This is a genomic window from Streptomyces sp. SID486, assembly GCF_009865385.1.
GTDB lineage: Bacteria > Actinomycetota > Actinomycetes > Streptomycetales > Streptomycetaceae > Streptomyces.
In genome coordinates this window covers 1-42,993 of sequence record NZ_WWJT01000376.1, presented here as the reverse complement: position 1 = coordinate 42,993, position 42,993 = coordinate 1, and the positions used below count along the sequence as shown (strand labels likewise).

Sequence of the window (42,993 nt, the reverse complement as noted above, 5' to 3'; positions counted from 1 at the left end):
GGGTCCGTCTTGTCGAGCGGGGCGGGGTTCTTGCGGATGGCCGTCCACAGGTCGGTGAGCACGCGGCCCGGGCCGATCTCGACCAGGTCGGTGACGCCCTCGTCGAGCAGCCGGCTCATGCTCTCCCACCAGCGCACCGGGCCGGCGATCTGACGTACGAGCAACTCCCGTACGCCGCCGGGCGGGTAGGGGCGGGCGGTGACGTTCGACAGCACCGGGATCCGCGGTCCGGCGAAGGAGATCCCGGTGAGGAACTCACCGAAGTCGGCTGCCGCGGGCGCCATGTGGCGCGAGTGGAAGGGCGCGCCGACGCGCAGCGGCACGCACCGGACCCGGCCCGCCCCGCGTACGGCGTCGGCCGCCCCGCGCATCGCGTCGGCCGCGCGGCGCACGGCGTCGGCCGCGCGGCGCAGCGATTCCTGCGGGCCGGCGAGCACCACCTGCTCCGCGGAGTTGCGGTTGGCCAGGTCGACGTCGTCGATCCCGGCCTGTGCCAGTACGTCCGTGAGCCGGTCGGGCGGGAGGCCGAGGACGGCGAGCATGCCGCCGCCCCCGGCACGCGACATCAGCTCCCCGCGCCGCTGCACCATCCGCACGCCGGTGGCGAAGTCGAAGCAGCCGGCCGCGAACAGCGCGTCGTACTCGCCGAGGCTGTGCCCGGCCAGGACGTCCGGCGCGGGGTGCTCCTCGCTGTGTGCCAGCCAGCTGAGCGCGTTGACCACGAACAGGGCGGGCTGCACCGAACGGGTGTCCGTCAGTCCGGGCGCGGCGCCCGTCAGGCAGACCTCGCGGATCCCGTACCCCAGGATGGCGTCCGCCTGCCGGACCAGCTCCGGGTAGCGGTCGAGCACCTCGGCCCCCATCCCGGCCCGCTGCGCGCCCTGCCCGGGGAACACCCACACCACGGTCATCGGTTCGGCCTCCCTCCCCCGGTCCCCGGACCGCCGTTACCGGTCCTGCCGGGTGGCGTACAGACCCCAGTGGTGAGGGGTGAGCGCGGTCTCGGTGAGCGTGCCGTCGACGAACGTGCCGGGCCGGCCCTCGCAGGCGAGCGTCTCCCGCAGCCGGCCGTACACGGTGAGGTCCTTGAGGTGGATCAGCCAGTGCAGCCGGTCGGGGGCGCCGAACGCCTCGTCGAACACCGTCGCCGACGCCTCCCCGGCGAACTTCACGTTCACGTCGGCGGTCAGCTCGCGGGCCAGCTCGCGGGCCTCGGGGCGGAACCCGTGCCCGGTGCGCACCGAACGCAGCACCACGATCCCGGCGTTGGCGGTGTTCAGCGGCCCGGGAGTGCCGCCTTCCCAGGGCAGCAGGACGTTGGAGCGCACGCTGCCGTCGACGAAGAGTCGGTCCCAGGCGCCGCCGGAGTCGTCCTGCACCCGGTCCTTGGCGATCGACTCGCGGTAGGCGCGGTCCTGGTCGCCCATCTCCACGAGGTCGTAGTAGGTGTCCAGGGAGCGCAGGTGGATGAGGAAGTGGATGCGGTCCTCGTAGCCGAAGCTCTCCTCGTAGACGAAGGCTGTCGCGTTGCCGCCCTGCCGGGAGTTGACGTGCTTGGCGACCTCGCGGGCGAACATCCTGCCCTGGTCGCGGAATTCGGACCGCAGCTGTCCGACCTTCTGCACCACGACGCCGGCCGTGCCCGAGTGCAGCGGCTCGGTGGCGGGGTCCGCCTGGTGGGCTGCGGGCGGCACGATCCGGGCGCGCTGCTCGTCGGTCGTCGCTTCCATCGGATTCCCTCCTGGGGGTCAGTGCAGCGGGGTGAGGGCCACGTCGGACATCGTTCCGTCGAGGAAGAGGCCGGCCCAGGTGCCGCCGCCCTTCTCCGCGGGGATCCAGTCCCGGAAGTAGATCTCGCGCACCTCTTCGTCGCGGACGTGCAGCTCCATGAGCCGCATGTAGGTGTCGATGTCCTTGAGGTGGATCAGCCAGTGCAGCTGGTCCGCCTGCCCGAAGGCCTCCTCGTAGACGAAGACCGAGCACTCGCCCGGCAGGTTCTTGTTGATCGACTCGGCCACGACGCGCCCGAACTGGCGTGCCTCGGAGCGGAACTCCGAGGCCATCTGCCCCCGTCGGAGCATCACGATGCCGGCGTTGCCCGAGTGCAGGATGCTGTCGGGCGGCAGGCTCGTCTGCTCCCGTGCGGGCGGCAGCGCGGCGGCGCCCGTGCCGCGGTAGAGGGCGCTCTGCTTCTCCAGCCGGCCGTCCACCCTGGTGCCGTACATGCCCCAGAACTGCGGCATGAGCACGGTCTCCTGGACGCTGCCCGGGGTGAACAGACGGTTCCACTCGTCCGGGCCCTGGCCCTGCTTGGACTCGTCCGCGCGGCGCACCAGCTCGTAGTGGCTCCCCAGTGACTCCAGGTGGATCAGGAAGTGCAGCCGGTCCTTGGTGCCGAAGGTCTCCTCGTAGACGTAGACGCCGGCGGTCCCCGTCAGTTCCTCGCTCAGCCGCCGGGCCTCGGCGCGGGCGAAGGCCACGGCCTCGGCGCGCAATCCGGCGCGTATCTGTGCCACGCGTGCCACGACGACGCGCGCGTTCACGGTGTGGAGCTGCTCGTCGGCCGGAAGCGAGAGCTGCCGGTGGGCCGGCGGCAGGGACTGTGCGGTCATCGGGGCCCGCCTCCTGGGGGTCGTCCAGCTGGGTGCGTCAGGCCGGAACGCTAGGGGGCGAGGGCGCGGGGGGTCTGCTCAGTTTGGAGCAGACCCGGGCGGCCCCACGGGCGAGGCTGGTCCGGCGAGAGTCTGGAAGGCGGAGGCCATGCGGATACTGCTGCTCGGGGCCGAGGGCTTGCTCGGTGCCGGTTTCCGCGCCGTGGCGGACGCGGACCGGCAGGGCATGGAACTGACGGCCCTGGGGCGCCGGGACGTCGACGTCACCGACCGCGCACAGGTGTCGCGGGCGCTGCGGGACATCGCGCCGGACGCGTGCGTCAACGCGGCGGTGCTGATGCCGGCGGACCGGTGCGACCGGGAGCCGGAGGAGGCGTACGCCGTCAACGCGCTCGGCGCCCGCTGGGTCAGCCGGGCCTGTGCCGAGACCGGCGCGGTGCCCGTCTACGTCAGTTCGGACTTCGTCTTCGACGGCAGGGGTGAACGCGGCTACCTGCCCGACGACCTGCCGAGCCCGCTGCAGACGTACGGCGTCACCAAGCTGGCCGGTGAGCAGGAGACCCGGCTGGCCAGCCCGCGGCGGCACCTCGTCGTACGGACCGCCGCCCTCTTCGGCCCGCCGCCGGACCGTCCGGACCGGCGCGCCTGCTTCGTCGACCGCATCGCCGAGGCCGCCCGGCGCACCGGCGAGGTGCGCATCGTGGACGACGTCGTCATGTCCCCCACGTACACCGTGGACTTCGCCGCCGCCGTCCTCGACCTGCTGCGGCACGGCGCGGCGAGCGGCCGCTACCACCTGGTCAACCAGGGCAGCGCGTCCTGGTACCGGCTGGGCAGGAGGGCCCTGGAGCGGCTCGGCGTCCCGGCGCGGGTCGTGCCCGTGCGGCATCCGGTGACCACCTCCGCGCCCCGCCCCCGCCACACTCCGCTCAGCGGCGAACTGCCCCCGTTCGTCCGGCGGATACGCCGCCCCTGGCAGGTGGCGCTCGACGAATACCTGGGAGTGAGCAGTGCCCGCTGAGCTGTACCTCGATCTGATGAAGCGGATCCTGACCAACGTCATCTACCAGGACCCGCCGCAGGCCGTGGACTGGCATCCCGGCCGCGAGTACGACCAGGAACGGCGCAGCGCCGGCCTGGACTGGCCGTCCGTCGCGCACACGATGGTCGGCCTGGAACGGCTGGACAACCTGCAGTCCTGCGTGGAGCGGGTGATCGCCGACGGGGTGCCCGGCGACCTGATCGAGACCGGTGTGTGGCGCGGCGGCGTGACCATCTTCATGCGCGCCCTGCTGGCCGCGTACGGGGAGAAGGACCGCACCGTGTGGGTGGCCGACTCCTTCGAGGGCATCCCGGACTCGTCCGCGGGGCACCCCCGGGACCGGGAGATCGCCCTGGACCGGTTCAACGACGTGCTGGCGGTCCCGCAGGCCGAGGTCGAGGAGAACTTCCGGCGGTACGGCCTGCTGGACGATCAGGTGCGCTTCCTGGCCGGCTGGTTCGACGCAACCCTGCCGCGCGCGCCGATCGAGCGGCTGGCCGTGCTCCGGCTCGACGGCGACCTGTACGGGTCCACGAGGGACGCACTCGTCAACCTGTACCCGAAGCTGTCCGCGGGCGGCTTCGTGATCATCGACGACTATCGCATTTCCGCGTGCCGGCAGGCGGTGCACGACTACCGTGAGGCACAGGACATCACCGACGAGATCGTCCCGATCGATGCCTGGGGCGTCTACTGGCGACGGACGTCCTGACCGACCGGTGTGTCCGGCCCGGTGCCGGCGCGCCGTCCCCCACCGAGGGAAGGACCCTTCATGACCACGACCGCCAAGGGCACGCTGGACGTCACCGACTGGATGGAGACGTCCATCGCCGAGGCCGAGGGGCAGAGCAAGCAGGCCGCCGCGCAGTCCGAGGCCGCGTTCAGCGGCGATCTCCAGGGCCGCGGGCGGTGCGACTGGCTGCTGGTCTACCCCGGGGAGGGGCCGGCCCGTTTCGTCGGGACACAGCGTTTCGAGGGCGAACTGTCGGGCCGCAAGGGCTCGTTCGTGCTGCTGCTGCGGGGGACGTTCGACGCCACCGGCGCGCACGTCACCTGGGAGGTCGCCCCCGGCTCCGGGTCGGGTGAGCTGGTCGGCCTCGGCGGCACGGGCGGCTACGAGAACGCCGACTACACCCTGGAGTTCAGTCTGGAGTGAGGCCGTCGGCGCGGACAGCGGGAGGGCGCCCCGGGTACGGGGCGCCCTCCCGCTGTCCGCGCCGGGGCGGCCGGGGGGTGTACCGGTCACGTGCCGGGCGGGGCGAGCAGGACGGGCAGGGCGGCCAGTGAGCGCATCACGCGGGTGGGCCGCCAGCGCAGCTCTTCCGGGGCGCAGGCCAGCGTGGGCTCCGGGTGGCGGGCCAGCAGCTCCCCGAAGGCGGTCTCGCCGATGAGCCGGGCGAGGGGCACGCCGACGCAGCGGTGGATGCCGTGGCCGAACGCCAGGTGCGGATTGGGCGAGCGGGTGATGTCGAGCCGGTCGGGGTCGGCGAAGCGCCGCTCGTCCCGGTCGGCGGAGCTCATGACGACAGAGACGATGCCGCCCCGGGGGACCACGGTGCCGTCCACCTCGATGTCCTCGCGGGCGATGCGCAGGGTGGACAGGGCCACCGGGCCGTCGTAACGGAGGAACTCGTCGACCGCCGTCGGCAGCAGCTTCGGTTCGCCCGCCAGCAGGGCGAGCTGCCCGGGGTGGCGCAGCAGTGCCAGCATCCCGTTCGCGACCATGCTCACGGTCGGTTCCTGCCCGGTGTTGAGCAGGAAGATGAGCAGCGCCGTCATCTCGTCGTCGGTGAGCGGTCCGCCGTCCTCCTGGGCCAGCAGCAGGGCGGTGAGCACATCCGGCTCGGCGGGCACGTCGGCCCGCTTGCGCAGCTCCGCACGCCTGCGGGCGACGAGGCCGGCGAAGAAGTCGCGCATGTGGCCGTACGCCTCGGCACGGCTCATGGGGGCGGCCGCGCCGGGCACGGCCAGCCCTGCGGAGGCCCAGGCGTGGTACTCGTCGAAGTTCCCGGTCGGCACGCCGAGGATCTCGCCGATGACACGGACCGCGAGCGGGAGGGCGTAGTCGGCGATCAGGTCCACGGTGGCGTGCGGGTCGAGTCCGTCGAGGAGTTCACGGACCGTGCGCACCACCGTCGGGCGCAGCGTGGCGGCCCGTCCGGCGCTGAAGCTGCGCTGGACCATGGCCCGCAGCCGCGTGTGGTCCGGCGGGTCGGTGTTGAGCAGGTGGAACATGTGCCGGTCGGTGTGCGGGTCGCCGGTGACGTATCCGGCGGCGGCCAGCTCGTCCCAGGCGGCCCGGGGGTCCTTGGTGAGGCGGGGGTCGGCGAGCATGCGCCGCCCGTGCTCGTATCCCGGAAAGGTCCACCGGCACAGGCCGGTGGGCTCCCGGACGGCGTGCACCTCGCCCTTCGCCCTGAGGTCCGCGTACAGCGGGTAGGGGTCCGGGGCGGAGCCGTCGGGCAGCGGGACGGGCTTGTCGGGTGTCGTGGTCACCGGTTCTCCCAGGGCATCTGCTGGTGGTGCGCGAAGCCGGCGATGCGGGCCCGCACGGCGGGTGAGGACATCAGCCGGGCGAATTCGGCGACGGCCGCCTGCTCGTGGTGTTCCGCCGGCTGCCGCAGCTGCTCGAAGTAGCGCTTGGCGTCGGCGACCACACTCGTGTCGATCTTGGTGAGCCGGGAGGCGAGCCGGCGCAGGGCGGGCCGGGCGTCGTCCGTGACCTCGTCCACCAGGTGGATGCCGGCGGCCCGTTCGGCGGTGACCGGCAGGGTGCTCAGGGTCATGGCGTACGCGGGCTGGAAGCCGGTGCGGCGGATCAGGAACGGCAGCACGCAGCAGGGCAGCAGGCCCCACAGGGCCTCGGGCAGGGCGAAGCTGCTGCGCGTGCTCGCGAACACGAAGTCGCTGGCCGCGGCGATTCCGACGCCGCCGCCGGTGACGCGGCCGTCGACCACGCTCACCACCACGCGGGGAAGCGTCGTCAGCCGTTCCAGCAGCCGGTAGAAGACCTGGCCGCCGCGGGCCGCGAGGCCGTCGTCGGCGCGGTCGCTGTCGGCGGCGTCGCCGAGGTCCATGCCCGAGCAGAAGACCGGACCGCTGCTCTCGACGACGACGAGCCGCACCGCGGGATCCCGCTCGGCCTCGTCGAGGGCGGCGTGCAGCTCCCGCATCAGTGCGTCGTTGATGCCGTTGTCGCGGTCGGGGCGGTCGATGACGACGTGGAGCGTCTCGCGCCGCCGCTCCACGCGCAGGGTCCGTCCGGTTGACAGATCCACATCAGCTCCATCGGTAACGGCGGTGGAAGTCGACCACTTTGTCGAGCACCAGCAGCCCCCGGCCGGCGAATCGGTTCTCGTACACCTCCGCGTAGGGGGTGACGTCGTAGGCGTGGTCCCGGACGCCGCTCATGCGTTCGACGCCGAGGTCGCTGATCAGCTCGTACTGCTGCATGGTGAGCGGCTGGCGGTCGGCGATGGCGGCGGCGATCCCGCGGCCGGCCAGCTGCCGGCCGCCCTCCGGCGAGACGACGCCGCTGTAGAACTCCGAGGCGCAGCCGGAGCCGTACGAGAACATGCCGACCCTCTTGGGGGCGTCGAGCCGGACGTGGTCGATCATCGAGCACAGCGCCAGGTAGAGGGCCGCCGAGTAGACGTTGCCGACCTGGGTGGCGTAGCGCAGGCAGGGTTCGACCCGTTCCGCGAAGTCGTGGTCGATCTCGCGGGGGCCGGCGGGGGCCTGGGCGCGCCGCAGCCTGCGGTAGGCGCCCTTGACCATGCCGGCGAACGGCGTGTGGAAGACCAGCTGGTCGAAGGTGGTCGTCAGGTCGGCGGACGGCACGCGCTCCCGGTAGGCGGCGAAGCTGTGCACCACGCACTCCATGTAGGCCATCAGCGACAGGTCGGAGTCGCCGGCCTCCAGGTCGGGGCGTGGCCTGAGGGTGTCCATCACCTCGAAGCTGTGGTAGCCGTTGGCGCCCGGGTCGAGCGCGAGGACGGCGGGGGCGCCGCCGACGAGCATCGCCACGGCGCCGGCCCCCTGCGAGGGCTCCCAGTAGGTGTCGCGGGCCACGACGCTGGAGGCGTCGGCGGCGATGACCAGCGCCTTGGCGCCGGGTACCGGGCTGGTGGCGATGATGCCGGCCGCGGTCTGCAGCGCGGCCGTGCCGCCGTAGCAGGCGTGCTTCACCTCGAAGGACCGGCAGCGTCTGCCGAGCCCGAGGTAGTGCTGCACGTAGGTGCTGATCGGCTTGCCGAAGTCCAGACCGGACTCGGTGCCCACGACGATCAGCTCGATCCGGTCCCGCTCCTGCGGAGTCAGCTCGTCGACGAGGGGTCTGGCGGCGTTCACCGCGTTGGTGACCGGGTCCTCGCAGGGCAGGTTGACGGACTTGCGCTCCATCATGAGGTTGCCTCTGCGGCGGTCGTCCAGGCCGCGGGCCTCGAAGAGCTGCGGTACGCCGAGCGACGCCTGCCCGACATAGGCGTTGACGGCCTCGATGCCCACGGCCATGGCGGTCAGTCCGCCGGGGTGTACGGCACCAGGACGGTGTCCTGGATGCTGCCGGGCACGAACAGGTCGGCCCAGCCGCCGCCACCGTACTGGTCGGGGACGCGCTTCTTGCCCTGCAGTTCCTGGTAGGCCGGGTCACCGGCCAGTGACTCGATCTTCTCGTAGGCGTCGAGGGAGCGCAGGTGGACGAGCCAGTGCAGGGTGTCCTGCCGGCCGAAGATCTCCTCGTAGAGGAAGGCGGTCACCTCGCCCGGCAGCCTGGTGTTGACGTACTCCGACCATTCCACGCCGTAGTAACGCGCCTGGTCGCGCAGGGCGTAGCGGGCCTTCGCGGAGCGCAGGACGACCGCGCCCGCGCTGGCCGTGGTCAGCTGCACCGACTCGGGCTGGCTGGTCTGGTACACGGCCGGGTCGGTGAACATCTCGGACGGGTCGACCGCACCCTCGGGCGGGTGTCCCACGCCGTGCTGGGGGCACAGGATGCGTTCCGAGAAGGTGCCCGGCAGGAACATGCGCTCCCAGTTGCCGCCGCCCTTGCCGGGCAGCCGGTCGAGGGTGGAGATGTCCTGGTAGTCGCGGTCGTGGTCGACCATCGTGAGCAGCCGCTGGTAGTCGTGCGGGGACTTCAGGTGCACGAACCAGTGCAGCTTGTCCTTGGCGCCCAGGACCTCCTTGTAGAGGTAGGCGCCCATCACGTCGCCCTGGGCGTTGTTCAGGTAGCGCACCAGGTCGGCCCCGAACTCGCCGCCCTCGGCGGCGAAGCCGTACTCCAGCTGGCCGGTGCGGTGCACGGTGAACCCGGAGTTGGCCGAGTGGAGGGAGGGGGTGCGTGCCTCGTCAGGTGTGTCGGTCGTGTCGGTCACGTCGTGGCTCCTCGCTGAGCGGATACCGGCGGCGGCGGTGCCGTCCGCGGTGCGGCGTCGGGCCCGTCGGCGAGGGCCCAGCGGATCAGTTCGTCGGCCACCCGGGCGGGCGGGGGAAGGGCCGCCATCTCCGCGCGGACCTCTCGCGCGGCAGCACCGAGGGCGGGGTCGCCGAGCGTCTCGCCGAGGGCGCCGGTCAGCTCGGCGCGGTCCTCGACGACGACTCCGCAGCCGCGCCGCCGGACCGCCTCGGCGTTGATGAAGTGGTCGGACATGTGCGGCAGCACCAGTTGCGGCACCCCGGCGTCCAGTGCCGTGAGGGTGGTGGACGAACCGCCGTGGTGCACGAGCGCGTCGCAGCTCTCCAGCAGGGCTCGCAGCGGCACGTAGCCGCAGCCGCGGACGTTGTCCGGCAGTGGGCCGTGCTCCGCCAGCCGGGCGTGCTCCGCGGTGAGCACGAACTCGGCGTCCACGGTCGCGGCGGCCTCGACGACCGGTGCGAACCCGCCGTGCCCCTGTTCGGGCAGGACCGTGCCCAGGGTCACGGCGATCCTGCGCCGCCCGGTCCGCGGCCCGAGCCAGTCGCCGACCAGCCCGCCGCCGTTGAACGGCACGTAGCGCATGGGGCGGCCGTAGGCGGGGCCGATTCCCATGCTGGGCGGGGAGACGTCGAGCGCGGTGGTGCGGCGCGGCGGCCGCACCCCGTGGCGTGCGTAGTCCTCGGCGAGGTAGGCGGCGAGGGCGTCGACGACCTGCGGACCCCGGGCGAAGCCGATGGGATGCTCCACGGCCGGCACCCCGAGCAGCGCGGCCACCAGCGGGCCGCCGCCCTGCATCGACTCGAACACCACGAGGTCGGGCTGCCAGCGGACGGCCGCCTCCACCAGTCCGTCGAGCGTTCCGGCGGACATCGGACCGAAGATGCGGGCGGCGAACGCCCAGCCGTTGCCGTCGCGTACGTCGCGGGCGCGGCGGCACTCCTCGATCTGGCGCTCGGCCATCCGCGCCGGGCTCAGGCCGAGCCGCTCGGCCTCGGCGCGGGTCCGCTCCCGCAGCCGGGCGCGCAGCGCTTCCATGCGGTCGGGCGACGCGATCCGGGCGACGTGCAGGCCCGCCCCCACCACGCCGGGCAGGTCGCCGGGCAGCCTGCCCGCCGTGGCGAACAGCACCTCGTGGCCGGCCGCGCGGAAGGCCCAGGTCAGCGGAACGGTGGCGAAGGTGTGCCCGTGTCCGGGCGAGGTGGTGACCAGGATCCGCACCGCGTCACGCCCACCAGTCCCGGACGCCGCCCTCGTCGCAGCCGAACTGGCGCCAGATCTTGCCGTCCCTGATGACGTACGAACCGACCGCGACGATCTCCTCGCCCTTGATGCGCATGGCGCTGCGCGTCATGATCTGGTCGTCGCTGTGCACGTACTCCAGCACCCCGAGGAACTCGGGCTGGAGGTCCTCGTACTTCTCCATCAGGTCGCTGATGGCCTCCTTGCCCTCCAGCACGCCCTGGAAGCGGAGCGACTTCACCTCCGGGTGGTAGATCTCCATGAGGCCCTGCTTGTCGTCGGCCATCATGCATTCGATCTGCCGGCGGAAGACGGGGTGCAGGGCGGAGAGGTCGGTCATGTGTGCCTCCTGAGCGACGGTGGTCTGCCCGGCGCGCCCGCCGCGGCAGGACCACTGTCGGATCCCCGGCCGGTGCCGTCTGCTCAATTCGGAGCAGCGCGGGCCCGGAGCGCCCGCCCATGCTCGCGTCATGACGACAGACGCCCGCGCCGCCGAAGCACCGCCGCACCGGCCGCCGCTGGACAACGACGCCGTCGAGCAGCTGATCCTGGCCGCCGGCGGCCGGTGCGAGTCCGTGCGGGAGGTGGTGGAGGACCTGGGGGCCGAGCGGGTCTGCGCCCTGCTCGCCGACGAGGTGGCCTTCCGCGCCGACATCCCGGTCATGGACCTGTTCGACTCGCCGCTGCTGCTGCGGTTCGACATCACCCACGGCGGTCTGCGGGCCGGCCATGTCGTCGAGGCGGTGCACGGGAAGCCGGTGCGCCTGTACCCCGGCAGCGACGACCGGGCCGCGATGGTCGTCGAGTACGACCTGCTGGACCTGGTCGACGACCTGTTCGGTCCGGCCCGGGACCGCAGGGCCGGACGGCGGCGGCTGGTGCCCGCGTTCGAGAAGGCCGCGCGGCTGCGCCCCGACCTGACGGTCCCGAACGTCACCCGGTCCGCCGGCCAGGCCGTCGCCGCGGTGCTCGCCGGCATCGACCGCCCCGGCGACCTCGGTGCCCTCGCCACCCGGTACTACTCGGACAAGTGGGGCAGCCTGCACTGGTTCACACCGCACTACGAGCACCACTTCGCCGATCTGCGGGACAAGCCGGTACGGGTCCTGGAGATCGGTGTCGGCGGCTACACGACGACGACGTTCGGGGGTGGCTCGCTGCGCATGTGGCGCCGCTTCTTCACCCGCGGTCTGATCTACGGGCTCGACCTGTTCGACAAGACGGTGGCCGACCAGCCCCGGGTCAAGACCCTGATCGGCAGTCAGGCGGACCCCGGCCTCCTGGCGGCGATCGCGGCGCGGCACGGCCCGTTCGACGTGATCATCGACGACGGAAGCCATGTCAACGCGCACGTCCTGACCTCGTTCCGTACCCTGCTGCCGCATCTCAGGCCCGGCGGCCGCTATGTGATCGAGGATCTGTGGACCGCGTACTCGCCGTCCTACGGCGGGGTCACCGGGCGGACCGCGGGGCCGGGAACCTCCGTCGGGCTGCTGAAGGAGCTGCTCGACGGGCTCCACCACGAGAACCACGGCGAGCCGGACGGCACCGGCGCCCAGGTGGTCGGCGTGCACGTCTACCACAACCTCGCGGTCGTCGAGAAGGGCCGCAACGAGGAGGGCGGCGTCCCGGCGTGGTGCAGCGAACCTCATCCCGGCCAGCGCACGACGGATGCCGACGCGGGGGAGGACGACCGTGCGGCCGGCTGACCCCCCGGCCCGGGAGCCGGCCCCGCCGGCGTGGGCCGTCGACCCCGTGGACGGCCCCGGGCGCATGGCCAGCTACGCCCAGGCCGTGCGGGTGCCCGCCGGGTCGGATCTGCTGTTCGTCAGCGGCCAGGCGCCGCAGGCCGCCGACGGGCACGTGCCCGGCACCTTCGACGAGCAGTGCCGACTGGCCTGGGACAACCTGATCGCGGTGCTCGCCGCCGCGGGCATGACGGTGCGCAACCTGGTGAAGGTCACGGTGATCCTGGCCGGCCCGCAACACCGCGAGTCCTGCTCACGGATACGGCGCGAGGTCCTCGGCGATCACCGTCCCGCCATGCTCTACACCTTCGCCGGCCTCTGGGCCGACTCCTGGCTGCTGGAGATCGAAGCCGTCGCGGCGGGCTGACCGTGTGCCGCCCCTCTCCCCCTCCGCCCTCTCACCCCGGCAGGAATCCGACATGACGAAGCCCGAGGCGTTCAACGTCCTTCGCGGCGAAGACGGCGGTGAGGACGGCGGCGAACTCGTCGTCGTCGCCGACTTCGCCGCGACCGGCAGGCAGGCCGCGACCTTCCACGATCTGGTCAAGCTGCTCGACACCACCCACACCGTCTGGGAGACCGCCCCGGTCCCCTGGGGCCAGGAAGCCGGCATGACCGGTGCCGACCAGGCCGAGCGCTGGCTCGACGGCATCCGGGGCAGCGGCCTGAAGGTCCGCGCCCTGCTGGGTTTCTGCGGCGGCGGCATCTACGCGGGCATCATGGCCGACCGGATCGCACAGTGGCAGGACAGACCCCGGCTGGTGCTGTTCGATCCCGGGTTCGCCGAGCGCCGCATGCTGACCGAACACGTGGAGGGGTTCTACCGCCGCCTCGCCAAGGCGTTCACCGAGGAGCAGCTGGCCGCCGGGCGGCGCCGGGTAGCCGAGGCTTCCGCCGCCCCCGGTGCGCTCGAACTCGCGGACCGGCTCGGTGCGTTGTTCCATGAGGAGCTGCGGCCCGCCATCGTGCGCGCGGGCTGGAGCGAGCGGGCCGCCGACGACGGCGCGGACCTCGTCAACGGCTATCTGCACTGGCTGGCCGGCGCCGTCGACCTCGATCCGCGCCCCGCCTGGCGCGCCGCCGACGTGCTCAACTCCGCCACCCCCGGCATCGGCCTGCACATCATCCCGGAAGGCGAACGCCCGGCCATGTTCGGCACCACCCGCTTCTTCGACGTACCGCACGGCGACCTGCTGCGCACCGCCGAGGTGGCCGAGGCCGCCGACGCGCTGCTGGCCGGGTCCGCGCGGCCGCGTGCGGACGCTCAAAAGTGACCAGACGTCCGCACCGCCGCACCCGGAGCATGACTGCTGCCCCGTGCGGCACGCCACGAGAGGAGACGCCGTGGACGACATCCCCCGGAAGGGGCCCGTCCCCCTGCTGCGCTCCCTGACCGACTTCCTCACGGGGCCCGAGATGGTGGCCGCGGTCCTGGCCTGCTGGCCGACGGTCGCGATGCCCACCGCCTCCCGCATCCAGGACACGACCCCAGACACGGCAACCGACACCGAAGAGGCGGACCATGAGTAATCGCGTCACCGGGGCCTTCACCTTCGACACCTGGGAGGGCGGCGACGTCCTCCGGTGGGACGAGGCGCAGGCCCAGCGCAGGAACGGCGCCAAGACCTTCACCGGCGAGATGACCGGCACCAGTGTGCTGGAGGCCATCATGTGCGGGGTCGAGGGCGGTCCGGCCGTCTACGTCGCGATCGAGAAACTCGACCTGGAGTTCCACGGCATGAAGGGGAGCTTCATGCTGGCGCACCGTTCGATGGCCCACGGGGACGACCACCGCAAGTCACTGGACATCGTGCCGGGTTCGGGCACCGGCGACTTCAAGGGGATCTCCGGCACCGCGGAGATCCTGCCGGGGCACGACTTCGTCGTGGACTACGACCTTGAGTCCTGAACCGGCGGCGGCGCCGCTCACCGTGCCCGACCTGCTGCGCCACCGGGCGCGGGTGCAGCCGGACGGCGTGGCCTTCGTCGTCGACGGAGCCACCGAACTCACTTACGAGGACTGGGAGAAGCGCTCCAACGCCCTCGCGCACCGGCTGCTGGCCGGCGGCGCCGGACGGGGCGAGCGGATCGGGCTGTACTTCGGCGGTATGGAGTGGATCGAGTACGCCGTCGCCTACTTCGCGGTGCTGAAGTCGGGCGCGACCGCCGTGCACCTCAACGCCGACCAGCCGGCCGCGGAGCTGGACCGGCGGATCTCGGTGGCGGCGGTGTCCCGGCTGGTCCACGCGCCGGACCGGACCGTGCCCGCGGGCTGGGCCGGCCCGGCACTGAGCGCGGACGCGCTCGACGGCGCCGACCGCACCCCTCCCCCGGTGGCGATCGCCCCGGAGGACCTCGCGGACGTGGTGTTCACCTCCGGCACCACCGGGCCGGCCAAGGCCTACACCATCCCGCACGGCAACGCCGTCTTCGGGCGCAGGCCCGACGCGATGGACGCCTTCGGCTCGGCCTCGTACCTGGTGACCACCCTGCAGCTCGCCACCGGCAGCAGTGCGAGCGCGCTGAACATCGCCACCATCTCCAAGGTCGTCACGGTGTTCGCCCCGCCGGACGACATCGATCGCGGCGGACAGCTCATCGAGAAGTACCGGGCCGGCATGGTCGCGATCACCCCCTGGATCGCCAACCAGATGGTGCTGGCCCGGCTGCACGAGACGTACGACCTGTCGTCCGTCGGGATGTTCGCCTGCGGCTCGGCGCCGCTGCCGCCCGCCCGGGCCCGGCAGCTGCTGGAGATGGTGCCCGGCGCCCGCATCACCAGTGCCTGCTCGCAGTCGGAGGCGAGCCCCGCGCTGTGCGTCAACGTCTTCGACCCCGAGCACCCGATGTCGGTCGGCCGGCCGACGCCGATCACCGAGCTGCGCGTGGTCGACGAGGAGGGCGCCGACCTGCCGACGGGCCGGGTCGGTGAGATATGGCTGCGCCACCCCGCCCCGAAGCGGCTCTACCTGGGACTGCCCGAGGTCAACGAGCGGATCACGGCCGACGGCTGGTACCGCACGGGGGACCTGGGGCACCTCGACGACGAAGGGCGGGTGCACTTCTTCGACCGCCGCGCCGACGCCGTGCCCACCGCCGGCGGACCCGTGTCCACGCCGGCCGTGGAGGCGGCCCTGTACGAGCACCCGGCGGTGCGCGAGGCCGCCGCCTTCGGCATCCCGGCGGGGGCGGCCGTCCAGCAGGTGGCGGCCGCGGTGGTGCTCGACCCCGCGCAGGACGGCACCGGTCTCGAAGAGCACCTGGCCGCACGGCTCGACCCCGGCCGGCGCCCGGTGCGCGTGGTCACCCTGGACGCGCTGCCGCGCAACGCGCAGAACAAGGTCCTCAAACGCGAGCTGCGCGAGCGCTTCGGCTGACCCGCCACCCACACGGGGGCTCTCGCCCGGGAGCCCCCTGTTCCCATCCGCCCTGAGGAGAACCCCCATGACTTCACCGACCCCGGTCGCCGCCGGGGGCGCCGATCCCCGCCGGTGGCGTGCGCTGGCCGTCCTGCTGACCGCCAGTCTCATCGACGTCATCGACGTCACGATCGTCAACATCACGATGCCGACCATCCGCAAGGACATCGACGCCTCCTACAGCGCGCTGCAGTGGGTCAGCGCCGGCTACGCCCTCACGTTCGCCGTGGGCCTGATCACCGGCGGCCGGCTCGGTGACATCTACGGCCGCAAGCGCGTCTTCCTCATCGGCATCGGCGGCTTCACCCTCGCCTCCACGCTGTGCGGCCTGGCCGGTGACCCCGGGCTCCTGATCGCGGCACGGGTGCTGCAGGGGGCCTGCGCGGCGCTGATGGTGCCCCAGGTGCTGTCCACCATCCATGTCACCTTCCCCATGGAGGAGCGGGGCAAGGTGTTCGGCCTGTTCGGCTCGGTGATCGGACTGGGCGCCGTGCTCGGACCGCTGGTGGGGGCGGTGCTGACCGAGGGCGACGTGTTCGGGCTGAGCTGGCGTGCGGTCTTCCTGCTGAACCTGCCGATCGGCCTGGCCGGGCTGCTCTTCGGCATGCGGCTGATCGGCGAGTCGAAGGCCCCGCAGGCCCTGCGCCTGGATCCGGTGGGCATCGTACTGGCCAGCGCCGCGCTGCTGATGCTGCTCGTGCCGCTCACGCGCGGCCACGAACTGGGCTGGCCCGCCTGGACTTTCGTGTTGATGGCCGCCAGCCTGGCGGTCTTCGCGGGGTTCGTGCTGTACGAGCGTGCCAAGAGCCGCCGTGACGGCTCCCCGCTGGTGGAGCTGTCACTGTTCCGGGTGCGCAGCTTCGCCGCCGGTATCGGCATCCAGCTGGCCGTCAGCATGGTCTGCGGCGTCTTCCTCATGGTGTGGACGCTCCACCTCCAGCTCGGGCTGGGCTACAGCCCGCTGAAGACGGGTCTGACCGGTACGCCCAACGCGATCGCGACCTCGGTCGCCGCGGCGGTCGCCATGCAGAAGCTGGCACCGTACGGCCGTAAGGTGCTGCAGGCCGGGGCCCTGATCATGGCCGGGGGAGCCGCGCTGTACGCACTGGAGGCACGGCACTACGGCGCGGGCATGGGCCCGTGGGCCATGGTGCTGCCGCTCGCGGTGATGGGCGCCGGCACCGGGCTCATGATCACGCCGCTGACCGGTGCGGTGCTCTCCCAGGTGCCGTTCCAGCACGCCGGCTCGGCCTCCGGGCTGATCAACACGACCAACCAGCTGGGCATCGCGCTGGGCCTCGGGCTGTCCTCGGTCACCTTCTTCGACGTCCTGGAAGGTGCCGGTCCCGGCACGGCGCCGGCGGCGGCGTTCACCGACGCGTTCGTCAACTCCCTGTGGTGGGTGGTCGGTGGCCTCGGCATCGCGTTCCTGCTGATGCTGGCCCTGCCGCGGCTTTCCCCGCCGCCGGCCGGCATGATGCCGGCCGCCGACGAGGGCGAGGCACCGGTGACGGCCTGAGCCGGCCGGACCACGCGGACGGCGAGGGACTCCGCTGCGGAGTCCCTCGCCGTCCGCGTGGCGCGGTGTCAGGGGTTCGTCGGCGACGGCGCCGAGGACACGGCCGGCGGCACGGCCCCCCGGCGGGGTGTCAGGGTGGGCGCGGCTTCCACCAGCGCCCGGGTCCACTCGTGCCGGGATTCCGTCAGGATCCGTGCGACCGGCCCCTGTTCGCACACCCGCCCGTCCGCGAGCACGAGGACCCGGTCGGCGATCCTGGCGAGGACGCCGAGGTCGTGGGTGATGAACACGAGGGCGAGGCCGAGACGGGCCCGCAGATCGTCCAGCAGGTCGAGCACCGCGGCCTGCACCCGGGTGTCCAGGCTGGCGGTGACCTCGTCGCACAGCAGGACGTCCGGGCGGGCCGCAAGGGCCCGGGCGATGGTCACCCGCTGGCGCTGGCCGCCGGAGAGCTGGCGCGGGTAGCGGGCGGCGACGGAGTCGTCGAGCCCGACCAGCGACAGCAGCCGGGGGACCTCATGCGCGACGGCCGCCCGGTCCATGCCCTGCAGCCGCCGCAGCGGGCGGGCGATCGCGGCCTGTACCGTGCGGCGCGGATTGAGGGAGAGGGACGCGTCCTGGGCGATGAGCTGGATCCTGCGCAGCTGTTCGCGGCTGCGGTCCTTCAGCAGTGCCGGCAGGGTCTCCCCCGCCAGTGACACGGTGCCCGCGTGCGGCCGGTGACGGCCGGTCACACAGCGGGCGAGGGTCGTCTTCCCGGCACCCGACAGCCCCAGCAGTGCCAGGCACTCGCCCGCGGCCACGTCGAAGGAGATCCCGTCGGCGATCACCGGCTGTCCGCCGTGCCCGGCGCGCAGGTCCCGCACGCTCAGCAGGGCGGCCCCCGTCCTCCCGGGCCCGGCCTCGTGGACCGGCTCGGCGGCGGCGGGCGCCGGCGTGCCCGGTGGCCCCTCCCCGCCGGCCGGGTTCTGCCGCACGGCGGACTTCGTGGCCGCGAGGGCCCGGTCGATCGTCGGGGCCGCGCGCAGCAGTTCGGCCGTGTACGCCGACTCCGGGTCCTCGAAGGCGCGGGACAGGGCCGTGTCCTCCACGATGCGGCCGTCCCGCATCACCGCCAGCCGGTCCGCGAGGTGTGCGGCGGCCGTCAGATCGTGCGTGATCAGCAGCAGCGTCAGACCGTGGTCGACGACGAGCCCGTCGATCTGGTCGAGGATCCTGCGCTGGACGAGGACGTCGAGACCGGTGGTCGGCTCGTCGAGGATCAGGACCGCGGGCCGCGGTGCCAGCGCCCGGGCCAGCGCGAGCCGTTGCTGCTGACCGCCGGAGAGCTGGTGCGGGAAGCGCCGCCGGAAGGCCCGGTCGGCGGGCAGCCCGACCCGTTCGAGGAGATGCCCGACCTCGTCGCCCTCGGCGCCCGCCACGGCGGTCTCGGCGATCTGCGCGCCCACGCGCAGGTGCGGGGTCAGATGCGCGGGTGGATCCTGCGGCAGATAGGAGACCGTCTTGCGGCGCACCGCCCGGGCGGCGGACCTGTCGAGCGCGAACATGTCGTGACCGGCGAGCCGCACCACCCCGCCGGCCGCGTGCAGTCCCCGGTGCACCGCGCCCAGCAGCGCGTGGGCGAGCGTGGTCTTGCCGGACCCGGACTCGCCGACGACGGCGACCCGTTCGCCCGCGGCGACAGCGAGGGAGACGGCGTCCAGCACCGCCCGGCCCGCCGCGTCCCGCACGGTCAGCTCCCGTACGTCGATCACGACGGTATCCGCGCGGTGAGCCGGTCCAGCAGCAGGTTGGCCGAGACGGTCAGGCAGGACAGGGCGACGGCCGGCAGGACGACGCCCCAGGGCGACAGGGTGATGCCCTCGATGTTCTCGTTGATCATGGCTCCCCAGTTCGGTTCACCGGGGCCGAATCCGAGGAATCCGGCCGAGGCGGTGATGAAGATGGCGATCGCGAAGCGGCTGCCCGCGTCCGCGAGGATGGGGCGGGCGATGTTCGGCAGGACCTCCCGGACGATGACGGTGAGCGGGCCGTCGCCGAGGGCCATGGCCTGCTCCACGTACCCCGTGCCCATCACGGTCAGGGTCGCCGCCCGGGCCACCTTGGAGACGAACGGCACCCCGGTGACCAGCACAGCGGCGAACAGCACGAGACCGGAGTAGCCCCAGCCCTGCAGCAGGACGAGCAGCGACAGGACCGGCGGGATCACCAGCAGGAGGTTGGCCGTTCGCGACAGCACGGCGTCCACGACCCCCTGGAAGCAGCCGGACACCAGGCCGACGGCGGTGCCCAGCACCATGGTGGCCAGCGTGCCGAGCAGCGGCAGCACGACCAGGTCCCGGCCGCCGCACAGGAACCGCACCCACACGTCCCGGCCGGCGCCGTCGGCGCCCATCGGCAGCCCCGGGGTCCGCACCGCGTACGGCACGGAGACCACCCGGGCCGGATCGTGTCCGGCGAACAGCGGCCCGGCCAGCGCCAGGAGGAGCACGGCCGCGAGCGGCAGCAACGACAGCCAGGCGGCGGCACGACGCGTCACGCGGCGCTCCTCAGCTTCGGAGTGGCCACGGCGGCGACCACGTCGGCCAGGGTCAGGCAGGTGACGGTCACGGTGGCCAGCAGCAGCCCCACGCCCTCCAGGACCGGCGTGTCGTGGTGCTGCACGGCGCCGATGAGCGTCTGGGACAGGCCCGGGTAGCTGAACACGCGCTCGACCACGGCGGTGCCGCCGAACAGCGCGGCCAGCAGCCAGGCGAACGCCTGCACGCACGGCGCCACGGTGCCCGGCAGCAGGTGCCGCAGGATCACCCGGCGTTCGGGGAGCCCGGCCAGCCGTGCCGCTTCCACGTACGGGGCGGCGTCGGCGTCCACGACCGCGGCGCGCACGATCCGGCTCGCCCAGGAGGCGGCGAACAGGGTGAGCGAGAGCACCGGCAGCACGAGGATCTCCGGGCGGTCCAGCGGTGTGCCGCCGAAGGGCACGAGGGAGACCGCGGGCAGCAGGCGCAGCCCGGTGCCCAGCAGCAGCACCAGCAGGACGGCGGTGACGAACTGCGGCACGGACACGATCGCTACGGCGGCCCCCGACAGCAGCCGGTCCAGCCGGCTGCCCGGCCGCAGTCCGGTCAGCAGTCCGAGGGCGAGGGCCAGCAGCACCGTGACGACGACCGTGAGGCCGACCAGCAGGGCCGTGTCGAGGAAGGGGGTGACCACCACGTCGACCACGGGCCTGCGGTCGTACAGGCTCCGGCCGAGATCGCCGCGCACCGCCCGCCCGGCCCACTCCAGGTACTGCCGGACGAGGGAGCGGTCGAGGCCGTACTCGGCCCGCACCCGGGCGACCTCGGCGGGTGTGGCGCCGGCGCCGAGCGAGGCGCTCGCCGCGTCCCCGGGCACCACCTGCGAACCGGCGAACAGCAGGGCCGAGGCACCGAGGAGGGTCCCCAGCGCCCCGGCCAGTCTGCGGCCCACCGCGGTCAGCGGCCTCATCCTGCCGTGGCGGCTGCGAACACCGGCATGGCGCCGATGCGGACGACGCTCTTCAGCGGGACGCGGGTCGCGTCGAGCTGGTCCTGGAAGGCCCAGACGATGTCACCGCCGTTGTCGTAGAAGTCGTGCTCGATCCTCTTGAACGCCTCGGCGCGCCGGGCGTCGTCGACGATCCGCTGTGCGGCCGCGAGCTGCCTGAAGTGGTCCGGGCCCGCGCCGGTGACGTTGAAGAAGGCCCCCTTCGAGGTGGTGGCGGCCAGGTGCAGCGGCGCCGGGCGGTTGGCGTAGTAGAAGGCCTGGAACGGCTGCTTCGTCAGGGACATGAGGTCGGCGTAGTAGGCGTCGGCGGGCACGTTCTGAAGGGTGAGCTTCACGCCGGCCGCCGCCAGCTGCTGGGCGAAGAGCCGGGAGGCGTCGGTCATGCCGGGGACGATCTCCGACGTCCGCAGGGTGAGCTTGGTGACGCCGGCCGCGCGCAGGAGCTTCCTGGCCTCGGCCACGTCGCGCTGCCGGGCGGGCAGGTCGGTGGCGTAGCCCGGCAGGCCCTCGCCGACCACGTCGTCGCCGACACGGCCGTTGCCGAGCAGGGCGGTGTCGACGAGCTGCTTGCGGTCGATCGCCAGCCGCAGGGCCTTGCGCACCTGCGGGTTGTCGAACGGTGCGATGGTCTGGTTCATCGAGAAGCTGAGCGCGTTGGCGCTGGCGAGGCCCGCCCGCTCGACGGTGACCGCCTTGTCGGCCTTCACCGCGGCCGCGCCGACGGCGCTGATGCCCACGGCGTAGTCGGCCTGCCCGCTCTTGACGGCGTTCAGCCGGGCGGCCGGATCGTCGATCCTGATCAGTTCGAGGTGCTTGACGGAGGGCTTGCCACCCCAGTACTTGTCGTTGGCGACCAGCCGGACGTTGCCGCCGTCGACGCCGTCGAGCTTGTACGGGCCGGAGCCGGCGTCCTTGCCGAAGTCCTTGGTCCCGGCCGGGAAGACGGGCGAGTAGGTGGAGAGCACCGCCTCACGGAAGTCACCGCGCGGCTGCTTCAGCGGCACCTGCAGCGTGTGGGCGTCCACGACCTTGATGTGGGCCAGGTCCACGTCGGTGAAGACGGACACGCGGTTGCTGGGCGGAGCACCGACGGTGCGCAGGCTGTAGGCCACGTCCGCGGCCGTCACGGGCCGCCCGTCGTGGAAGGTGGCTCCGTCGCGCAGCGTGATCGTCCACTTGGTCCCGTCGGCGTTCGGCGTCACGGAACGGGCGAGCTTGTAGGTGTACTTGTCGCCCTCCAGGCTCATCAGGCTGTCGTAGAGGTGGAACATCACCATCGAGCTCAGGCCGTTGCCGACGGCGCGGGGGTCGGTGCCGGTCGCCTTCGTCGGATCGCCCACGGCGATCTTCAGCGTGTCCACCGTCCGTGGTTTCGCCGCGGTCGTCCGCGCGTCGGGGTCGTCCGAGGAGCAGGCCGTGAGCATGCCACTGCCGACAGCCGCGGCCAGGACCAGGGCGCCGGTACCCCTCAGCAGGGACCGTCGGCGCAGCGTGGAAGTGGAAGCAGGCATAGGGGTGAGCTCCTGTCTGGACGTGGGGTGCGCGCTGTGTGCACAGGAGCGTCACATCCGCCGCTGACGAGGGCTGCTCAATACTGACCAGACCCGGCGGCATCCGGCCCGGAACTGTGGCGGTGAGTCAGAAAGCCACCGCCCGGACGCGTGAGAGAGGCCGGACCATGAACGTCACGGACACCATCAAGGACATCCTCGTCACCGACGTCTTCGTCGAGGTGCCGGTCGAGCGGATGAGGGACGACGAGAGCCTGCGCGACGTCTACGGGCTCGACTCGCTCGGGTTCGTCGAGTTGCGTGCGCAGTGTGAGAGCCGGTTCTCGCTGACGATTCCCGCCGACGACTTCACTCCGGAGCACTTCCACACCATCGCCGACGTGGCCGCCCTGGTGGAACGGCTCAAGAACTCCTCAGCGGCACGGTGACCGGTGGCCTCGCAAGCGGGCCCCGACGACATCTGTGTCACCGGCCTGGCCTGGTCGACGCCGCTCGGGGACACGGTGGAGGAGGTGTGGGGGCGGCTGCTCGCCGGGGAGAGCGGGCTGTGTGAGACACCGTCCGCCTTTCCGGTGCGTACGCCGCTCGCCGGGACGGTGCCGGGGTTGCCGCTCGACCTGCCCGCCGCCGGGCGGCAGCGCGCACTGACCGTCTCCGTCCTCGACGCGGCCTTCGCCTCCGCCGGCCTCGATCCCGCCGACGCGGCGGTACGGGTGGTGCTGGGCACGAGCTTCGGGCCGCTGCTGGACGAGCCGTTCACCGCCGCGGACGACTGGGCGCTGGACGCCACCCGGCGCGTCGGCCATCCGCACCGGCCCGTGGTGGTCGCGACGGCCTGCTCCGCGGGCGCCGACAGCGTTCTGGTCGCGGCCGCGCTGCTGCGCTCCGGGCAGGCGGACATCTGCGTGGCGGGCGGGGTGGACGTCCTGACGCCCGGCAAACGACTGGGGCACTCCGCACTCGGCACCCTCAGTCCCGACACGCTGCGCGCCTTCGACGTCCGGCACAGCGGCACCGTCCTCGGTGAGGGTGCGGCGCTGCTGGTCCTCGAACGCGGCACGGTTGCGCGGCGGCGCGGAGCACCGGTGCGGGCCGTACTGCGCGGGACCGGCTCGGCCAACGACGCGGCCGGCCTGACCACACCGGACCCGTCCGGGGACAGTGTGGTCCTCGCCGTACGCCGCTGTCTGGCGGACGCCGGCCGCACCGCCGAAGAGGTGGCGGTGGTCAACGCGCATGCCACGGGAACCCCGGTCAACGACGCGGTGGAGAGCGTCAGTCTGCGCCGGCTGTTCTCGGGAGCGGCCCACCCGCCCCTCGTGTTCGCGACGAAGGGAGCACTCGGGCACAGCCTGGGGGCCACCGGAGCGATCGAGGCGGTCTGCGTGATCCTGGCGCTGCGCGACGGCAAGGCGCCGCCCGTCGTCGGCCTGGCGGAGCCGCTGCCCGGCTTCGCGCTGCCGGCCGCCGTCGGCGGTACGCGGAGCTTCGACGGGGCTCTCGGCGCCAGTCTGACCATCGGGTTCGGCGGGTTCAACACCTGTCTGCTCTTCGAACGGGGGGCCGTATGAGCGCGTTCACCGTGACCGCGGTGGGGTCGGTCAGTTCCGGCCGTCCCGCCGAACTGGCGCACAACAGGCCCTCCTTCTTCGCCGACCCGGTCGCCTGGCTGGTCACGGCCGCGGTCGACCGGGCGCTGCGCGCCTCGGCCGACGACCTCACCGCCGCGCCGGACCGCGTCGGGGTCATCACCCTGAGCGGCACGTGCTCGGCGCTCACCATGACGGCTCTCGCCGACTCGGCGCGGCGGGGCCGGATCTCGCCGCTGCGTTTCGCGGGTGCCCATCCCGGGGTGCTGGCGGGCCTGACGTGCATCCGCCGGAAGTTCCGGGGGCCCACGCTGGCCCTGGCCATGGACCCGGTGCACGGACTCGATCCGGCGGCCGCCGTGACCGCGGCGTGGCTCGGCGGCGGACAGGCGTCGCACGTGCTGCTGGCGGTCCATCTCACGCGGGACGGCATCCACACGGCGCGCTGCGCGGTGGTCCGGCCCGCACCCCGCCCGGCGGACGGCCGGGCTGAACTGGACCAGTTGCTCGTCCCCGACCTAGGTGAGGGATCCCGTGCCGAGTGAGCCCGTGCCCGTCCGCCCCTCCGGTCTGCCGTTCGGCTGGGACGACGTGGTGTCCCTGCTGGACCGCAGCACCGACGCGTGCTCCTCGCCTCCCGGTCCCCCGTTCGCCGACGTCGCCGGGGACGTCTCCCGGCTGGGGCTGCGCCCCGGCACGCCGGTGATCCTCTCCCTGTCGAACAGCTGCCGGCTGCTGGAGCACTACTTCGCGGTGCTGCTGACCGGTGGTGTCCCGCTGACCGTGTCCCCCGCCACGCCCTCGGCCCGGATCGCGGAGCTGGCCCGGCGGACGGCGGCCGGGGCGGTGATCGGCACGCGGGCCGACCCCGCCCGGCTGGGGGCGTCCGGCCCCGCCCGCCCGGCCGGGGACGCCTCCGCCGTGCTGCTCGACACGGACGGTGCCGCAGCGGGCCCGCCGTACCGCTCCGGCAGTGCGCTGCTGCTGACGTCGGGGACCTCGGGGATGTTCAGCGTCTGTCTGCACCGGGTGGACTCCCTGCTGCGCAACGCCTCCCGGCACGCGGCGGCGGTGGGCCTGCGGGCCGACGACACGGTGCTGGTCAGCCTGCCGCTGTTCTACTCGTACGCCGTCGTCGCCCAGGCCTTGGCCGCCCTGGTCACCGGCGCCCGTCTGGTGATCTCCGGGCCGCCCTTCTCGCCCGCCGAGTACCCCCGGCTGCTCTCCCGGCACGGCATCAGCAGCTCGTCGATCACCCCGACCATCGCCCGGCTGCTGCTGCATCGCGGCGAACGGCTCCCGCGGGGGCTGCGCATGCTGACGGTGGGCGGCGACCGGCTGGCGCCCCGCCATGTGGCCGGGCTGCGCGCCGCCCTGCCGGAGACCGAGCTGTACCTCACCTACGGGCTGACCGAGGCCGGACCACGCGTGGCGACCCTGGCCGCGCACCGGGAGCCGGAGCACCGTTTCGACTCCGTCGGGCTGCCCGTGCCGGGTGTCGGGGTGTCCCTGCGGGACGTCGCCGGGGGCGTGGGTGAACTGCTCGTGCACACCGACACCGCGCTGGTCGCCAAGGTCGGCGGTCCCTCGGGCGGGCGCTGTCTCGTCGGTCCGGGCGTGGTGGCCACCGGCGACCGCTTCCGGATCGGCGAGGACGGCTACCTCCGTTTCCAGGGACGGTTGTCCGACTTCGTGGTGGTACGCGGCGAGAAGGTGTCGCTCGCGGCGGTACGCGAACACGTGCAGGCGCTGCCGGGCGTGGCCGGCTGCGCGACCTCGGTCGGTACGGACCCGGACGGCTCGGCCCACTACACGCTGACGGTCCGGCTGGACCCGGCCGTCACCGGCGGGCCGGCCGACGCCGAACTGCTCCGGCGGTCCGTCCTGTCCTTCCTCCTGCCCGCCGAACGGCCCAGGGAACTGAGGATCGAGACGGCCGACCCGGCGCTCTTCCGCAAGTAGAACGCGGCCTGCGCGGCCAGCGGGCCCGTCCCGCGCGGGGAGCGGCTGCTTGCGCCGCCAGCGGGCCCGTCCCGCAACAGGAGCGGCGGCTTCCACGGCCGGCGGGCCCGTCCGCAACGGGAGCGGCGGCTTACGCGGTCAGCGGGCCCGTCCCGCACAGGGATCGGCGGCCGGCGAGGGCACGTCCCGCAAGGAGAAGGGCGGCCTGCGTGGTCAGCGGGGATGCGGCGACGGGGCCTCGGCACCGAGGAGGCCCCGTCGTGGTGCGTGCCGGCTCAGCTCGGCCGCTCGGCCAGGGTCAGCCGTATCGGCTGGCCGATCCGGTACGTCCCGTCAGCCGAGCGGAAGCCTTCCAGGTGGCGGGCTGCCGCGGTCAGCACCTCGGGGTGCCGGCGCTCCGGGATGCGTTCCCACGTCGCCCGCTGGCCGTGCGACCAGGACCAGGCGCGCCACTGTGCGAGGTCGCGGAAGACGACGTCCAGAGTGAAGGTCGTGCTCCGTACGGCGTCGTAACCGGCCGCCCGGACCAGCCGCTCCACTCCCTCGTCGGTGTCGAACGGGCTCGCCGCCCGGAACGGGGACGCCGGCAGGAAGTCCTGGAAGACCTCGTCCAGCCAGCCCGAGGCGTGATCCTGGAACGTGGACAGGCCCAGCCGTCCGCCGGGCACGAGCAGTTCCCGCCAGGCCCGCAGCGCGGCCAGCGGACCCGGCAGGAAGAAGATCACGAAGGAGGCCGCCGCCACGTCGTAGGCACCGTGGGGCAGTTCGGGGGCGGCGGCGTCCATGAGGGCCACGTCGGTCTGTTCCAGACCCCGTGCGCGCGCCTCGGCGCGGGTCGCCTCGACCATCCCGGCCGCCAGGTCGATCCCGGTGGCCCGGCCGCCCGGACCCACCGCCTCGGCCAGGGCGAACAAGGCGGCCCCGCGCCCGCAGCCCAGATCGAGCGCCCGCTCCCCCGGGCGTGGCCGCAGTTCCCCGACCAGCCGTTCGGCGATCGGTGTGAACCACGGCACGCCGACGGAGTCGTACACGTCCGACACCCGGTCGAACACCGCCGCTGTCCGCGCGCGCCGTTCGGACGCTCGTGCCACGCCCATGCGTACCCCCTCGTCACGGCCGCCCGTCGAGCGTGCTGCGCACGGCCAGCGGCTCCAGTCGGACAATGACCCGGGTCATGGGTGCGAGGGCCCGGTAGGGCTCCCCGCGGTACCGGTGCGACAGACGGTCCAGATGGGCTCCGGCGCCTTCCGTGGTGGTCCCCGCCAACCGGGTCTCGGCGTGGACCACGCGGTACATGTCGTGCGGGTCGATCAGCAGCAGGGTGGCCCGGCGCGCGCGTTCGAGATGGCCGAGCCAGTGCGTCCCGCGCCGGCTGTTGAGCCAGAAGAGGCCGTCCCGGAACTCGAACCAGGCCGGGGTCAACTTCACCTGTCCGTTCCCGCGCAGGGAACCGACCACGATGGGCAGGGGCTCGGCCAGGAACGCCGCCGTCGCTTCGCTGATCACTGGGCCGGTCCCTCCCACGGACTGCGCGACGCGTGGCGCGCTTTCGCGCATGCTCCCCCGCGCGGGGGGCGCGGTCTGTGCAAGATTGAGCACCGCGGGGCTCCGCACGGAACCCATGATGAACACACCGCACGGAGCGATGAAGGGGAGTTGGTCCGATGCCTCGGTACGCCGTCCTGCTCAAGGGGATCAACGTCGGCGGCAAGAAGAAGATCGCGATGGCGGAACTGCGCGACCTGCTGGTCGAGTTGGGTTACGACGACGCCCGGACCTATCTGCAGAGCGGGAACGCGGTGCTCACCAGTTCCGACGCCCCGGACGCGGTCACGGGCCGCATCGAGGGCGGCATCCGGGAGCACTTCGGCAAGGAGGTGCGCTGTCTGATCCGCACCGGTGAGGAGCTGCGGGCCGTGATCGACGCGCATCCGCTGGCCGACGTCGCGGTGAAGCCCTCGTGGATGTTCGCCCTGTTCCTGTCGGCGCCCCTGGACCCCGGCCGGGTGGCCGCTCACGATCCGCGGAGCCTGGCACCGGACGAGGTCCGCCTGGGCAGTGGGGTGGTCTACCACTGGTGTCCGCAGGGCCCATTGGAGGCCCCGGACGTGAGCGCGTTCCTGGAGCGCCGGCACGCGGTCACGGTGACCGGCCGCAACTGGAACACGCTGGTCAAGCTGGCGGAGATGACCGCCTGACCCGGCGTCACACCGCCGACCGCGGCGGGTTTCCTCGCCACACCGCGGATCGGGCCCGGCAGCGTCGCCTCCCTGTCGACGGCGCCCGGCAGCATCCCCACACCACCGAGCGCGGCCGGCGCCGCTCCCGTCCGCGGCGGCCGGCCCGGAGCGCCCGGGTCAGGTGACGCCGCCGCGTTCGCCGTCCTCGGCCGACAGCAGCGCGTCGGCCTCCCGCAGTTCCTCCTCGGCCGTCTTCTCCACCCGGGTCATGGCCCGGCGCAGCAGAAGCGGCGCGGTCACGGAGGTGAGGACGGCGATCAGCACCACGACGGTGTAGGTCGCCGTCGTCAGCACGCCCAGGCGCAGGCCCACACCGGCGACCACGATCTCGACCGCGCCCCGGGCATTCAGCCCCGCTCCGATGGCCACGCCCTCCCACCGGCTCAGCCCGCTCAGCCGGGCCCCGAGCGAGGCACCGGCCAGCTTGCCCGCCATGGCGAGGACCAGCAGCACCGCACCGGTAAGCGCGACGCCGGGGTCGCGCAGCGCGGTGAGGTCGGCACGCAGCCCGGCGCAGGCCAGGAAGAGCGGTGCCAGGACGGCGAGGGTCACTTCGCGAAGGGCCGTCAGCCGGCGCGGGTCGACCGCGGAGGCGATCAGGAGACCGGCGACGAAGGCACCGAACACGGACTCCAGTTCCAGCGCCTGTGCCGCGGCGCCGCTGAGCAGGATGACGATGACGGCGAGGGCGGACACCGGCCCGCTGTCGCCGGACCGGTCGAGGCGCCGGAACAGACGGCGGACAAGCGGGCGGGCGACGACGGCGACCGCCACGAATCCGGTCAGGCGGGCGGCCGCGAGAGCGGTGTCGCCGAGGCCGAAGGAACCGGCGGCCATCGAGGACACCAGGGAGAGCAGGAACCAGGCGGCCGCGTCCTCGACGGCGGCACAGGCCATGATCAGCTGCCCGACGTCCCGGTGGAGCAGGTTCATGTCGGAGAGGGACTTGGCGACGACGGGGATGGCGCTGACGCTGAGAGCGACGCCGAGGAAGAGGGCGAACGTCGCGCGGTGCGACCCGCCGCCCAGCAGCGACACCGGTACCAGGCAGCCGGCGGTCACCCCCAGTGCGAACGGGACCAGCAGGCCCAGGGATCCGACGCTGACCAGTACACCGCGCCGTCGGCGGATCAGCCGGGGGTCCAGATGCGCCCCGGCCACCCCGACGAGCAGCAGGACGGCGAACTGGCTGAGGGCGTCGAGCAGATGGGCCTGGTCCGCGCGCGCGGGCAGCAGCCACGCGGCCACACCGGGGGCCGTCGCCCCGAGGACCGCGGGCCCGAGCAGGACACCGGTCGCCAACTCACCCACCACGGCGGGCAGTCCGCACCAAACGGCCAGCCGACCCAGGCAGAACGCCAGGGCCAGCAGCACCCCGGCCTGGAGCAGGAACAGCATCATCTGATGGGGCGGCGGCGGGGGCACCGCCCGGAACGCCAGGATCGACATGGTCAGGCCACCATCGCCGGTCCGGCCAGTGACCTCGTGGACCGGTCGCCGTCGGCCATGAAGTCCAGCAGCCGCGGCTCGTGCAGCGCCAGGTAGCAGTCGCCGGATCTGCTGACCAGGCCCGCCTCACGGAAGCGCTTGAGGAAGTAGCCGACCCGCGACCGGGTGGTGCCCACCATCGCGGCCAGCTCCTCCTGGGTGATCCGCTCCTCGATGCGCAACTGGCCCTTGCCGCGCCGCCCCAGCTTCCGGCCCAGATGCAGCAGCACCGCGGCCAGCCGGTACTCGCTGTCCTCCGTCACGAAACCGGCGATGAGCTGCTGCTGTTCGAAGAGCCGGCCCGCCATGTAGTGCACGAACTGCTCCCGCAGTCCGACGTCCGACATCGCCGCGAGCACCTTGGCCGCGGACATGCGCCGCAGCACGACGGGGGTCATCGCCGTCACGGCCTCGGCCCGTCCGTCCCGGACCAGACACAGCTCGCCGAACACGTCACCCGCGGTGTAGATGTCCAGCAGGCACTCCTTGCCCTCCCGGGACGGCACGATCGCCTTCACGAGGCCGTGTTCGAGCAGATAGATGCTCCGGTCGCGGTCGAGACAGCCGTAGACGGGCTCGCGGCGGGCGACTTCGATGGTCGAGGCAGCCAGGGCGTCGGAACGTATGAGGCGGGCCAGGGTCTCGCCGAGCCCCGCTGACTGCATGGTAATCAACGACAGCACTCCCCCGTGGCAGATTTGACTTCGCTTTCTTCGACGATCCGCGCTGTCACACAACGGAGACTGGTCTTCAAGGTCGTCCTCCCCCTACGTCAACTACTGGCTGTCCGGATTTTCGGAGCGGGTGAGATGCCGAGGGTACGAATATCCGGGAAACCGTCGTCGCGACCAGAAAAGCGGAGACCGCGCAGTGCCTTTCCGTGGGCTTCCGGTCAGGTGCGGTGACCTCCGCCGGGAAGTGTGCACCGCCACCGACCGGGCGGACCACTCTTTCGGGTGCGGATTTTGGTGCCATGGCGCGAAGCTGCCAGGCCGGAACTCACTGTGCTCTATTCCGCGCCCGCGAAGTGCTCAGGAGTGAGCAGACGGTGCCCGAGTGGCCCCGCGAGAGTGGGGCGCCCCGTCGGTCCGAGAGGTGTTGATCAGGGAGTGGTCATGCGAGCTATTCTTCTGGCCGGCGGTGTGGGGTCCCGACTGTGGCCGGCCACCCGAGCGGTGTCCAAGCAGCTCATCCCGGTCTTCGACAAGCCCATGATCTATTACCCGCTGTCCACCCTGCTGCTCGCCGGCATCCGGGAGATCCTTGTCGTCACCACTCCCGAGGACCAGGATTCGTTCCAGCGGCTGCTCGGCGACGGTGCCCAGCTGGGCGTGCGCCTGGAGTACGCGGTCCAGCCCTACCCAGGCGGCCTCGCCGAGGCATTCGTCATCGGTGCGGAATTCATCGGCGACGGCCCGGTCACTCTGATCCTCGGGGACAACATCTTCCAGGGAGTCGAACTCGACGAAACCCTGGAGAAGTGCCGCACCTCACACGGCGCACATGTCTTCGCCCGGGCCGTGGAAGACCCCTCGGCCTACGGAGTGGTGGAGTTCGACGAGTCGGGGAACGCCAGGTCCCTCACCGAGAAACCGTCCGCCCCCGCCTCCAAATACGCGATTCCCGGACTCTATTTCTACGACAACAACGTCGTCGACATCAGCAGACGCCTGAAACCGAGTGCCCGGGGCGAACTGGAGATCACCGATGTGAACGCCGTCTACCTGGACCGGGGGGAACTGCACGTCTCCCTCATGGGCCGCGGGACGGCCTGGCTGGACACCGGGACCTTCGAATCCCTGGCCCGGGCCTCGGAGTTCGTGCGGGTCGTCGAGGAACGGCAGGGAGTCAAGCTCGGCTGCGTGGAGGAAGCCGCCTGGCGGGCGGGGTTCATCGACGACGTCCAACTGCTCACCCTCGCCGAGCCGCTCGTGATGAGCGGCTACGGCCGCTATCTGATCGAGCTGGTGGAGGAGGCACGCTGCGGGGCGCCGCACTCCCCGGCGTCCCTGGGCGGGCGCAGCGTTCACGACAAGGTGCAGATGAGCGCATGACGACCACCGCCGAACGCACGTCCACCGGGATCCTCGTCACCGGCGGGGCCGGCTTCGTCGGCTCCACCTATGTGCGCACACTGCTGCGTACGGCGTCCGCCGACCACACGGTCACGGTGCTGGACAAACTGACGTATGCCGGATCGCTCGCCAACCTCGCCTCGGTGCACGACGATCCGCGCCTGTCCTTCGTGCGCGGGGACATCTGCGACGCCGGTCTGGTGGACCGCCTGATGGCCGGCCAGGACCAGGTGGTGCACTTCGCCGCGGAGTCGCACGTGGACCGCTCCATCACCGACGGCGGCGCGTTCGCCCGCACCAACGTGCTGGGCACGCAGACCCTGCTGGACGCGGCGGTCCGGCACCGGGTCGGCACCTTCGTCCACGTCTCCACGGACGAGGTCTACGGGTCGATAGCCGAGGGAGCCTCGGACGAGGACCGCCTGCTCGCCCCGTCGTCCGCCTACTCGGCGGCCAAGGCCGGCTCGGACCTGCTGGCGCTCGCCCACCACCGCACACACGGCCTCGACGTGCGCATCACCCGGTGCTCCAACAACTACGGACCGCACCAGTTCCCGGAGAAGATCATCCCGCTCTTCATCACCCGTCTGCTGGGCGGGCGTCCGGTCCCGCTCTACGGCGAGGGCCTCAACCGGCGTGACTGGCTGCACGTGGAGGACCACTGCCACGGCATCGAGCTGGTGCGCACCCGTGGGCGGGCGGGACGGGTGTACAACATCGGCGGCGGCGTCGAGCTGACGAACAGGGAGCTGACCGCGCGGCTGCTAGCGGCGTGCGGAGCGGGCTGGGACCGGGTGGATTACGTCGCCGACCGCAAGGGACACGACTTCCGGTACTGCGTCGACTGGACCCGGGCCCGCGACGAACTCGGCTACCGGCCGCGCCACGACTTCGAGCGCGGACTGGCCGCGACGGTCGCCTGGTACCGGGACAACCGGGCGTGGTGGGAGCCCTTGAAGGCGCGGTGCCATGCGTGACGTGAAGGGGCCGTGCCACGCGGGATGTGAAGGGGCGGCGCCATGCGGGACGGGAAGAGGCAGTGCCATGCGTGACGTGAAGGGGCGGTGCCATGCGTGACGTTGAGGGGCGGTGCCATGCGTGAACTGTCCGTTTCCGGGGCCTGGGTGCACACACCGCAGGTCCATTCCGACGGGCGCGGCACCCTGCACGAGGCATTCCGGGCGGAAGCCGTCACCGCCGCCACCGGACACCCGCCCTCCGTGGCCCAGGCCAACGTGTGCACGACGCACCGCGGCGCGATCCGCGGGGTGCACTACGCCGACGTACCACCCGGCCAGGCGAAGTACGTCTCCTGCCTGCGGGGTGCGGTCCTCGACGTGATCGTCGACCTGCGCGTCGGCTCGCCGTCCTTCGGGCGGTGGGACGCGGTCGAACTGAGCGAGGAGAACCACCGGTCCGTCTATCTCGCCGAGGGACTCGGACACGCCCTGATGGGACTGACCTCGTCCTCGGCCGTCATGTACCTCTGTTCCCACCCCTACACACCCGCGAACGAACACGGGATCCACCCCCTGGACCCCGCCCTCGCCCTCCCCTGGCCGACGGACGTCCCCGCCCTGCTGTCCGACCGGGACGCCCAGGCCCCGACACTGGCCGAGGCGACACGGCTGGGCCTGCTGCCACGCTACGACGCGTGCCGGTGACGCCGGAGCCAGGGCTCCGGCTGCGCCGACGCCGTGGCGCCGTCCGGTCGGCCGCGCCGCGACGAGGTGCCCGAGGTCACCGTCTTCTCCTCACCGGACAAGCCGCGGCGCGGCCGACCGGACGGCGCGTGATCGTCCTCAACGACCCGGATCCGTCGTCCTCAACGACCCGGATCCGTCGTCCTCAACGACCAGGATCTTCGGACGCGCGGCCCTTCCTCCCGTCCAGGGCGGGTGCCGTGCCCGCGACGAACGGTCCGGGCAGCCGGCGGGCCGCCGCCCACAGGCACACCCCCAGCCAGCCGGCGGCGAACAGCCACCCGCCGACGACGTCGGTGAACCAGTGCACCCCGAGGTAGATCCGGGTCAGCCCGACGAGCGCGCCCCAGCATCCGATGACAAGCCGCAGCCCTGTCGCCCAGCGCGGGGCCCGCAGGGTCACGGCGACGATCAGCAGCCCGGCCGTGAGGGCTCCGGTGGTGGTGTGCCCCGAGGGGAAGGCCCAGCCGGAAGCGTGCGTGGCCCAGTCGGACATCGGTGGCCGGGTGCGCCGGACCAGTTCCATCACGCCGTAGCGCAGGGCCTGTCCCGCGGCGAGGCAGCCGACGGAGGCGGTGGCGGCGAGCAGCCGGTGCCGGGCCGTCCGACCCGCCACCAGGCCGGCGAGCACGGCGAGCGCGTAGGGGATCACCCCGGTACCCGTGGCCGTCACGCCGCGCGCCAGGGTCACGACCGCGGGAGGGCGGTGGCCGGCCGACCAGACGAGGAGGCCGGGGTCCAGCCGGAGCGCGCCGCCCGTACCGGTGGTGACGGCCGCGGCCAGCACCGCGAACGCGCCCCACGCGCCGAGACCGACGGTCCCGGCGATGTCGGCGACCTCACGGCGGTTCATGCGGCCAGCAGCAGGGCGCCCAGGCGGCGGCCCGTGAGCCGTCGCGCCACGGTTTCCGACCGGTGGCGCAGGACGAGCATCGCGGTCACCGCCACCAGGGCGCCGACCACCGCGCCGGCCATGACGTCGTGCGGGTAGTGTGCGCCCACCCACACCCTGGAGGCGCCCATCGCGGCCGCGGCCACGACCGCGACGGCACCCAGCCGGCGCGAGACGAACACCAGGGCCACGGCGGCGGCGACCGCGAGTGCCGTGTGATTGCTGGGGAAGGACCAGTCACCGGGTGCCGGACACGCTTCCAGCGTCCGCGCGTGCAGGCTCTGGCACGGCCGGTCCTCGCGCACGACCAGTTTCACCGCCATGTCCACGCCGTACGCGACGATCACGACGACCGGCACCGCCAGCGCCGTCACCGCGTCCGCCGCCCCGGTCCGGCGGGCCCGCCACCAGCCGGCGACCATGAGGACGGCGAACAACGCCAGTCCGTACGTCGACCAGAGCGACACCGTGTCGTCCAGCCAGCCGGGTGCGCGCTGTGCCTCGCCCACCACGTCCGCGTACAGGGATCCGTCTATGGAGGAACCGTCGAAGGCCATGATCACTGCTGTGCTCCCTTCGCCCTGGCGTCTCGCCGGCTGCGCAGAACCTCGGCCAGGAGGGGGGTCAGGGAGACGAGGACGACGAGGGCGACCAGCGGGAGGAGGTAGCGGTCGACATCAGGGATCGAGGAGCCCAGCGCGTACCCCGCGAAGGTGACGCCCAGGCTCCAGACGAGGCCGCCGGCCACTTGCCAGAGGGTGAAGGTCCGTACGGGCACCTCCAGCGCTCCCGCCAGCGGGTTGAGAACCGTGCGCACCACGGGGATGAACCGGGCCAGCACGATCGCCTTCGCGTACCCGTAGCGCTCCAGGAGTTCCTCCGCCCGTTTCGCCCCCTCGTGCAGCCGTCGCGAACGGCTTCGGGCGAGCAGCGCACCGCCGGCCCGCCGACCGATCAGGTAGCCGCACTGCGCCCCGGTCAGGGCGCCGACGGCCGCCGCGGCGAGCAGGGGCGCGAGCGACAGGTGTACCGCTCTGTCCGCCGTGTCCGTGCAGAGCAGGCCGGCGGTGAACAGCAGGGAATCGCCCGGCAGGAAGAACCCGACGAGCAGACCTGTCTCGGCGAACAGCACCACGCCGACGCCCAGCGCGCCGAAAGCGGTCAGCAACGACCGGGCGTCGAGCACGTTCACGGCGAGTTGCGAAGCCAGGTGCATGGGTGCGGTCATTCGGTCGGGACCCTTCCTGCGGACGACCTGGAGCGAGGGGGGCGGCACCTCTGAAGCGAGGGCAGCCCCCTCGTAGGACTACACACGAGTAGACCGTCTACTGAACTGTAGACGATCGACGGCGCGGGTGCGTTCCCGACCGAGCAGCGCGCACGGGGAAGGGTGCCGTGACCGTCGGCGGTGATCTCGCGGTCGAGTGCCGGTGAGCGATGCGCCTCCGCGCCGGGAAGTGAGGTGGGCGGACAGGAAGGCGGTGACGGCGTTCAGCGCACCGCGCGGGCCGCGGCCGCGGGCACGCCGCAGACCGGGGTGGCGACGAGGACGAAGTCGGCGAACAGCACGACGGCTGTCTCCCAGTCGGCGGCTCGGTGCCGGTACGTGCGAGCCCAGGCCGGACCAAGGACACGGACCCCGGCGACCTTGGATCCGGTGTTCTCGACGTCAGACGTCACATACCGCCCCTACCGCAGAGCCGTCGACCTCAGAGACGTCGACCTCAGGTCCGTCGACCTCAGGTCCGTCGGCCTCAGGTCCGTCGGCCTCAGGTCCGTCGACCTCAGGTCCGTCGGCCTCAGGTCCGTCGACTTCAGAGCCGTCACCCGGACGGAACCTCCCCCTGGGCCACCTCTACACCGCGGTGCAGCAGGACAGCACCGGAGAAGGAGGACGCCGCGGCGACCGAGCACGTCAGCCCCATGGCCAGCAGCACGGGAGCGACGCGCCGCACCGGCGCCTGGAGGAGAAGGGCCCTGACCCTCGCCGGGACGGGACCGGTCACCACACCGGGGGCGACGACGGGCAACGGTCCCGGCCCCGGCCCCCGGGTGGCGGCCAGCGCCGCTCGCCCGACGGCGCGGGCAGCGAGCTTCCGGTCACCGGTGGCGCGCGCCGCGGCCTCGTCGGCGGCTCGTTCCGCCGCAAAGGACACTTGGGGTACGACGGCAGCCAGCGCCGGATGACACCAGCCGGCGAGCTGCACCGCGGCGAGGAAGAGGTGGTGCCGCCCCGCGAGGTGCGCCCGCTCGTGAGCCAGGAGGATCTCCCGCTCGGGCGCGTCCAGAGCGCGCAGCATCCCGGTGGTCACCACGATGCGGGCCCGGCCTCGCAGGCCACCGGGCAGCGCGTAGGCGTCAGGGCGCGGGTCGTCGACGACGCACAGCCCTCCGGCGTGCGGCAGGTGGGCGACGTCGCCACGGACGGCGCCCAGCCGCCGCAGTTCCGACCGGATGCGCCGGGCGAGAGTGCCGCACGTGACCACGAAGGTGCCGGCCGCCACCGCGGAAACTCCCAGCACCAGCACTCGTGGACCCGCCCGGAGCGGTTCGACGAGGTGCGCGACGGCGGCGAGCGCGGGAACGGCCAGGGCCACAGGCAGGAGCAGGGCACCCAGGCACGCCAGGACGCCGATGGCCAGCGCGACAGCGGAGACGGTGATCGCCCGCAACGCGGCCACGGGGTGCACCCGGGTCACCGCACGCCGGGCGAGCGGCGGCAGGAACCAGGGCAGCGCCAGAGGCAGGAGCAGCAGGGCGATCATCGGCCGTTCTCCTCCAGCAGACGCCGGAGCTCGGCCTCGTCCGTCACGCTGAGCCCTTCGACGAAGCGGGCCAGGACCGTGCTGCGGTCGGCGTCCTGATCGAGCTCCCGGTGCATGCGCCGAGCCGTCAGCCCGTGCGAGTCCTCCACCGGGAAGTAGAGATAACCGCGTCCACCCGGCCGGCGTCCGACCACGCCCTTCTCGTACAGGCGGACGAGCAGGGTCGCCACGGTCGTACGGGCCAGCGGCTGCGGCAACGCCGCCCTGACCTGGGCGGCGGACTGCGGCTGACCTGCCGCCCACAGCGCCGTCAGGACGCTGGACTCCAGCTCGCCCGCGGGCCGACGCTCGCTCGGGCCGTCCGTCATGAATCCCTCTCCCCACCGAGATCGTCTACAACGAGGTAGACCCATCTTCTCCCGTGGACACAGCGTAGGCACACTGCGCCGAGTGACGTCGCCGCCCGCGGGCACAGCGTGCTCTCCCTCCTGCCAGGGCCGCCTGCGGACGACGGAGCGTATTCACGTGTCCCGGAGCGTATTCACGTGTCCCGGAGCGTATTCACGTGCCCCGGGCGGTGGAGCGGGTGAACGGCCTCCGCGGATGCCGGACCCGTGGTGACCGCACCCCGGTTCGTCAGGACCGGCAGGACGGCCGGACGCTGAGCAGCTCGGTCCGCAGCACGGGCGTGCCGTCGACAGGCGCCGGGTCCGACGGAGTCGGCTCGATCCCGCCGGCGGCGATCTTGTCGAGCGTCTTCAGGCCCGCGGCACCGACCGTACCGAACACCGTGTAATTCGGTCGCAGCGCGGAGTCGCCGTAGACGACGAAGAACTGCGAACCGTTCGTGTCCGGCCCGGCGTTGGCCATCGCCAGCAGACCGCGCCCGTAAAGCCGACGGACACCGGTCGGATCGCTCGGTGCCGGCGGCAGGTCCACCGGCAGCTCGTCCTTGTACTCGTATCCCGGCCCACCCTCGCCGGTGCCGGTCGGGTCGCCGCACTGCAGGACCTTCAGCGTCGGATACGCCGTGAGCCGATGGCACACCGTACGGTCGTAGAACCGGTGCCGCGCCAGGTGCACGAAGCTCTGGACCGTGCACGGCGCCTTCGCCCGGTCAAGACGCAGCGGGAGCGGACCCTGGCTGGTCGGGACAGCCACACCGACCGTGCCGTGACCAGGGGTGTGTCGCGGGTCGGGCGGCAGGGGAACCGGCCGCGCCGCCGGCTCGCTCGGTGTCTGGGTGTACTGGCAAGGACCGTGCGTGGTGCGCGGCGGGGCGTCGGAAGCGGTGGCGGTGGTGCCACCGGATACGACCAACACTGCTGCCGCCGATGCGGTCACGAGAGCTCGGTTCATCCTGCGCACCCTCCAGAAGATCGTCAGATTTCGGAGCGGTCGCAGTCTAAGGTGCGGCCCGCCGGGCGCATACCCGTCCGCAGGCCACATCCGCCCCAGCGTCCGGGGCCGCCCGCAGGCCACATCCGCCCCAAGCCTCGGGCCCCTCCGCAGGCCACATCAGCTCCCAGCCTCCAGGCCCGTCCGCAGGCCACATCCGCTCCCGGCCTCCGGGCCCGTCCGCAGGCCGGTTCGTCCGGATCCGGCGCAGCACCGGCCGGCCGATCAGGGCCCACCCGGTGCACGACGGATGCTCCCGGAACCCGGTCGAGCGCCTGGCCTGAATCCCAGGCAGCAGTTGGGCGGTTGCCCGTGAACCGCGCGTCACGGACAGCACTCGTTTCGACCACCTTCGAGCCCCTGAACCGCCCTTACGTAAGCCGGCATGGTGCCCACACGCATAGCCGACCACCAAACTGTGTTGCCTCGCCACATGTGCCCCTGACCTGCCACTTTCTACGGTGTGCCGACACCCACCCGTCCCCACCGCACACGAGGAAGTGGCGCACATGGCCTCCGGAACCACCGCTCCCCCACCCCCCGCCAGCCTCCCCAGAATCGTCGCCGCCAGCCTCATCGGGACCACGATCGAGTGGTACGACTTCTTCCTCTACGGCTCCGCCGCCGCGCTGGTGTTCAACAAGCTGTTCTTCCCCGGCTCCGACCCGCTCGTCGGCACGCTGCTGTCGTTCCTGACCTACGCCGTCGGGTTCGCCGCCCGCCCGCTGGGGGCGCTCGTGTTCGGGCACTACGGTGACCGGCTGGGGCGGAAGAAGCTGCTGGTGCTGAGTCTCGTGCTGATGGGCGGAGCGACGTTCGCCATCGGGCTGCTGCCCACGCACGCCACCGTCGGGACCGCCGCCCCCGTGCTGCTCACCGCGCTGCGGCTGGTGCAGGGCTTCGCGCTCGGCGGCGAGTGGGGCGGCGCCGTGCTATTGGTGTCGGAGCACGGGGACGCGCGGCGACGCGGCTTCTGGGCCTCCTGGCCGCAGACAGGCGCGCCGGCCGGACAGTTGCTCGCGACCGGTGTGCTCTCGCTGCTCACCGCGGTCCTGTCGGACGACGCCTTCGGCGCCTGGGGATGGCGGATTCCGTTCCTGCTCTCCGGGGTGCTCGTGCTGGTCGGCCTGTGGATTCGTCTCTCTGTCGATGAATCGCCCGTGTTCAAGGAGGCGTTGGAGCGGGCCGAGACGCGGCAGGCCGACACGGCCGAGAAGCTGCCGATCGTCTCGGTGCTGCGCCACCACTGGCGGGACGTCCTCGTGGCGATGGGCGCCCGGATGGCGGAGAACATCAGCTACTACGTCATCACCGCCTTCATCCTCGTCTACGCGACCACCTCGGCCGGCGTCTCCAAGCAGACGGCGCTCAACGCCGTGCTCATCGGCTCCGCCGTGCACTTCGCCGTCATCCCCGCCTGGGGCGCGCTGTCCGACCGGGTCGGGCGACGGCCGGTGTACCTGCTGGGCGCGGCCGGCGTCGGGCTGTGGATGTTCCCCTTCTTCGCGCTCGTCGACACGGGCTCGTTCGGGTACCTGATCCTGGCCGTGACCGTCGGACTCGTACTGCACGGCGCCATGTACGCGCCGCAGGCCGCGTTCTTCGCCGAGATGTTCGCGACCCGGATGCGCTACTCAGGTGCCTCCATCGGCGCCCAGTTCGCCTCCGTGGCGGCCGGCGCCCCCGCACCGCTCATCGCCACCGCGCTGCTCTCGGACTACGACAGCTCCACCCCGATCGCGCTGTACGTGATCGCCGCCGCCGTGCTGACCCTGATCGCGGTGGCTGTCGCGCGGGAGACGCGGGACCGGGACCTCGCGCGGGTGGAAGGGGAGCCCGTGGAGTCCACCGAGGCGGCTCCGGCCACCGAGGCACGAACCGCCTGACCCGCACCGCCTGTCGCGCACCGCCTGTCCCGGCCCCCTGCCCCGGTCCGCCTGGGCCGCACCAGCCGGCCCGGACCGGTTGCCCCGGCCCCCTGCCCCGGTCCGCCTGAGCTGCACCAGCCGGCCCGGGCCGGCTGCCCGGTACCGGCTGGCCCGGACCGGCTGGCCCAGACCGGCTGGCCCAGACCGGCTACGGCCCCACGGGGCTTCGTCCCCGGCCCTGCGGACCACCTCCGGGAGGCCGTCCCGCGGCCCCGTGCGGGGCGGCCTGCGCCTGGGGCCGGTCAGCGGCCTCCCGGGGCCGCCAACCGGTGGAGTCTGAGCGCCAGCTGGATCTCCAGTGCCCGGGCGGGGGTCTGCCAGTCCGCGCCGAGGAGACGCCCCACGCGTTCCAGCCGCTGGGCCACCGTGTTGACGTGCACGTGCAGCATGTCCTTGGTGCGGGCCGGGCTCATCCCGCCCTCGAAGTACGCGTCGAGGGTCCGCACCAGTTCCGTGCCGCGGCGCTCGTCGTACGACACCACCGGGCCGATGGTCCGGCCGACGAAACCGGCGATGTCCCGTTCGCCCGCGAGCAGCAGGCCGAGGAAGCCGAAGTCCTCGGCCGCCGCGCCGTCGCCGGCCCGTCCCAGCAGGTGCAGCGCGTCCAGGCAGCGGCGGCCCTCGGCGTAGGCGCCGGCCACGGTCTCGGGGTGGGCGGCGAGGTCGGTGACGGGTGCGGACGCGCCGACCGTGACGGGCTGGTGGACGGCCGTACCCAGATGGCGGGCGGTGCGGCGGGCGATCTCCGTGGCGGTGCCGCCGCGCAGTGGCAGCAGCAGGACGGTGCCGCCGTCGCGGGCGGCGGCCAGACCGTGCCGGGTGGCCGCGAGGTGGGACGCGGCGGACCACAGCCGGCGGCGGGCCGCGGCCTCCTCGTCGGCGTCGGCGGCCGGTCCGTCGAGCCGGGCGGCGAGCACGACATGGGTGGCGTCCAGGTCGGCGTGCAGGCGGCTGGCGCGGTCGCGCAGCAGACGCGGGTCCCGGTCCCGCGCGTCCAGCAGGTCGTCCAGCAGCTCGCCGCGCACCCGCTGTTCGGCCTCGGCGGCGGAACGCCGGGCGAGCAGCAGCAGGGAGGTGACCATCGCCGCGCGCTCCAGGGTGCGCTGGTCGACCGGGTCCAGGCCGGGGTGGCCGCGCAGGACCAGGGCGCCGAGGAGTTCGCCTCCGGCGGCCACCGCGGCGATCCAGTCCCCGCCGTGCCGTACCGCGTGCCCCTCGGCGCGGGAGGCCTCCAGCGCCTCCGCCGGTGCCGCCACGGCCTCCGTGAACTCGACCGTGCCGTCGAGGACCTGGGAGACGGCCGCGGCCACGTCGTGGACCCCGCCGCCGCGCAGCACGAGTTCGGCGAGCCGGTCGTGGACCTCGGACGCCCGCTCGATGACGCCGCTGCGGTCCCGGATGATCTCGTTGGCACGCTCCAGTCGGGCCAGGGCCGACCGGGTCTCGGTGAGCAGGTTGGCGGTGTCGATGGCCGCCGCGGCGAGCGCGGCGAAGGAGCCGAGCAGCGCTATCTGCTCGCGTTCGAAGACTCTCGCCCGCCGGTCCGCCGCGAACAGGACGCCGATGACGTGCGGGCCGAGCGTCAGGGGGACGCCGAGGATGGCGACCAGGCCCTCGTCGCGTACACCGGCGTCGATGGTGCGCGTGTGCTGGAACCGGGCGTCCTGGAAGTAGTCGTCGGTGACGTAGGGCCGTGCCGTCTGGGCGACGAGCCCGCCGAGTCCCTCGCCCATGCCGAGGCGCAGCTGCTGGAAGCGGGCGGACACCGAGCCCTCCGTGACCCGCATGTAGGTGTCGCCGTGTGCGGGGTCGTTGAGGCTGAGGTAGGCGACGTCCGTGCCGAGCAGGGAGCGGGCGCGCTGCACGATGGCCTGCAGGACGGCGTCCAGGTCCCGGAGTCCGGCGAGGTCGTGCGCGGTCTCGAAGAGCGCCGACAGCTCCGCTTCGCGCCGTCGCCGCCCCTCCAGTTCGGCCCGTACGCGCAGGGCGAGCAGTCTGGCCTCTTCCAGCTCGGCGAGCCGGCCGGCCGGCTCGCCCTCGGCACGGGCGAGCAGGACGGGCCGGTCGTAGGCCTCCACGGAGGCGTCACGGGCCAGCAGGCCGAGGTAGGGTGCCTCGGCGCTGCCGGTGGGTGCCGACTGCGGGTGATCGCGGGACATGGTCACAGGATTCCGTATCGGGCGCCCGGCCCGGCAGACCTGTGGAAAACTCCCGGGTCCGGCGCTCCCGCGCTGGTCAGTGGGCCGTCCATCCGCCGTCCAGGACGAGCGAGGTGCCGGTGACGAAGGACGCCTGCGGGCTGCACAGGTAGGCCACCGCCTCGGCGACCTCCTCGGGCTCGATGAGCCGGCGCAGGGCGCTGTCCTTCAGCAGCACCTCGGACAGCACGCGCTCCTCGGGAATCCCGTGCGCCTGTGCCTGGTCGGCGATCTGCTTCTCGACCAGGGGGGTCCGCACATATGCCGGGTTCACGCAGTTGGAGGTGACCCCGTGGGCGGCGCCCTCCAGTGCGGCCGTCTTGGACAGTCCTTCGAGGCCGTGTTTGGCGGCCACATATGCGGACTTGAAGGCCGACGCTCGCAGACCATGGACGGAGGACACGTTCACGATCCGGCCCCACCCCTGGGCGTACATGTGCGGGAGGGCGCCGCGGATGAGCCGGAACGGTGCCTCCAGCATCACGGTGAGCACCGTGTGGAACACGTCGGGCGGAAACTCCTCTATCGGCCGGACGAGTTGCAGACCGGCGTTGTTGACCAGCACGTCGATGCCCTCGGCGGCGTGTTCGGCGGCGTCCAGGTCGGTGAGGTCAACGACCCGCGGCACGACGGTGCCGGCGGTGTCCCCGGCCCGCTCCGCCTGCCGGGCCAGCTCGGTCAGACCGGCCGCGTCCCGGTCGACGGCCCGCACTTCGGCCCC

45 protein-coding genes are annotated in these 42,993 nt (G+C 72.7%); 19 read left to right on the top strand and 26 right to left on the bottom strand.

The genetic code is table 11. The features are described 5' to 3' along the window. The 3 genes from fabD to GT045_RS17800 all read right to left on the bottom strand — a co-directional run. A partial coding sequence (gene fabD / locus GT045_RS17810) for an ACP S-malonyltransferase (protein WP_161334770.1) occupies positions 1-911 on the bottom strand: 911 nt, incomplete at its 3' end. A gap of 36 nt (positions 912-947) precedes the next feature. Next, positions 948-1,730 (bottom strand): DUF6039 family protein, encoded by a 783-nt coding sequence (locus GT045_RS17805; protein ID WP_161334769.1) that lies wholly within the window; start codon positions 1,728-1,730, stop codon positions 948-950. A gap of 18 nt (positions 1,731-1,748) precedes the next feature. Next, positions 1,749-2,612 carry a DUF6039 family protein gene (locus tag GT045_RS17800; RefSeq protein WP_161334768.1) on the bottom strand — a complete coding sequence of 288 codons (864 nt, stop codon included), beginning with the start codon at positions 2,610-2,612 and terminating at the stop codon, positions 1,749-1,751. A gap of 148 nt (positions 2,613-2,760) precedes the next feature. On the opposite strand from GT045_RS17800, the gene GT045_RS17795 reads away from it, so the two are divergent. Genes GT045_RS17795 through GT045_RS17785 form a run of 3 tightly spaced genes read left to right on the top strand, consistent with a single transcriptional unit; the run spans position 2,761 to position 4,810 of the window. After that, positions 2,761-3,633 carry an NAD(P)-dependent oxidoreductase gene (locus tag GT045_RS17795; protein ID WP_161334767.1) on the top strand — a complete coding sequence of 291 codons (873 nt, stop codon included), beginning with the start codon at positions 2,761-2,763 and terminating at the stop codon, positions 3,631-3,633. Beyond that, a complete protein-coding gene (locus GT045_RS17790) occupies positions 3,623-4,366 on the top strand; it encodes a TylF/MycF family methyltransferase (RefSeq protein ID WP_161287402.1) in 744 nt (247 codons plus the stop codon). Before GT045_RS17795 ends, GT045_RS17790 begins: the two co-directional genes overlap by 11 nt. A 60-nt stretch (positions 4,367-4,426) precedes the next feature. Further along, positions 4,427-4,810: a DUF3224 domain-containing protein gene (locus GT045_RS17785; protein ID WP_161334766.1), complete on the top strand. Its 384-nt coding sequence runs from the start codon at positions 4,427-4,429 to the stop codon at positions 4,808-4,810. Positions 4,811-4,896: 86 nt separating this feature from the next. On the opposite strand, the gene GT045_RS40720 is transcribed toward GT045_RS17785, so the two are convergent. The 6 genes from GT045_RS40720 to GT045_RS17755 are packed head-to-tail and all read right to left on the bottom strand — an operon-like array spanning position 4,897 to position 10,649. After that, entirely contained in the window at positions 4,897-6,150 is a 1,254-nt protein-coding gene (locus GT045_RS40720; protein ID WP_161287404.1) for a cytochrome P450, read from the bottom strand. Then, on the bottom strand, positions 6,147-6,932 hold the full coding sequence (locus tag GT045_RS17775) for an enoyl-CoA hydratase-related protein (protein ID WP_202528345.1): 786 nt from the start codon (positions 6,930-6,932) through the stop codon (positions 6,147-6,149). Before GT045_RS17775 ends, GT045_RS40720 begins: the two co-directional genes overlap by 4 nt. 1 nt (position 6,933) lies before the next feature. After that, positions 6,934-8,166: a hydroxymethylglutaryl-CoA synthase family protein gene (locus GT045_RS17770; RefSeq protein WP_202528343.1), complete on the bottom strand. Its 1,233-nt coding sequence runs from the start codon at positions 8,164-8,166 to the stop codon at positions 6,934-6,936. Positions 8,167-8,171: 5 nt separating this feature from the next. Next, on the bottom strand, positions 8,172-9,029 hold the full coding sequence (locus GT045_RS17765; RefSeq protein WP_161334765.1) for a DUF6039 family protein: 858 nt from the start codon (positions 9,027-9,029) through the stop codon (positions 8,172-8,174). Then, entirely contained in the window at positions 9,026-10,288 is a 1,263-nt protein-coding gene (locus GT045_RS17760; RefSeq protein ID WP_161334764.1) for a glycosyltransferase, read from the bottom strand. The genes GT045_RS17765 and GT045_RS17760 overlap by 4 nt, the downstream gene beginning before the upstream one ends. Before the next feature lie 4 nt (positions 10,289-10,292). Next, a complete protein-coding gene (locus GT045_RS17755; RefSeq protein WP_161295778.1) occupies positions 10,293-10,649 on the bottom strand; it encodes a nuclear transport factor 2 family protein in 357 nt (118 codons plus the stop codon). A 130-nt stretch (positions 10,650-10,779) separates the two neighbouring features. Here GT045_RS17755 and GT045_RS17750 point away from each other — a divergent pair, with 130 nt between their 5' ends. The 7 genes from GT045_RS17750 to GT045_RS17720 all read left to right on the top strand — a co-directional run bounded on the left by GT045_RS17750 (position 10,780) and on the right by GT045_RS17720 (position 16,995). Beyond that, a complete protein-coding gene (locus GT045_RS17750; RefSeq protein ID WP_161295780.1) occupies positions 10,780-12,018 on the top strand; it encodes a class I SAM-dependent methyltransferase in 1,239 nt (412 codons plus the stop codon). Positions 12,019-12,082: 64 nt separating this feature from the next. After that, entirely contained in the window at positions 12,083-12,424 is a 342-nt protein-coding gene (locus GT045_RS17745; RefSeq protein ID WP_161295782.1) for a RidA family protein, read from the top strand. A 52-nt stretch (positions 12,425-12,476) separates the two neighbouring features. Then, positions 12,477-13,331: a hypothetical protein gene (locus GT045_RS17740; RefSeq protein ID WP_161334763.1), complete on the top strand. Its 855-nt coding sequence runs from the start codon at positions 12,477-12,479 to the stop codon at positions 13,329-13,331. A 70-nt stretch (positions 13,332-13,401) separates the two neighbouring features. Further along, the gene (locus tag GT045_RS17735) at positions 13,402-13,587 is read left to right on the top strand and encodes a hypothetical protein (protein ID WP_161295786.1); all 186 of its coding nucleotides are present in this window, start codon (positions 13,402-13,404) and stop codon (positions 13,585-13,587) included. Next, the gene (locus GT045_RS17730) at positions 13,580-13,966 is read left to right on the top strand and encodes a DUF3224 domain-containing protein (protein ID WP_161295788.1); all 387 of its coding nucleotides are present in this window, start codon (positions 13,580-13,582) and stop codon (positions 13,964-13,966) included. Before GT045_RS17735 ends, GT045_RS17730 begins: the two co-directional genes overlap by 8 nt. Beyond that, the gene (locus GT045_RS17725; RefSeq protein WP_161334762.1) at positions 13,956-15,434 is read left to right on the top strand and encodes a class I adenylate-forming enzyme family protein; all 1,479 of its coding nucleotides are present in this window, start codon (positions 13,956-13,958) and stop codon (positions 15,432-15,434) included. The genes GT045_RS17730 and GT045_RS17725 overlap by 11 nt, the downstream gene beginning before the upstream one ends. A 67-nt stretch (positions 15,435-15,501) precedes the next feature. Beyond that, on the top strand, positions 15,502-16,995 hold the full coding sequence (locus GT045_RS17720) for an MFS transporter (RefSeq protein ID WP_161295792.1): 1,494 nt from the start codon (positions 15,502-15,504) through the stop codon (positions 16,993-16,995). A gap of 68 nt (positions 16,996-17,063) precedes the next feature. On the opposite strand, the gene GT045_RS17715 is transcribed toward GT045_RS17720, so the two are convergent. The 4 genes from GT045_RS17715 to GT045_RS17700 are packed head-to-tail and all read right to left on the bottom strand — an operon-like array spanning position 17,064 to position 22,034. Then, positions 17,064-18,749, bottom strand: a complete 1,686-nt coding sequence (locus tag GT045_RS17715; RefSeq protein WP_161334761.1) for an ABC transporter ATP-binding protein — start codon at positions 18,747-18,749, stop codon at positions 17,064-17,066. After that, positions 18,746-19,534, bottom strand: a complete 789-nt coding sequence (locus GT045_RS17710; protein WP_202528341.1) for an ABC transporter permease — start codon at positions 19,532-19,534, stop codon at positions 18,746-18,748. The genes GT045_RS17715 and GT045_RS17710 overlap by 4 nt, the downstream gene beginning before the upstream one ends. Continuing rightward, positions 19,531-20,484, bottom strand: a complete 954-nt coding sequence (locus tag GT045_RS17705) for an ABC transporter permease (protein ID WP_202515936.1) — start codon at positions 20,482-20,484, stop codon at positions 19,531-19,533. The genes GT045_RS17710 and GT045_RS17705 overlap by 4 nt, the downstream gene beginning before the upstream one ends. Continuing rightward, positions 20,481-22,034, bottom strand: coding sequence for an ABC transporter substrate-binding protein (locus GT045_RS17700; RefSeq protein ID WP_161334760.1), 1,554 nt, complete (start codon positions 22,032-22,034; stop codon positions 20,481-20,483). The genes GT045_RS17705 and GT045_RS17700 overlap by 4 nt, the downstream gene beginning before the upstream one ends. A gap of 167 nt (positions 22,035-22,201) precedes the next feature. Here GT045_RS17700 and GT045_RS17695 point away from each other — a divergent pair, with 167 nt between their 5' ends. From GT045_RS17695 to GT045_RS17680, 4 genes are read left to right on the top strand one after another with little or no spacing between them, the layout of a single operon-like run. Next, positions 22,202-22,462, top strand: coding sequence for an acyl carrier protein (locus GT045_RS17695; RefSeq protein WP_161293596.1), 261 nt, complete (start codon positions 22,202-22,204; stop codon positions 22,460-22,462). Positions 22,463-22,465: 3 nt separating this feature from the next. Continuing rightward, the gene (locus GT045_RS17690; protein WP_345942676.1) at positions 22,466-23,605 is read left to right on the top strand and encodes a beta-ketoacyl-[acyl-carrier-protein] synthase family protein; all 1,140 of its coding nucleotides are present in this window, start codon (positions 22,466-22,468) and stop codon (positions 23,603-23,605) included. Then, complete coding sequence (locus GT045_RS17685; protein ID WP_161334759.1) at positions 23,602-24,168, top strand: polyketide synthase; 567 nt, start codon at positions 23,602-23,604, stop codon at positions 24,166-24,168. Before GT045_RS17690 ends, GT045_RS17685 begins: the two co-directional genes overlap by 4 nt. Beyond that, positions 24,158-25,585: a class I adenylate-forming enzyme family protein gene (locus GT045_RS17680; protein WP_345942675.1), complete on the top strand. Its 1,428-nt coding sequence runs from the start codon at positions 24,158-24,160 to the stop codon at positions 25,583-25,585. The genes GT045_RS17685 and GT045_RS17680 overlap by 11 nt, the downstream gene beginning before the upstream one ends. Positions 25,586-25,860: 275 nt before the next feature. On the opposite strand, the gene GT045_RS17675 is transcribed toward GT045_RS17680, so the two are convergent. Both GT045_RS17675 and GT045_RS17670 read right to left on the bottom strand, forming a co-directional pair. Further along, positions 25,861-26,682 (bottom strand): class I SAM-dependent methyltransferase, encoded by an 822-nt coding sequence (locus GT045_RS17675; protein WP_161334758.1) that lies wholly within the window; start codon positions 26,680-26,682, stop codon positions 25,861-25,863. Positions 26,683-26,695: 13 nt separating this feature from the next. Beyond that, positions 26,696-27,091: a pyridoxamine 5'-phosphate oxidase family protein gene (locus GT045_RS17670; RefSeq protein ID WP_161293590.1), complete on the bottom strand. Its 396-nt coding sequence runs from the start codon at positions 27,089-27,091 to the stop codon at positions 26,696-26,698. A gap of 158 nt (positions 27,092-27,249) precedes the next feature. Here GT045_RS17670 and GT045_RS17665 point away from each other — a divergent pair, with 158 nt between their 5' ends. Then, positions 27,250-27,783, top strand: coding sequence for a DUF1697 domain-containing protein (locus GT045_RS17665; RefSeq protein WP_161334757.1), 534 nt, complete (start codon positions 27,250-27,252; stop codon positions 27,781-27,783). Between the two features lie 159 nt (positions 27,784-27,942). On the opposite strand, the gene GT045_RS17660 is transcribed toward GT045_RS17665, so the two are convergent. Both GT045_RS17660 and GT045_RS17655 read right to left on the bottom strand, forming a co-directional pair. Further along, complete coding sequence (locus GT045_RS17660; RefSeq protein ID WP_161334756.1) at positions 27,943-29,274, bottom strand: cation:proton antiporter; 1,332 nt, start codon at positions 29,272-29,274, stop codon at positions 27,943-27,945. Between the two features lie 2 nt (positions 29,275-29,276). Beyond that, entirely contained in the window at positions 29,277-29,978 is a 702-nt protein-coding gene (locus tag GT045_RS17655) for a Crp/Fnr family transcriptional regulator (protein ID WP_161293584.1), read from the bottom strand. A gap of 450 nt (positions 29,979-30,428) precedes the next feature. Between GT045_RS17655 and rfbA the strand changes: the two genes are divergently transcribed. From rfbA to rfbC, 3 genes are all read left to right on the top strand, one after another. After that, on the top strand, positions 30,429-31,367 hold the full coding sequence (gene rfbA, locus GT045_RS17650; protein ID WP_161334755.1) for a glucose-1-phosphate thymidylyltransferase RfbA: 939 nt from the start codon (positions 30,429-30,431) through the stop codon (positions 31,365-31,367). Further along, the gene (gene rfbB, locus GT045_RS17645; RefSeq protein ID WP_161293579.1) at positions 31,364-32,365 is read left to right on the top strand and encodes a dTDP-glucose 4,6-dehydratase; all 1,002 of its coding nucleotides are present in this window, start codon (positions 31,364-31,366) and stop codon (positions 32,363-32,365) included. The genes rfbA and rfbB overlap by 4 nt, the downstream gene beginning before the upstream one ends. A gap of 117 nt (positions 32,366-32,482) precedes the next feature. Then, positions 32,483-33,052, top strand: coding sequence for a dTDP-4-dehydrorhamnose 3,5-epimerase (rfbC, locus tag GT045_RS17640; protein ID WP_161293577.1), 570 nt, complete (start codon positions 32,483-32,485; stop codon positions 33,050-33,052). Positions 33,053-33,236: 184 nt separating this feature from the next. Here the strand turns inward: rfbC and GT045_RS17635 are convergent, their stop codons facing one another. The 7 genes from GT045_RS17635 to GT045_RS17605 form a co-directional block, all read right to left on the bottom strand. Next, positions 33,237-33,944 carry a phosphatase PAP2 family protein gene (locus GT045_RS17635; RefSeq protein WP_161334754.1) on the bottom strand — a complete coding sequence of 236 codons (708 nt, stop codon included), beginning with the start codon at positions 33,942-33,944 and terminating at the stop codon, positions 33,237-33,239. Further along, the gene (locus GT045_RS17630; RefSeq protein ID WP_161293573.1) at positions 33,941-34,546 is read right to left on the bottom strand and encodes a phosphatase PAP2 family protein; all 606 of its coding nucleotides are present in this window, start codon (positions 34,544-34,546) and stop codon (positions 33,941-33,943) included. Before GT045_RS17630 ends, GT045_RS17635 begins: the two co-directional genes overlap by 4 nt. Then, positions 34,543-35,211, bottom strand: a complete 669-nt coding sequence (locus GT045_RS17625; protein ID WP_161293571.1) for a DedA family protein — start codon at positions 35,209-35,211, stop codon at positions 34,543-34,545. Before GT045_RS17625 ends, GT045_RS17630 begins: the two co-directional genes overlap by 4 nt. A gap of 263 nt (positions 35,212-35,474) precedes the next feature. After that, complete coding sequence (locus GT045_RS17620; RefSeq protein WP_161293569.1) at positions 35,475-35,663, bottom strand: hypothetical protein; 189 nt, start codon at positions 35,661-35,663, stop codon at positions 35,475-35,477. 143 nt (positions 35,664-35,806) lie between these two features. Further along, on the bottom strand, positions 35,807-36,748 hold the full coding sequence (locus GT045_RS17615; protein WP_161334753.1) for a M56 family metallopeptidase: 942 nt from the start codon (positions 36,746-36,748) through the stop codon (positions 35,807-35,809). Then, positions 36,745-37,116, bottom strand: a complete 372-nt coding sequence (locus tag GT045_RS17610) for a BlaI/MecI/CopY family transcriptional regulator (RefSeq protein ID WP_161293565.1) — start codon at positions 37,114-37,116, stop codon at positions 36,745-36,747. The genes GT045_RS17615 and GT045_RS17610 overlap by 4 nt, the downstream gene beginning before the upstream one ends. A 268-nt stretch (positions 37,117-37,384) precedes the next feature. After that, positions 37,385-37,909, bottom strand: a complete 525-nt coding sequence (locus GT045_RS17605) for a peptidylprolyl isomerase (protein ID WP_345942674.1) — start codon at positions 37,907-37,909, stop codon at positions 37,385-37,387. Positions 37,910-38,655: 746 nt separating this feature from the next. Between GT045_RS17605 and GT045_RS17600 the strand changes: the two genes are divergently transcribed. After that, the gene (locus tag GT045_RS17600; RefSeq protein WP_161334751.1) at positions 38,656-40,032 is read left to right on the top strand and encodes an MFS transporter; all 1,377 of its coding nucleotides are present in this window, start codon (positions 38,656-38,658) and stop codon (positions 40,030-40,032) included. A gap of 284 nt (positions 40,033-40,316) precedes the next feature. Here GT045_RS17600 and GT045_RS17595 read toward each other — a convergent pair whose 3' ends face one another. Together GT045_RS17595 and GT045_RS17590 are read right to left on the bottom strand one after the other, a co-directional pair. After that, positions 40,317-42,233 (bottom strand): GAF domain-containing protein, encoded by a 1,917-nt coding sequence (locus tag GT045_RS17595; protein WP_161334750.1) that lies wholly within the window; start codon positions 42,231-42,233, stop codon positions 40,317-40,319. Between the two features lie 76 nt (positions 42,234-42,309). After that, the coding region (locus tag GT045_RS17590; protein ID WP_161334749.1) for a 3-hydroxybutyrate dehydrogenase at positions 42,310-42,993 on the bottom strand (684 nt) is incomplete at its 5' end.

What these genes read in the sequence shown, in the direction of transcription:
- GT045_RS17805 (WP_161334769.1), bottom strand. Translation starts at nt 1,730, where the DNA reads ATGGAAGCGACGACCGACGAGCAGCGCGCCCGGATCGTGCCGCCCGCA.
- GT045_RS17800 (WP_161334768.1), bottom strand. Translation starts at nt 2,612, where the DNA reads ATGACCGCACAGTCCCTGCCGCCGGCCCACCGGCAGCTCTCGCTTCCG.
- GT045_RS17795 (WP_161334767.1), top strand. Translation starts at nt 2,761, where the DNA reads ATGCGGATACTGCTGCTCGGGGCCGAGGGCTTGCTCGGTGCCGGTTTC.
- GT045_RS17785 (WP_161334766.1), top strand. Translation starts at nt 4,427, where the DNA reads ATGACCACGACCGCCAAGGGCACGCTGGACGTCACCGACTGGATGGAG.
- GT045_RS17770 (WP_202528343.1), bottom strand. Translation starts at nt 8,166, where the DNA reads ATGGCCGTGGGCATCGAGGCCGTCAACGCCTATGTCGGGCAGGCGTCG.
- GT045_RS17755 (WP_161295778.1), bottom strand. Translation starts at nt 10,649, where the DNA reads ATGACCGACCTCTCCGCCCTGCACCCCGTCTTCCGCCGGCAGATCGAA.
- GT045_RS17750 (WP_161295780.1), top strand. Translation starts at nt 10,780, where the DNA reads ATGACGACAGACGCCCGCGCCGCCGAAGCACCGCCGCACCGGCCGCCG.
- GT045_RS17745 (WP_161295782.1), top strand. Translation starts at nt 12,083, where the DNA reads ATGGCCAGCTACGCCCAGGCCGTGCGGGTGCCCGCCGGGTCGGATCTG.
- GT045_RS17740 (WP_161334763.1), top strand. Translation starts at nt 12,477, where the DNA reads ATGACGAAGCCCGAGGCGTTCAACGTCCTTCGCGGCGAAGACGGCGGT.
- GT045_RS17730 (WP_161295788.1), top strand. Translation starts at nt 13,580, where the DNA reads ATGAGTAATCGCGTCACCGGGGCCTTCACCTTCGACACCTGGGAGGGC.
- GT045_RS17720 (WP_161295792.1), top strand. Translation starts at nt 15,502, where the DNA reads ATGACTTCACCGACCCCGGTCGCCGCCGGGGGCGCCGATCCCCGCCGG.
- GT045_RS17705 (WP_202515936.1), bottom strand. Translation starts at nt 20,484, where the DNA reads ATGAGGCCGCTGACCGCGGTGGGCCGCAGACTGGCCGGGGCGCTGGGG.
- GT045_RS17700 (WP_161334760.1), bottom strand. Translation starts at nt 22,034, where the DNA reads ATGCCTGCTTCCACTTCCACGCTGCGCCGACGGTCCCTGCTGAGGGGT.
- GT045_RS17695 (WP_161293596.1), top strand. Translation starts at nt 22,202, where the DNA reads ATGAACGTCACGGACACCATCAAGGACATCCTCGTCACCGACGTCTTC.
- GT045_RS17685 (WP_161334759.1), top strand. Translation starts at nt 23,602, where the DNA reads ATGAGCGCGTTCACCGTGACCGCGGTGGGGTCGGTCAGTTCCGGCCGT.
- GT045_RS17675 (WP_161334758.1), bottom strand. Translation starts at nt 26,682, where the DNA reads ATGGGCGTGGCACGAGCGTCCGAACGGCGCGCGCGGACAGCGGCGGTG.
- GT045_RS17665 (WP_161334757.1), top strand. Translation starts at nt 27,250, where the DNA reads ATGCCTCGGTACGCCGTCCTGCTCAAGGGGATCAACGTCGGCGGCAAG.
- GT045_RS17660 (WP_161334756.1), bottom strand. Translation starts at nt 29,274, where the DNA reads ATGTCGATCCTGGCGTTCCGGGCGGTGCCCCCGCCGCCGCCCCATCAG.
- GT045_RS17655 (WP_161293584.1), bottom strand. Translation starts at nt 29,978, where the DNA reads ATGCAGTCAGCGGGGCTCGGCGAGACCCTGGCCCGCCTCATACGTTCC.
- rfbA (WP_161334755.1), top strand. Translation starts at nt 30,429, where the DNA reads ATGCGAGCTATTCTTCTGGCCGGCGGTGTGGGGTCCCGACTGTGGCCG.
- rfbB (WP_161293579.1), top strand. Translation starts at nt 31,364, where the DNA reads ATGACGACCACCGCCGAACGCACGTCCACCGGGATCCTCGTCACCGGC.
- rfbC (WP_161293577.1), top strand. Translation starts at nt 32,483, where the DNA reads ATGCGTGAACTGTCCGTTTCCGGGGCCTGGGTGCACACACCGCAGGTC.
- GT045_RS17635 (WP_161334754.1), bottom strand. Translation starts at nt 33,944, where the DNA reads ATGAACCGCCGTGAGGTCGCCGACATCGCCGGGACCGTCGGTCTCGGC.
- GT045_RS17625 (WP_161293571.1), bottom strand. Translation starts at nt 35,211, where the DNA reads ATGACCGCACCCATGCACCTGGCTTCGCAACTCGCCGTGAACGTGCTC.
- GT045_RS17615 (WP_161334753.1), bottom strand. Translation starts at nt 36,748, where the DNA reads ATGATCGCCCTGCTGCTCCTGCCTCTGGCGCTGCCCTGGTTCCTGCCG.
- GT045_RS17610 (WP_161293565.1), bottom strand. Translation starts at nt 37,116, where the DNA reads ATGACGGACGGCCCGAGCGAGCGTCGGCCCGCGGGCGAGCTGGAGTCC.
- GT045_RS17600 (WP_161334751.1), top strand. Translation starts at nt 38,656, where the DNA reads ATGGCCTCCGGAACCACCGCTCCCCCACCCCCCGCCAGCCTCCCCAGA.
- GT045_RS17595 (WP_161334750.1), bottom strand. Translation starts at nt 42,233, where the DNA reads ATGTCCCGCGATCACCCGCAGTCGGCACCCACCGGCAGCGCCGAGGCA.